The 53,188-nt window shown below is 44.9% G+C and carries 47 protein-coding genes; 29 read left to right on the top strand and 18 right to left on the bottom strand.

Annotated elements, in window-relative coordinates:
* Positions 1-90: 90 nt before the first annotated feature.
* A complete protein-coding gene (locus tag K0O23_RS17630) occupies positions 91-432 on the bottom strand; it encodes a hypothetical protein (RefSeq protein ID WP_219878773.1) in 342 nt (113 codons plus the stop codon).
* 356 nt (positions 433-788) lie between these two features.
* Between K0O23_RS17630 and K0O23_RS17625 the strand changes: the two genes are divergently transcribed.
* The 7 genes from K0O23_RS17625 (at position 789) to K0O23_RS17595 (ending at position 9,301) form a co-directional block, all read left to right on the top strand.
* Entirely contained in the window at positions 789-1,445 is a 657-nt protein-coding gene (locus K0O23_RS17625; protein ID WP_219878772.1) for a hypothetical protein, read from the top strand.
* Between the two features lie 159 nt (positions 1,446-1,604).
* Entirely contained in the window at positions 1,605-2,621 is a 1,017-nt protein-coding gene (locus K0O23_RS17620) for an MBL fold metallo-hydrolase (protein WP_219878771.1), read from the top strand.
* Between the two features lie 79 nt (positions 2,622-2,700).
* On the top strand, positions 2,701-4,167 hold the full coding sequence (locus K0O23_RS17615; protein ID WP_219878770.1) for a sodium:solute symporter: 1,467 nt from the start codon (positions 2,701-2,703) through the stop codon (positions 4,165-4,167).
* A 685-nt stretch (positions 4,168-4,852) separates the two neighbouring features.
* Positions 4,853-6,670: an ABC transporter ATP-binding protein gene (locus K0O23_RS17610; RefSeq protein WP_219878769.1), complete on the top strand. Its 1,818-nt coding sequence runs from the start codon at positions 4,853-4,855 to the stop codon at positions 6,668-6,670.
* A gap of 141 nt (positions 6,671-6,811) precedes the next feature.
* Positions 6,812-7,336 (top strand): hypothetical protein, encoded by a 525-nt coding sequence (locus K0O23_RS17605; protein WP_246597194.1) that lies wholly within the window; start codon positions 6,812-6,814, stop codon positions 7,334-7,336.
* Between the two features lie 101 nt (positions 7,337-7,437).
* On the top strand, positions 7,438-8,304 hold the full coding sequence (locus tag K0O23_RS17600) for a DUF2911 domain-containing protein (RefSeq protein WP_219878768.1): 867 nt from the start codon (positions 7,438-7,440) through the stop codon (positions 8,302-8,304).
* 82 nt (positions 8,305-8,386) lie between these two features.
* Entirely contained in the window at positions 8,387-9,301 is a 915-nt protein-coding gene (locus tag K0O23_RS17595) for a class I SAM-dependent methyltransferase (RefSeq protein ID WP_219878767.1), read from the top strand.
* Positions 9,302-9,892: 591 nt separating this feature from the next.
* Here the strand turns inward: K0O23_RS17595 and K0O23_RS17590 are convergent.
* From K0O23_RS17590 to K0O23_RS17580, 3 genes are all read right to left on the bottom strand, one after another.
* Positions 9,893-11,596: a sodium:solute symporter gene (locus K0O23_RS17590; protein WP_219878766.1), complete on the bottom strand. Its 1,704-nt coding sequence runs from the start codon at positions 11,594-11,596 to the stop codon at positions 9,893-9,895.
* On the bottom strand, positions 11,593-11,739 hold the full coding sequence (locus K0O23_RS17585) for a hypothetical protein (protein ID WP_219878765.1): 147 nt from the start codon (positions 11,737-11,739) through the stop codon (positions 11,593-11,595). Before K0O23_RS17585 ends, K0O23_RS17590 begins: the two co-directional genes overlap by 4 nt.
* Before the next feature lie 178 nt (positions 11,740-11,917).
* Entirely contained in the window at positions 11,918-14,425 is a 2,508-nt protein-coding gene (locus K0O23_RS17580) for a PIG-L family deacetylase (RefSeq protein ID WP_246597193.1), read from the bottom strand.
* A 482-nt stretch (positions 14,426-14,907) separates the two neighbouring features.
* On the opposite strand from K0O23_RS17580, the gene K0O23_RS17575 reads away from it, so the two are divergent.
* The 6 genes from K0O23_RS17575 (at position 14,908) to K0O23_RS17550 (ending at position 20,897) form a co-directional block, all read left to right on the top strand.
* Complete coding sequence (locus K0O23_RS17575; RefSeq protein ID WP_219878763.1) at positions 14,908-15,603, top strand: hypothetical protein; 696 nt, start codon at positions 14,908-14,910, stop codon at positions 15,601-15,603.
* Between the two features lie 187 nt (positions 15,604-15,790).
* A complete protein-coding gene (locus K0O23_RS17570) occupies positions 15,791-16,453 on the top strand; it encodes a DUF2461 domain-containing protein (protein ID WP_219878762.1) in 663 nt (220 codons plus the stop codon).
* A gap of 3 nt (positions 16,454-16,456) precedes the next feature.
* Entirely contained in the window at positions 16,457-16,837 is a 381-nt protein-coding gene (locus K0O23_RS17565; RefSeq protein WP_219878761.1) for a YobA family protein, read from the top strand.
* 253 nt (positions 16,838-17,090) lie between these two features.
* Positions 17,091-17,576 (top strand): hypothetical protein, encoded by a 486-nt coding sequence (locus K0O23_RS17560; protein WP_246597192.1) that lies wholly within the window; start codon positions 17,091-17,093, stop codon positions 17,574-17,576.
* A gap of 247 nt (positions 17,577-17,823) precedes the next feature.
* Complete coding sequence (locus K0O23_RS17555) at positions 17,824-19,308, top strand: APC family permease (RefSeq protein WP_219878760.1); 1,485 nt, start codon at positions 17,824-17,826, stop codon at positions 19,306-19,308.
* A gap of 212 nt (positions 19,309-19,520) precedes the next feature.
* Positions 19,521-20,897: an SPW repeat domain-containing protein gene (locus tag K0O23_RS17550; protein ID WP_219878759.1), complete on the top strand. Its 1,377-nt coding sequence runs from the start codon at positions 19,521-19,523 to the stop codon at positions 20,895-20,897.
* A 248-nt stretch (positions 20,898-21,145) separates the two neighbouring features.
* On the opposite strand, the gene K0O23_RS20335 is transcribed toward K0O23_RS17550, so the two are convergent.
* Together K0O23_RS20335 and K0O23_RS17545 are read right to left on the bottom strand one after the other, a co-directional pair.
* Entirely contained in the window at positions 21,146-21,280 is a 135-nt protein-coding gene (locus tag K0O23_RS20335) for a hypothetical protein (protein WP_262902638.1), read from the bottom strand.
* Between the two features lie 121 nt (positions 21,281-21,401).
* Complete coding sequence (locus K0O23_RS17545; protein WP_219878758.1) at positions 21,402-21,566, bottom strand: hypothetical protein; 165 nt, start codon at positions 21,564-21,566, stop codon at positions 21,402-21,404.
* Positions 21,567-21,900: 334 nt separating this feature from the next.
* Between K0O23_RS17545 and K0O23_RS17540 the strand changes: the two genes are divergently transcribed.
* The 6 genes from K0O23_RS17540 (at position 21,901) to K0O23_RS17515 (ending at position 25,986) form a co-directional block, all read left to right on the top strand.
* A complete protein-coding gene (locus tag K0O23_RS17540) occupies positions 21,901-22,848 on the top strand; it encodes an alpha/beta fold hydrolase (protein ID WP_219878757.1) in 948 nt (315 codons plus the stop codon).
* Positions 22,849-23,013: 165 nt separating this feature from the next.
* Entirely contained in the window at positions 23,014-23,685 is a 672-nt protein-coding gene (locus K0O23_RS17535; protein ID WP_219878756.1) for an alpha/beta fold hydrolase, read from the top strand.
* Positions 23,669-23,923 carry a hypothetical protein gene (locus K0O23_RS17530; protein WP_219878755.1) on the top strand — a complete coding sequence of 85 codons (255 nt, stop codon included), beginning with the start codon at positions 23,669-23,671 and terminating at the stop codon, positions 23,921-23,923. Before K0O23_RS17535 ends, K0O23_RS17530 begins: the two co-directional genes overlap by 17 nt.
* Positions 23,924-23,930: 7 nt before the next feature.
* Entirely contained in the window at positions 23,931-25,070 is a 1,140-nt protein-coding gene (locus tag K0O23_RS17525) for an NAD(P)/FAD-dependent oxidoreductase (protein WP_219878754.1), read from the top strand.
* Between the two features lie 104 nt (positions 25,071-25,174).
* Positions 25,175-25,771: a DUF2975 domain-containing protein gene (locus K0O23_RS17520; RefSeq protein WP_219878753.1), complete on the top strand. Its 597-nt coding sequence runs from the start codon at positions 25,175-25,177 to the stop codon at positions 25,769-25,771.
* Entirely contained in the window at positions 25,771-25,986 is a 216-nt protein-coding gene (locus K0O23_RS17515) for a helix-turn-helix domain-containing protein (RefSeq protein WP_219878752.1), read from the top strand. Before K0O23_RS17520 ends, K0O23_RS17515 begins: the two co-directional genes overlap by 1 nt.
* 71 nt (positions 25,987-26,057) lie before the next feature.
* On the opposite strand, the gene K0O23_RS17510 is transcribed toward K0O23_RS17515, so the two are convergent.
* The 4 genes from K0O23_RS17510 to K0O23_RS17495 all read right to left on the bottom strand — a co-directional run bounded on the left by K0O23_RS17510 (position 26,058) and on the right by K0O23_RS17495 (position 30,404).
* A complete protein-coding gene (locus tag K0O23_RS17510; protein ID WP_219878751.1) occupies positions 26,058-26,270 on the bottom strand; it encodes a hypothetical protein in 213 nt (70 codons plus the stop codon).
* A gap of 626 nt (positions 26,271-26,896) precedes the next feature.
* Positions 26,897-27,409 (bottom strand): hypothetical protein, encoded by a 513-nt coding sequence (locus K0O23_RS17505; protein ID WP_219878750.1) that lies wholly within the window; start codon positions 27,407-27,409, stop codon positions 26,897-26,899.
* A gap of 9 nt (positions 27,410-27,418) precedes the next feature.
* The gene (locus K0O23_RS17500; RefSeq protein WP_219878749.1) at positions 27,419-29,077 is read right to left on the bottom strand and encodes a dipeptidyl-peptidase 3 family protein; all 1,659 of its coding nucleotides are present in this window, start codon (positions 29,075-29,077) and stop codon (positions 27,419-27,421) included.
* Positions 29,078-29,789: 712 nt separating this feature from the next.
* Positions 29,790-30,404, bottom strand: coding sequence for a deoxynucleoside kinase (locus K0O23_RS17495; protein WP_219878748.1), 615 nt, complete (start codon positions 30,402-30,404; stop codon positions 29,790-29,792).
* Positions 30,405-30,599: 195 nt separating this feature from the next.
* Between K0O23_RS17495 and K0O23_RS17490 the strand changes: the two genes are divergently transcribed.
* A complete protein-coding gene (locus tag K0O23_RS17490) occupies positions 30,600-30,776 on the top strand; it encodes a hypothetical protein (RefSeq protein ID WP_219878747.1) in 177 nt (58 codons plus the stop codon).
* A gap of 55 nt (positions 30,777-30,831) precedes the next feature.
* Here the strand turns inward: K0O23_RS17490 and K0O23_RS17485 are convergent, their stop codons facing one another.
* Positions 30,832-31,473 (bottom strand): hypothetical protein, encoded by a 642-nt coding sequence (locus K0O23_RS17485; protein WP_219878746.1) that lies wholly within the window; start codon positions 31,471-31,473, stop codon positions 30,832-30,834.
* A 262-nt stretch (positions 31,474-31,735) separates the two neighbouring features.
* Between K0O23_RS17485 and K0O23_RS17480 the strand changes: the two genes are divergently transcribed.
* The 4 genes from K0O23_RS17480 (at position 31,736) to K0O23_RS17465 (ending at position 36,073) form a co-directional block, all read left to right on the top strand.
* Positions 31,736-34,177 (top strand): GAF domain-containing protein, encoded by a 2,442-nt coding sequence (locus K0O23_RS17480; protein WP_219878745.1) that lies wholly within the window; start codon positions 31,736-31,738, stop codon positions 34,175-34,177.
* Between the two features lie 284 nt (positions 34,178-34,461).
* A complete protein-coding gene (locus tag K0O23_RS17475; RefSeq protein WP_219878744.1) occupies positions 34,462-35,256 on the top strand; it encodes a hypothetical protein in 795 nt (264 codons plus the stop codon).
* Positions 35,257-35,398: 142 nt separating this feature from the next.
* Positions 35,399-35,620, top strand: a complete 222-nt coding sequence (locus K0O23_RS17470; protein ID WP_219878743.1) for a CDGSH iron-sulfur domain-containing protein — start codon at positions 35,399-35,401, stop codon at positions 35,618-35,620.
* A 9-nt stretch (positions 35,621-35,629) separates the two neighbouring features.
* The gene (locus tag K0O23_RS17465) at positions 35,630-36,073 is read left to right on the top strand and encodes a putative signal transducing protein (protein ID WP_219878742.1); all 444 of its coding nucleotides are present in this window, start codon (positions 35,630-35,632) and stop codon (positions 36,071-36,073) included.
* A gap of 44 nt (positions 36,074-36,117) precedes the next feature.
* On the opposite strand, the gene K0O23_RS17460 is transcribed toward K0O23_RS17465, so the two are convergent.
* The 3 genes from K0O23_RS17460 to K0O23_RS17450 form a co-directional block, all read right to left on the bottom strand.
* The gene (locus K0O23_RS17460; RefSeq protein ID WP_219878741.1) at positions 36,118-37,464 is read right to left on the bottom strand and encodes a RagB/SusD family nutrient uptake outer membrane protein; all 1,347 of its coding nucleotides are present in this window, start codon (positions 37,462-37,464) and stop codon (positions 36,118-36,120) included.
* A 17-nt stretch (positions 37,465-37,481) separates the two neighbouring features.
* Positions 37,482-40,451: a SusC/RagA family TonB-linked outer membrane protein gene (locus K0O23_RS17455; protein WP_219878740.1), complete on the bottom strand. Its 2,970-nt coding sequence runs from the start codon at positions 40,449-40,451 to the stop codon at positions 37,482-37,484.
* A gap of 274 nt (positions 40,452-40,725) precedes the next feature.
* The gene (locus tag K0O23_RS17450) at positions 40,726-40,980 is read right to left on the bottom strand and encodes an acyl-CoA-binding protein (protein ID WP_219878739.1); all 255 of its coding nucleotides are present in this window, start codon (positions 40,978-40,980) and stop codon (positions 40,726-40,728) included.
* Between the two features lie 153 nt (positions 40,981-41,133).
* Between K0O23_RS17450 and K0O23_RS17445 the strand changes: the two genes are divergently transcribed.
* Positions 41,134-43,341: a S9 family peptidase gene (locus K0O23_RS17445; protein WP_246597191.1), complete on the top strand. Its 2,208-nt coding sequence runs from the start codon at positions 41,134-41,136 to the stop codon at positions 43,339-43,341.
* A 159-nt stretch (positions 43,342-43,500) separates the two neighbouring features.
* Here K0O23_RS17445 and K0O23_RS17440 read toward each other — a convergent pair whose 3' ends face one another.
* Complete coding sequence (locus K0O23_RS17440) at positions 43,501-44,499, bottom strand: quinone oxidoreductase family protein (protein ID WP_219878738.1); 999 nt, start codon at positions 44,497-44,499, stop codon at positions 43,501-43,503.
* A gap of 129 nt (positions 44,500-44,628) precedes the next feature.
* Between K0O23_RS17440 and K0O23_RS17435 the strand changes: the two genes are divergently transcribed.
* Positions 44,629-45,129: a GNAT family N-acetyltransferase gene (locus K0O23_RS17435; RefSeq protein ID WP_219878737.1), complete on the top strand. Its 501-nt coding sequence runs from the start codon at positions 44,629-44,631 to the stop codon at positions 45,127-45,129.
* Positions 45,130-45,209: 80 nt separating this feature from the next.
* On the opposite strand, the gene K0O23_RS17430 is transcribed toward K0O23_RS17435, so the two are convergent.
* Positions 45,210-46,430 carry a S8 family peptidase gene (locus K0O23_RS17430; RefSeq protein ID WP_219878736.1) on the bottom strand — a complete coding sequence of 407 codons (1,221 nt, stop codon included), beginning with the start codon at positions 46,428-46,430 and terminating at the stop codon, positions 45,210-45,212.
* Positions 46,431-46,824: 394 nt separating this feature from the next.
* On the opposite strand from K0O23_RS17430, the gene K0O23_RS17425 reads away from it, so the two are divergent.
* On the top strand, positions 46,825-47,592 hold the full coding sequence (locus K0O23_RS17425) for a peptidylprolyl isomerase (RefSeq protein ID WP_219878735.1): 768 nt from the start codon (positions 46,825-46,827) through the stop codon (positions 47,590-47,592).
* Between the two features lie 174 nt (positions 47,593-47,766).
* On the opposite strand, the gene K0O23_RS17420 is transcribed toward K0O23_RS17425, so the two are convergent.
* The gene (locus tag K0O23_RS17420; RefSeq protein ID WP_246597190.1) at positions 47,767-48,453 is read right to left on the bottom strand and encodes a TIGR04283 family arsenosugar biosynthesis glycosyltransferase; all 687 of its coding nucleotides are present in this window, start codon (positions 48,451-48,453) and stop codon (positions 47,767-47,769) included.
* A gap of 101 nt (positions 48,454-48,554) precedes the next feature.
* Between K0O23_RS17420 and K0O23_RS17415 the strand changes: the two genes are divergently transcribed.
* Complete coding sequence (locus tag K0O23_RS17415) at positions 48,555-49,406, top strand: zinc-dependent peptidase (protein ID WP_219878733.1); 852 nt, start codon at positions 48,555-48,557, stop codon at positions 49,404-49,406.
* A gap of 143 nt (positions 49,407-49,549) precedes the next feature.
* On the opposite strand, the gene K0O23_RS17410 is transcribed toward K0O23_RS17415, so the two are convergent.
* Positions 49,550-52,018: a S9 family peptidase gene (locus K0O23_RS17410; protein WP_219878732.1), complete on the bottom strand. Its 2,469-nt coding sequence runs from the start codon at positions 52,016-52,018 to the stop codon at positions 49,550-49,552.
* Positions 52,019-52,260: 242 nt separating this feature from the next.
* Here K0O23_RS17410 and K0O23_RS17405 point away from each other — a divergent pair, with 242 nt between their 5' ends.
* Positions 52,261-53,070 carry a hypothetical protein gene (locus K0O23_RS17405; RefSeq protein ID WP_219878731.1) on the top strand — a complete coding sequence of 270 codons (810 nt, stop codon included), beginning with the start codon at positions 52,261-52,263 and terminating at the stop codon, positions 53,068-53,070.
* Positions 53,071-53,188 lie beyond the last annotated feature (118 nt).

The following is a 53,188-nucleotide window of genomic DNA, read 5'->3' as shown; positions in this document are numbered from 1 at the left end:
CCTGGCTATTCAACTTTAGAAGAACATTGGTCAGGCATGAGCACAAGGCTGAAAACTATCTCGCCTTTGTCCTGCTAGCCTGCATGAAAATCATGCTAAGGTATTTTTGAGATAGCTTCTAGTTACAGCCTTAGGTATATTAAATGTATAAGCATAAAAGGTGCTATCATATTGTAACATCTTTAAAATGTAATCTGTGTCAACATCCGATAAGCTCCAAGGCTTGCCAGTTACCCGCTGATTTGAGAGTTTTAGATCAATTTTAGAAAGAATGTTTTGTATTTGTGGCTCCTTGTTAAGAGAAGTAATTTTACTCATTTTTAACTGAGCATTTTTTTCTTCTTTAGGACTAACTAAATCCCCATCATGCACTTGGCACGCTGTGGTAAACAGCAATAACAGGGTCAAAAATTTAAGCAGTTTGTTTTTCATAAGGGTAACGTTAAAATTTAGAAATAGAACATTTAGTCAATACTATATCTATAATTACAAATATTCAATGAATAATTTGCACCAAAAGTAACATCATATAAAAGTTACTTATATTACTATTAATGCAGCTCAATCACACATTTCACTATTTTGGTAGGCTACAATTTTTCAAGAAAGGCCAGTAAGTAACGCTACAAGCCTTTAGCTAACGCCGGAAATGCAGGCTTACCGAACGGCATGGCTGGGTGCGAAAGCAAAATAAAAGCTCATACAACAAAGTATAGCCCTATTCGTTTTTGCTTTTGAACTTGTAGCGCCTTAACTTAGTATAAAGAATTATACTTCAGAGATTTCGCGTGAAAAATATACTTAGAACCATACTAGCAGTTAGCTTCTTCTGGGCAGGCAATGCCGCAGCGCAGGACGTAAAGCCTAACCTGAATGCCGCACCAGTGCCGGCAGCAACTACTGCACCGGTAACCACAGCTGCGCAGGAAACAGAGGCCAAAGCTAAACCCTCCTGGTCAGGACCAAAGCTAAGCTACGGTTTATCTGCGGGGGCCAGCTTTAGCAGTGGGTTCGGAAGCGCAACATACTTGGAGCCAACTGTGCGGTACCAGGTAAGCAACCGTTTCAGGGTAAATACCAGCTTAACTTATATCAACGCTATGCCTTACAGCACCAGCGCTGTTAATCCGGAAGGCAACACAGTGGTTTACCGCAACAACGGCAGCAGCCATTACATTGGCAGCGTAGGCTTAGATTACCTGGCCAGCGACAGGCTTATACTTAGCGGCAACATATGGAGAGATTTCTCCAACATGCCAGCCAATAACCTGAACTCCAGCTTTTACAGCCCAGGCAGAATGGGAGCCGATTTTAGGGCAACCTACAAGATAACAGAGCACTTTACCGTAACAGGAGGTATTCGTTACACTGACGGTGCTACACCGTTCAACGCTGTTTATGGCCCGGGTTTTGGCAATTTCAACCGTTTCGGAATGGGATACTAACAAAAGACATAAAGTATGAAAGCGCTTCTCTGTTTATCGGAGAAGCGCTTTTTTTGTGCCTAAAAACATCTATACTTGCTGAAAAACTTACTTCAGTTTAACCAAACAGCCACTTTACAGGTTTAAGTACAAAAACTCAAATACAAAATAGAGCACACTTTGCAGCAGCCTAACAAACATATCCGTCACCTCAAAAACGATCGCCTCGAAACCATAAAACCTGATTACCGGGGCAACAAGATCATTAAAGGCAAGTTTGCGAACGGAGAAGAACTCTACCTTCCGGAATTCAGCAAGGTACTTAAATGGCAGCTATCGCCTAACCCGCAACGCGACGAAAAAAAGCAGGATACCTATACACCTCCTGTACAGCAAGGCTGCGATTTTATAACATCAGACGAGGATATGGTGGTATGGCTGGGGCATGCAACGTTTTTTATCAGGCTAAATGGCATCAGCTTTATTACAGACCCTGTGCTGTTTAACCTGCCGCTGGTAAAGCGTAAAACACAGCTGCCTTGTCCGCCAGACCAGCTGCTTAACATAGATTTTATGCTGCTCTCCCACGCCCACCGCGACCACCTGGACAAGCAGTCGATTAAAACCGTGTTTACCCACAACCCTCAGCTAATAGCATTGATACCGCTGGAGGTTGGCAAGATACTGCGTAACACCTGCCGCCATTTGCCTTATCAGGAAGCCGGCTGGTTTCAGAAGTATGACTTAGTGCCTGATGCCGTAGAAGTATACTTTTTGCCTGCCTCACATTGGCACCGCCGCGGCTTAACAGATATGAACAAGATGCTTTGGGGTAGTTTTCTGCTCAAAACGCCTGAGATAACGTTATACTTTGCCGGAGATTCAGGTATTGATTCACACTTCGAAGAGATTGAGGATCTGTTTGGCCCTATAGATTTATGTATTATGCCGGTAGGTGCGTATAAGCCCTCCTTTTTAATGAAGAAAAGCCACATGAACCCTCATGAGGCAGTACGGGCTTTCAACACATTGCGCGGCGGCACCTTCATCCCAATGCACTATGGCACCTTCGATTTGTCTGATGAGCCGCCAAGTGAACCGGTCCGTATGCTGGAGCAGATTGCGGCATCTGGTATGTTACCAGGGCTAAAAATGCCTGCCATCGGAGAACCGGTACTACTGAAAGACCTGCAATAAGCACTACCAAACAGCAGCTATACTTTTGCTATCTTTGCGTACCTGACCTAAAACATCAGGTTCACGAACAGCATTTGCTATGTCTCCTACGCTTATACTTGCTTTAATTGCAGGCTATTTCTGTATACTTATACTTATCTCTTTTCTCACCAGCCGCAAAACCGATTCCGATACTTTTTTCCTGGCCAACCGGAAATCGCCGTGGTACATAGTGGCTTTTGGTATGATCGGCACCACTTTATCGGGGATAACCTTTATTTCGGTACCGGGCATGGTAAAGGCAACGCAATTTACTTACCTGCAAATGGTGCTCGGCTACCTGCTGGGTTACCTGGTTATTGCCACTGTGCTGATGCCGCTGTATTATCGCCTGAATTTGGTCTCTATTTATACTTACCTCGAGCAACGATTTGGTTACTGGTCTTATAAAACGGGGGCTGCTTTTTTCCTGCTTTCGCGCACGCTATTGGCTTCTATCCGTTTGTTCCTAGTGGCTGGCGTGCTGCAGTTTGCTGTATTCGATGACCTGGGTATTCCCTTTGCTGTGTCTGTTATCATCACCATACTTCTGATCTGGGTTTATACTTTTAGGGGTGGTATGAAAACCATCATTTGGACGGATACTTTCCAGACCATGACCATGCTGGTTGCGGTTGCCACTACGATCTGGCTCATATCCGATGAACTGAATTACAATTATCAAAGCCTAGTAACAACAGTTCAGGAAAGTAATTATTCACAGGTGTTTGTTTGGGATGTAAAAGCCGGCAACTATTTCTGGAAGCAGTTTCTGGCAGGTGCCTTTATTACCATTGCCATGACAGGCCTGGACCAGGACATGATGCAAAAGAACCTGAGCTGCAAAAACATTGGCGAGGCACAGAAAAACATGTTCTGGTTTAATGTGATCCTGGTTGTCGTAAACATCCTGTTCCTGACGCTGGGTGTGCTGCTCTACACATATGCTGAAACGAATGGCTTATCCCTGCCAACGAAAGCCGACGATGTATACCCGTTCCTGGCTATCAACCATTTTTCTGCTTTCCTGGGCATTGTGTTTATACTTGGTATTATCGCTATCACCTACGCCTCCGCCGACTCTGCGCTTACGGCACTTACTACCTCTTTCTGCGTCGATTTTCTCAATTTTAATGACAAGAGTGAGCACCAGCGGGTACAGCAGCGCTACTGGGCACATGCCGGTGTTTCGGTGGTGATGGTGCTGGTAGTCATTGCCTTTGATGTGCTGGACTCCCCGAGTGTGATCTCTACCATGTTTACCGTGGCAGGCTATACGTATGGTCCGCTGCTGGGGCTTTACGCTTTTGGCCTTTACACGAGGCGCGCCATCCGCGACAGGTTTGTGCCGGCTATCTGTCTTGTATCCCCTATGCTCACCTACATCATCAGCTATAACTCTGTGGAGTGGTTCTGGGGTTATCAATTTGGCTTTGAAGTGCTTATTCTGAATGGTTTCCTGACTTTTGCCGGATTAATGGCGCTATCGAAGGGCAGAATGGGAGAACTGGAGTTGGCGCAGAAGTAGTTTTAACCTGGCTTTAATTTTAGTCTTTTCTCTGGCGCGGGTATCCAACCCGTGACTTTGGGTGTGTGTGAGTCTCCGGACTCGCTTATAGTTTCATTGTAAGCGTTTAGACACACCCCTGCCCCTCTCAAGAGGTGATTTTCAGCAGTTGTTTATGATCAAAGTATAAAGTTTCATTGCTACCGCCATAGCACGGATAGGTCGCGACCTGTCCCTACGAATTACCCAATCCTGGCCCTTCCCTAAAAACAGAGGAGTGTATTTCTGATTCCAATCGCAACAGCCGCCAGCAAAGAAGTGTCAATCTCAGCCTTTGCGTTGAGCGCCTTATAGGTGTTGCGGTGCCGAACGGAGTGAGGCAGCCTGAGGCACGAGGGCAGCTTCAGATACACAGCGCGATGCGCAAAGGCGAGGCCTTGCGGCCTTGAGCACACCAAAGCAAGAAATGAAACTATAGGTAAATAAGACTGAGGAACAACAGCAACTCGATAGAAAGGCAAAAATGCAGCTACCAAAGTAATTGCCAAATCAACAACATCACCACAATATCCATCATAATCCTTACCTTTGTAAGATTTTGCGGGAATGCGGCATTATTCTACCGGAATAGCTGTTATAAACCCGTTACACAAGGCTGTTGTAAGTATAAAAGCAGCTTTACAAGTATTTAAGCAGAGTTTCATTAATGGCAAAACGCGGATTCGGGCTAAACGGAGAGCAGGACAAAGAAGGCAGAAAGAAAATCACAAAGGAAAGTTTTCGAAGGGGCCTCCGGATATTTAGCTACGTTCTACCTTACAAGTATAAATTTATTGTCGGATTAGGTTTCCTGGTGCTCTCGAGCCTCACGTTCATGGCTTTCCCATACTTGGTTGGCAAGTTATTCGACTCTTCTACTGGCAACGCCAGCGGCCTGACCGAAGACATTAACATGATCGCCATCGGCCTGTTCCTGATCATACTGGCACAGGGCATTTTCTCGTTTTTCAGGGTATACTTTTTTGCGCAGGTAAGCGAGAACGCTGTGGCTGATATTCGCCGCGACCTTTACAGTAAATTTGTACAGCTGCCTATCTCTTTCTTCGAGAAAAGACGCGTAGGCGAGATTACCAGCCGCATCACTACGGATGTGGCCCAGGTGCAGGATGCTATGTCTATTACCCTGGCAGAGCTTTTCCGCCAGACAACGACTCTTATTGTCGGCATCATCATCATCATGTGGACTTCTATCAAGTTGTCGTTGTTTATGCTGGCTACTTTTCCGGTATTGGTGGCGCTGGCGCTGGTATTTGGCCGTAAGATAAAGGGCTTATCTAAAAAAACGCAGGACGAGCTGGCTAACACCAATGTGATAGTAGAAGAAACGCTACAAGCCATTAATACAGTAAAGGCCTTTACAAACGAGATGTTCGAGGTAGCACGCTACAGAAACACCTTAGGCAAGGCTGTGAAAACTGCCTTGTCTGCAGCATATTACCGTGGTGCCTTCATCACCTTTATCATTGTAGGCCTTTTCGGAGGAATTATACTTGTGATCTGGTACGGAGCTACGCTGGTGGCCAACGGCGATATTGAGCCTGGCAGCCTGATCTCATTTGTACTTTATACTGTGTTTATCGGTGCATCTGTGGGTGGCCTCGGCGACCTGTATGGCAAAGTACAGGCGGCATTGGGAGCTACAGAGCGTATTCTGGAGATACTGCAGGAAGAGGAAGAGCCAACAGATAAAAGCCCGACAGCCCTAAGCCAGGTGCAGCGCCTTCACGGTGACATTTCATACAACCAGGTTGCTTTCTCTTACCCAACCCGCCAGGATATACAGGTGCTGCGCGATATAAACTTTACTGTAAGAGCAGGCGAAAAAGTAGCGTTGGTTGGTCCGAGTGGTGCTGGCAAGTCTACTATTATACAGTTGCTGATGCGCTTTTACGATGTTACAGGCGGCAGCCTGACAGTTGACGGGAAAGACATCCGAAACATGGACCTAACTACCCTTCGTGCCAATATTGGGGTAGTACCCCAGGAGGTATTACTGTTTGGCGGCAGCATCCGCGAAAACATTGCCTATGGCCGCCCTGAGGCAACTGAGCAGGAAATTATAGACGCAGCCCGCAAAGCAAACGCCTACGATTTTATCATGACTTTCCCGGAAGGATTAGACACATTGGTTGGTGAGCGTGGCATTAAACTTTCAGGTGGCCAGCGCCAGCGCGTTGCCATTGCCAGGGCCATACTTAAGAACCCTGCCATACTTGTACTCGATGAGGCTACCAGCTCCCTCGATTCTGAATCGGAGCACCTGGTACAACTGGCCATGGACGAGCTGATGAAAGGCCGCACAACTATTGTAATTGCGCACCGCCTGGCAACCATTCGTAAAGTAGATAAAATATTAGTAATAGACGGTGGCGAGATTGTGGAAGAAGGCTCGCACGAGCTGCTCTCTATGAGCCCCGACGGCATTTATGCAAACCTGCTGAAACTTCAGTTTGAGCTGAGCTAAGTATAAAACTACACAAAGTATAAAAATCCTGCCTGTACTAAACGGGTAGGATTTTTTGTTTTAACCATATACTTTACCCTATACTTTACGTATGCAGTCCAGAACTGCCTTGTTCTTTAAAAGAGAGGCCTCCTTGTATCTATGCCAGAAAAACGCTTCACCCTGCTCCTGCTGTTTTTTGCCATTTTATTGCTCCCTGATAAACTCTCTGCCCAATACAGAACCGTAGAGAATTTAAGTGCAATGAATGCGGCATACTTAGAAATTGCAGGTAACGGCGATACGTACTCCATCAACTATGAGCGTCTCTTTTTTCAGCAGGCAGAGTTTAAAACAGGGCTTCGGATCGGGGTAGGCACCAACTTATTTTTTCTGCCTGAAGAGAAAACCACCTACCCGATAGTTCCCATAGAAGCAATTGGATTGATGGGGCGTCGTGAAAAACATTTTGAGTTCGGATTAGGTTATACCCGCAGGTTTACCGACGACCCCGAATTGCTGCACGACATGTACTTTGCCCGGCTTGGCTTCCGTTACCAGCAGCCCGAAGGAGGTTTGTTAGTGCGTGTAGCTTTAACACCTTTTATTTCGTCGGAGAGCAACGTGCGTACACCGGGTTTGGCTCTTGTGCCTAGGTTCGGGTTAAGTGTAGGGCGCAGCTTTTAGTTTGTCGAAATTACAGCAAGCTTGGTTATACTTTGCTCGACTTCTACATATATAATATGTAATATTACATTACTAAAACATACTACTTAAACTATCATATCATGAAAAAAACAGTAATTGGTTTTGTACTTTCTGCGGCACTGCTTTTTAGTGCAGGCGCTGCGCAGGCACAGGGTATTAAAATGCCAGCTCCAAGTCCGGCACAAAAAGTAGAGCAGGTTGTAGGCCTAGACACGATCAGCATAAATTATTCCCGCCCAGCGGTAAAAGGACGTCAGGTATTCGGGGACCTGGAGCCCTATGGCCAGGTATGGCGTACGGGTGCAAATGCATCTACCAAGATTAAATTCTCTGGCGATGTAACCATAGCGGGCAACAAAATACCTGCCGGTGAATATGCGCTTTATACTATTCCTAATAAAGAGGAGTGGACTGTTATTTTGAACAAAAACACTAAGCTATGGGGCAGCGACGGCTATAAGCAGGAAGAAGACCAGGCCCGCTTTAAAGTTAAGGCTCAGAAGAACCCTCGTAAAGTTGAGAGCTTCACAATTAATTTTGCTAACCTGAAAAATGATGCCGCTGACATAGAAATTCTGTGGGATGACGTAATCGTGCCATTTACTGTTAAAACAGATGCAGATGCACAGGTAATGGCCCAGATTAAGGAACAGGTATTAAACAATCCGAATGCTACTCCGGCTCAGTATGCGGCGGCTGCCAGCTATTATGCAGAGAACAACCGCGACCTGAAGCAGGCCCACGAGTGGATGAAAAAAGCCAACAGCGGCTCTGACGCTAAGTTCTGGCATGTGCATGCACAGGCAAAGCTAGAAGCAAAGATGAAAGACTATAAATCAGCCATTAAAACTGCTGAGAGATCTATGGAGATGGCAAAAGCTGCTAAAAATGACGCCTATGTACGCCTTAATGAAAAGGCTATTGCCGACTGGAAAAAGATGAAATAAAGCTACCTTTGCTTTTACCGTATAAAAGAGCCTCCGGACGTATACTTCGGGGGCTCTTGTTTTTACTTAAAGTATAGATCAGTTGGAAGAAAAAATGCATTCTGAAGAGCACCTGGGTCCTGCCCGTGAGTACTGGTGGAACGAGGATTACCTGGAACTGCTGGCCAAACGCTTGTACATAGAATATTGCCAGACACTGGTAGATATTGGCTGCGGCAAAGGCATGATGGGCTTCAAGTTCTCGAAGTACATGCCCGACGGTGCAACGGTATATGGTGTAGACTACGAACCTGGCCACATTGCAGATGCCAGGCAGCGGGCACAAAGTGAGTTTGGACGTAACAGCATTAATTATGAATTTAAAGTTGGCAATGCCACTGATATTCCCCTACCGGATAACATTGCCGATGTTACCCTCTGCCAGACCCTGCTGATTCACGTAAAAAACCCGCAACGCGTAATACAGGAGATGATCCGCGTGACCAAGCCCGGCGGTTGGGTGCTGGCCCTGGAACCCAACAACCTGGTGCCCAACCTCATGTTTGATCGTTACGGCGAAACAGACTTTAACGTAGAGAGTATGCTGGATGTGCTGGAGATAAAACTACGAATAGAAAAAGGTAAAAAGCAGCTAGGTGAAGGCTTTAATTCCTTAGGCGATGTAGTGCCCGATCTTTTTTTGAAAGCCGGCCTGGCCAACACCAAAGTATGGATCTCGGACAAAGCCCTTTCCATTATTCCGCCCTACGACACACAAGAAAAGATGCTTCGGGTAGAGCAGATGCTACAATGGATCGAAACAGAAGCCATGGGCTATGATTACCAGGACAACCTGAACTATTACATGGCTGGCGGCGGCGGCAAAGAGAAGTTCGACGCGTACTGGCAGATGCTGCTCTACAACAAAATTACCATGAAGCAGAAGCTACTGAATGAGGAGTATGTGTCGGCTGGAGGCAGTTTGGTTTATATTGTTGCAGCGCAGAAGCCTAGGTAAGAAGAACTTTGGTACGATTGCCTTTAAATTAGCTTCTGATTTATACTTTCTGCCTTTATTTCAAGTGCTGCACTTCCTCAGTCTTATAGCCTATACTTTCATTTCTTGCTTTGGCATGCCTAAGGCCGCAAGGCCTCGCGCCCTTAGGCATCGCGCTGTCTATTGAAAGCTGCCTCCGAGCTGCTTCGGCTGCCTCACTCCGTTCAGCACCGCAACAATAGAAGGCACTCGATGTCGAGGGCCCCTTCCCCCACCCAAGGACTGGAATGGACACTTCCTAGCAAGCGGCTGTTCCAATTTGGAATAAAGTATAAATTCTGATTTGTAGGGACAGGTCGCGACCTGTCCGAGTGATGGCCTCAGCTATAAAACAGCACTGTGGCTAATTCAGTAGCAGCAATTCCCCTCTTGAAACTAGGGGTGGGTTTCATGACAGCCATTGCTTAACCTCCCTTCCACCAAGATCTTTGACAGGATGACAAAAGGAGAGTAGCTGCATCAATGACAGCGATCGCAATAGCAACCACCTCTGCGCAGAAGACAATCCTAAAAATAAATCAAATCTCCTTAATCTGTGGTCAGGAATCCTATTTAACCCTTAATTCTAAAATTCCTAGTTCCTATCAATCCCTGAAGTATAAACCCAAACACAATCACACAAACACAGCCGATCACATTAAACCACAGAAAAGCAATATCGGTGAAGTAGTGGCAGTAAAGCACAACAGCTTCGGCTATCAGCGCTGCAAAGAAAACCGCGTTGCCCTTTATACTTTTAAAGTAAAATGCCACCAGGAAAATCCCTAGTATAGTGCCGTAGAAAATAGAGCCGATAATGTTTACTGCCTGGATCAGGTTATCCAGCAAAGAAGCATAGGTGGCAAAAAGTATGGCGATAAGGCCCCAGGCAACGGTGAACATTTTGGAGGCATTGAGGTAATGCGTAGCATCGCCGTTTTGTTTTACAGATCGTTTGTAGATATCTATCACTGTGGTAGAGGCCAGTGCATTTAATTCGGATGCTGTAGACGACATAGCCGCAGAAAAGATGACAGCCAGCAACAAACCGATAAGGCCTGTTGGCAGGTACTTCATGATAAAGGAAATGAAAACGTAATCGGTATCTTTGGTTTCTGCATCGGGTGCTGCTTTTTTGATAAGGCCTTTTACTTCTTCACGCACACCTTTTCCGGCTGCTGCAAGTGCGGTTACCTCTGCCTGCGCAGCATTTACAGCCGTTTCATCATCAGCTTTAAGGGCTGTTACCATACTTTGTACAGCCTGCTGCTTTTGCTCAAATAATGACGTATGCTTTGCCTCTAGCTCCCTAAGCTCTCCCTCGTAGGCGGTGCCGTATACTTTGCTTTTGGCTGCATCGTTAAAAAACACTGGCGGCTGGTTAAACTGGTAAAACACAAACACCATCACCCCGATAAACAGGATCAGAAACTGCATAGGTATCTTCAGCAAACCATTGAAGATTAACCCCAACCGGCTCTCTCCTATTGATTTTCCACCCAAATAACGCGCTACCTGGCTTTGGTCGGTGCCAAAGTATGACAGTGCCAGGAACAAGCCCCCCGTCATGCCTGACCAGAAGTTATAGCGGTCATCCCAGTCAAAAGAAAAATCCACTATATTCATCTTGCCCATTTTACCGGCTACTGCCACGGCATCTCCGAAACTAACGTTGGCAGGCAGGTAACTCACCACCATAATACCGGCAATGATCATCCCACCCATCATAACGGCCATCTGCTGTTTCTGAGTTACGCTTACCGCTTTCGTGCCACCCGACATGGTATAGATGATCACCAGAATACCGATAAGCAGGTTGGTAATGGTAAGGCTCCAGCCCAGCATAGTAGAAAGTATAATAGCAGGCGCATAGATAGTGATACCTGCCGCCAGGCCACGCTGTACCAAAAACAGGAAGGCAGCCAGCGAACGGGTTTTCAGGTCGAAGCGGTTCTCAAGGAACTCATAGGCCGTAAATACATTGAGCTTGTAGAAGATCGGGATTACTGTTATGGAGATAATAACCATCGCAATCGGCAAACCGAAATAGAACTGCACGAAGCGCATCCCATCTTCATAAGCCTGCCCAGGTGTGGAAAGAAAAGTAATAGCACTAGCTTGCGTAGCCATAATGGATAAACCGATGGTCCACCATTTCATGCTGTTGTCGCCTTTCAGGTAACCTTCTATGTCTTTGCTACCACGTGTTTTCCAGACTCCGTAGATCACGATAAAGCCCAGCGTGCCCAGCAGCACGATCCAGTCTAATGGCTTCATTCGTAAATTTTAGTAAGGATGTAAAAAAGGATGATCAGGAATGCGAGGTTACCCAGCACCAGCCAATACATGCCTGCCCAGCTTTTGAAAAAAGGTGGCTTCGAAATAGGTGCCTCTTCATCGACAGGGTGTGTGTCTTTCATAGTTATTGTTTCTTGACAATTTACGTATCTCGTAGCAGGTATCAAGTATCACGACTTTGTAACAAAGGGCTTCTTAGAAATTCCATTCATAAAATATATCCCCTTTGTCAGATGGTGTTATGCCAAATTATCTAAAAATCATGATACGTGCTGCGGGATACGCTTTTCGTCTAAATAATTAATTTACCGCATTCTGAGCTTTACCGCCACCTGCTTCATTGCTCTTTCCCAGCGAGATCATGTTGGCAAACAAGCGATAGGCGCCCGGCACACCAGCCGGCAGCTCTCTAAACCAGGAGTAGCCGGTGTAAATGTAGTGGCCTTTGCCATACTTTGCCACCAACAAACCTCCGTTTCGGGCAGGCTCACCAGGGTCGTTAGACGAAAGTATAGCCGTATACTCTTTGCTCCACTCGTTCGGGAAGTATAAACCCCGCTCCTGCACCCATCCTTCAAAATCTTTTGGTGTGATCTTGTTTGGCGTGTTCAGTACCGGGTGGTTTGGCTCCAGGAAACGAACTTCAGCCTCCTCTACTGTTACTCTGTCGCGGGATAGCTTTAGTGGATAAGGGCCAACGTTTGGCAGCACCAGGCTGTGGTTGGTGTTATACTGCACAATCAGGTTACCGCCGTTTTTCACATACTCCAGCAAGGTTGGCTGGTGATATTTCAGGCGATCAACGGTATTATAAGCCCGCACACCAAGTATAATAGCTTCGAACTGCTGCAGGTAGTTCAGGCGTATGTTCTCATCTTTTAATACAGTCACATCATATCCAATCTGCTGCAAACTAACCGGTACATCGTCGCCGGCTCCCATTATATAAGCTACCTTCTGGCCTTTCTTCTTCAGGTCCAGCTTTACGATTCTGGCACTTGCCTCCGGAAAGGTAGTTTGGGCAGGTATATGGTTGTAATTTATTTCATTTAGGCCCTGTGAATAGTTTTTGCCATCTACAGTTGCAATCGCCTTAAGTACTGCATCCTGCTGAGTTTGTGGAGCGTGAACTGTGAAGGTAAAATTCTGCTCAGCCCCCTTCGCTTTAAGGTTAAACGGTACAGAGGCAGGCTCTGCTTTCCAGCTTTTGGGCAAGTCCAGCTTTAACATGCCGTTTACATCTGCTTTGCCGGATTTTACTCGCACCTGCACTTGCTTTGGCTCCCCGTTGGCAAACATGTATACTTTCTCGGCCACGTTCACAAACACAGGAGGCGTTACCACAAATGGCCGGTATACTTCACCTTCTACAGGGTCGGTGCGCTTATACACTACCGGCACAGTAAACAGCATCGGCTCACCGGCGATAGTTAAGTTAAAAGCCACCTCTGCGGCAGGGTCGTTTTCGGGCTTGCCTACCTGCTGCTGCTCTGCAACAGCAAACAGACCCAGCGTGCCTGGCTTACGCAGCCAGTAAGGCTGTGAGGCTTGCATAGCAGCAGGCAACGTTACTGATATGCCATACTTCAGCGGCTCGTTACGCTGCAGTTGTTTGTTCAAAGTGGTGTCTTTAGCTGCAAAAGTATACCTCACACTTTTTAGCGTTACCGGTACTGCAGAGCGGTTTACGGCCTCTACCTGCACCTGCACGGCTTCACCGGGCGCCGAAGAATAATCTGCAGCCGTAGCCTCTAAGTATAAACCCAATGCTGCTTTTATTACTTCTTGTAACTCTTCCGTCTTCACTTTTTTCCAGTGGCTCTCAGGTAGTTTGGCGAGTTCTTTTTTTGCCTCGATCAGGGTAGGAACAACAGTAGCCGGTTGCGTGGGTTTGTAAGCATCAATTGCTTTCTGGATTATTTTCTCAACTTTATCGCCGCCTTTTACACGTGCCCATGTGGTATTTATACCTTCAAAAAGTTCTTTGCCGGCTTTCTCGCCTTTGGTGTGCTGCAGGTATTCAAGAGAAGTGCCGCGGCTGCTTGCTGCGCCAAAGCCCTGGCTTTTATGCATGCTACGGCTTTCGGCGGCCACTTCGCCATACGATTTACCTAATAGCGGATTGTATCCACCCACATCTACTTTTAGCAGCTGGTCTACAAATTTTTCAAACTCGGCCTGGCTTCCAAAAGACCAAACTCCGGTATTCCAGAGCAGACGTTTTGGTTGCCATACTTTCACATACTTTAACTGCTCCGGAAAGCGATTCGGGTTAGCTGCCACCTCAAAAGCCTCTTCGGCAAGAATAGCAGAGGCTGCATGCTGGCCATGTCCGGCGCGTTCGTCTGGCGGAAAGCGTGTGATCATTACATCAGGCCTGAACTTCCGGATAACCCATACCATATCGGCCAGCACCTGCTCCTTGTCCCAGATATTAAACGTCTCTTTGGAGTCTTTGGAATAACCGAAATCGTTGGCGCGGGTAAAGAATTGGTGTCCGCCATCGGTGCGGCGTGCCTGTAACAACTCCTGTGTGCGGATAATGCCGAGGTTTTCGCTTATTTCAGGGCCTATCAGGTTTTGGCCCCCGTCGCCGCGTGTGGCAGAAAGATAGCCGGTATTGTATAGCTTTTCGTTCGCCATGTAAGCAATCAGGCGGGTATTCTCATCGTCGGGGTGTGCAGCTACATACAGCACTGAACCCAGCACGTTAAGCTTTTTAATATCTTGTAAAATTTTTGCGGCTGATGGCTTGGCAGGTGCCTGGGCCTGAGCAAATTGATTGCAAACCCATAGAGTAATAGCCAAAAAAACGCATCTTAGCGCCAACGTAACATTTTTCATAGTATCGTGTTTCGCATAACCATCAAATAGCTAGTGTAAAGCTAAGCAAATAAACATATCAAGTAAACCCGCAAACTTTGTGCTAAGACAGAAAGTCTACTATAGCAGACAAACAACAATATTGTATATCATTAGCGGTACATAATCTTTTTTTTTAATAAAGCGTATTTCAAATATTTGGAATACGGTTGTTAAACATAGGATTTTGATTAATCCTTAAAATTAAAAACAGAAAATTAGTACAATAATTCTCTGAATATTATAGGAAATATATTTATATGTATTTATGTTTGTAGTACTCGGGTAGTGCTTATTATACTGATCATCAGCACTACTTCTTAATTAACAAGTTTTAACTGGCAACATATCATTTAATATTCGTACGGATGGTTGAGCCACTTTTTGATACCGCCCTTTTTAATAAACACTATTTAAGCTAATGTGGTATGCCTAACCCTCAGGAAAGCAAGATAGAAGATTTCGCGTTCGATTACCTTAAAGGTTATTATACTTCTCAGCAGGGCGCTAAGAATGTGTTAATAGGTAGAGCGGAGAAAAGCAAACAAGGTGTAGAAGTAGAAGGGCTGTTTGCATTTAAGCATCCTGACAATATACTTTTTCTGGCTACGGTGACTTTTAAAAACGCCAATCGCCTGGCTGCGCTTTTAACTACTTACAAAAAAGACGGCCTGAGCAAATTAAGGTTTGTCACACCTGTTCTGCTGCTTGCGCTGGGTAGCTATTTAAGCCTGCAGTTTAATATTGGCCTTTCAGGTTTTGCCCTTACTTTTTGTGTGGCTGCAGTTGGCTTTGTGCTTCATACTTATTTGAGCAAGGCTTATCTTAAGCGCAATATCAATACCCTTGTTGATGAACTAAAAAAGCATCAGGCCAACGAACAGTGGCTCGGTTTATCGATAAGCAGCCTTATTTTCAGAAACAACAGCCTGGCTAACTACTTTTTAAAATTATGCCAGCGCCGCGGCATTGGTGTGATCACTGTTGGCAAAAGATCTAAAGTTGTGTTAATACAGGAGCCCCGTACGAATGTTTGTCGCAAGGGAGACTTCCTTTCGCATTACATCTCGGAAGATAGTATTCGCAAAGCCATACAAGACGATACGATACTACGCGTAGCCTGATCATACTTGCTCCATGCCGATAGCCCTTGTTGACATACTTTTGCAACAAGGGCTGTTTTTTTTAGTACAAGTATATGTATCAAAGTACACATTCCAATGACAATCTTTATAATCATTATACTTGTAATTGTTCTTATTATTGGCGCTATCTGGATAAAGTCTAAGACACCGAAGCACTAAAGTATTCATGAACATACGCCTGATCCTGGACTTTTTGCATGAGTTGCAGAAAAACAACAGTAAATCTTGGATGGACGAGAACAGGGAGCGTTACCTTGTGGCTAAAGGCGAGTTTCACAAATTAACTGCACACCTGCTGGATGACCTGCGCTTAATCGACCCACAGCTAAATAAGGTTACTCCCGGAGAGTGCATTTTCAGGATCAATAAAAACGACTTCTCTAAAAAAGGAGAACCGCCGTATAAAGACCATTTTGGAGCCGGAATATCGCCGGGTGGGCGCCATTCACCATTTGCCAATTATGTACTCGTGCTCTCGCCGGGTGGTAAAAGCAGGGCCGGAGGCGGCATCAGGCAACCAAAACCCAAACAACTGGAACTGATACGCCAGGAGATAGACTACAGCCCCGGCGAACTGGAAAGTATATTGGCTGAGACGAAATTTAAAGAGGCTTTTGTAGGATTAAGAGGAGAACAGCGAAAAACAGCCCCAAAAGGCTATAACAAAGATGCCCCTAACATTGAGTTAATAAAGTATAACGGCTATCAGGTGCTGCATTATTTTACCGACGAGGAGGTCTGCGCGCCTGACTTTCCGGATAGTTTACCAGAACTTTATAGAACCGTAAAACCTTTGCACGATTTTTTAAACCGACCACTAGCCTCATAGCACATGAAAAAACCTGTACTGTTTATACTTTCTGCCCTGCTGCTTCTTTTGCTGGAAGGCTGCCGCGGCGATGAGCCGAAACGCATGCCAGACACATTGCCTGATGTGCATGGCTATATCTCACACATTAAAAAGACTACCGAGAAATCAGAAAACTCGAAAGCTGTTGTGCTGGTTAAAGCCATAGAAGGCATTGATGCCCCATACAGAGAAGCCGATATCAGGATAGACAAGAATACCCTTATAGAAAATACATCAGGCAAACACCTGAAACTGGAACAGTTGCGTGAGGGGCAGGAGGTTGAGGCATGGTTTGAAGGAGATGTACTGGAGTCCATGCCGGTGCAGGGATATGTAAAGGCTGTTCGGGTAACTATGAAATAACAGGTTTAAGAAATTACAGTTTAACATGCTTACAATTTAAATCACTTGCTTTGGCAAGTACAGCCCTCCTATTGCCCTTTTGACTTTAACCAGCGTCTTATCTGAGTTTTCTCATGTTCGCCATTTTAGAGTACAAACTGGTTAAAGTATAATGTTAACATCAGGCAGCCCCACATTATATAAATTTGACCGTATAAGTAGGTGATATAAGAAAAATAGCCCTCCTGTATTACCCTCATACTTGTTACGATTTATGAATACATACTTTTGTGAATACAGCGATATAGCGGCTATTTGGCCGCACCCGGTGCTTTTAAAGCATGAGCAAGGCGATGTGTTCCTGATGTTTACGCTTAAAAAAGCCTACATAGAGGCCAAATGGTTTGGCCATATCACCGCCGACGATGTAGTAACGGCTGCCAAAGTATACCTCGAACTGATAAGGAAGCACCCCAACCCCAAACTACTGAATGATAAAACTGCAGTAAGCGGCGACTGGGAGGAAGCTAACGACTGGCTGGAGTATGAATGGCTGCCGCAGGCGATGAAAGCAGGTTTGAAATGTTTTGCCCATGTGTATTCCCACAACCTGTTTAGTAGGCTATCGGCCAGAGACTTATACCTGCGAATCATACCAAATATACAAATGGAAAATTTTTTAAGCCGGCGCAATGCAAAGCAATGGCTGAAAAACTGCAACGTGGACGCTAAACCAAACGAGCCCACTGTCATATTCTGATACCCAGTTATCTAAAACCGCTGCCTCATATTACGCGATCAAATATACTTACTATACTTCTGCTCCTAAGACAATTGAGTTAGCAGCGTCTGTTAATTTTCTGCAGCAATTCACATAGCACTTATTTAAAAAGTTACCTGCTTATACTTTCAAGTAACTAATCCGAATTCTGAACATTTACTTAAACCTTAGGTTAATTGCCAAAAAATGGGCCGAAAGAATTAGTTTTGCTATCCACTTCATACTTATGCAAAATACAGAGACTACTGTACCCCCAAAAATACGGGAAGCCGATACCGGTTTTAAACGGGAAATAAAGCTTTTCGACGCCATCATGATTGTGACAGGCGGAATGATCGGCTCCGGAATATTTATTGTAACCGCTGACATTGCCCGCACCATGGTTTCGCCGGGTTATATGCTGCTGGTTTGGGTAATCTCAGGCTTTTTAACCATTGTAGGTGCTATCAGCTATGGCGAACTATCCTCTATGTTTCCGAAGGTAGGCGGCCAGTACGTATACTTAAAAGAGGCTTACAACAAGATGGTGGCTTTCCTGTATGGCTGGACTCTTTTTCTTGTAATTCAGACAGGAGTAATTGCCGCTGTTGCCGTAGCCTTTGCGCGTTTTACAGGTGTTATCTTTCCATGGTTTAGTGAGAATAATGTGCTTATCAGCTTTGCTGGTTTCAATTTTACCACGGTTCAGTTACTGGCCATACTTAGCATCATTTACCTTACCTACATTAACTCAAGGGGTGTAAAAAGCGGCAAACTTATCCAGAATATTTTTGGCAGCACCAAACTGGTGGCGCTTTTCGGCCTTATACTTTTCGGCTTTCTGATGGGCGTAAACGACACGGCTATTCAGGCCAACTTCTCAGATTTCTGGGGTGTCTCTACCTCTACTGCCGGCGAAGAGCTGATGCCGCCTGTAGGCTGGGCTTTGCTCTCGGCAGCGGGTATTGCCATGGTTGGCGCTTTGTTCTCTGCTGACTCCTGGAACAACATCGGTTTTTCCGGCGACGAAATTGTGAACCCAAAGCGTACCATCGTGCTAAGTATGGTAATAGGCTCAGCTTTGGTAACAGGTATTTATTTATTGATTAATCTGGTTTACTTGCTGGTGCTACCCATGAACGGCGACCCAAACGGAGCCGATACCATGGCCCTTGGCATTACTTATGCTGATAATGACCGGGTGGCAACAGCCGTGGCAGAAGTTATTGGCGGGTACGAGGCAACTATAGCCATTGCTATACTTATCATGATCTCTACGTTTGGCTGTAACAACGGGGCTATACTTTCGGGTGCGCGTGTATACTATGCCATTGCCAAAGACGGACTGTTTTTCGAGAGACTAGGCCGATTGAACAAGAATGGCGTACCTGCCGCAGCATTGTGGCTGCAGTGCATCTGGGCCTGCCTGCTTTGCCTTTCAGGCACCTACGGCAACCTGCTCGACTATGTGATCTTTGCCGTTATGCTCTTTTATATACTTACCATCATCGGTGTGTTTATACTTAGAGTGCGCAGGCCAGACCTTCACCGCCCTTACAAGGCATTCGGTTATCCTATACTTCCGGCTATGTATGTTATACTTTCGTCGGCTATCTGCCTTATTTTGCTTATTTATAAGCCAACTTATACCTGGCCAGGTTTTATAATTGTAGGTTTGGGTATACCGGTTTTCTATTTCTTCGGTAGTTATTTTAAGCGGCAGACAAAGTAGCTATCATAGCCAGATAATCAATTTCAAAAAGTCTACAGCCCTTGTTGTAGGCTTTTTTGTTGCAATAAAATGTGTTGCAGGCTCTTCTCAGAACGCACTTCTGCAGCTAACGTAGAAAAGGCTTATACTATATATTAATGCATCTGCACAAGTTAAAGGGCAATATGCACTATATAATAAAGTTGATTATCAGAACATAAGCCTGGCAAAATATGGATCTAACTTTCAGCAATCTCTTTTTTGTAGAAAAGGGGATGTTTCCCCTGGAAAAGCAGCATGAACACGAAGAGCACCACAAGAGAGTGAGCTGGGTATACTACTGCACAATAGTGTTGGGCTTTTGGCTTATTGCTAATCCTCCTACATTTGACTATCAGGTTTCTGCAATGGTATGGAGCGATATTGTATCCGGCCTCCTTGTGATTGGTTTCAGTTACTTTGCTCTTAAGCCTTATAAACTGTGGGCACAGTGGGCTCTTGTTTTTATCGGAGTCTGGCTTTTTATTGCCCCAATGGTTTTCTGGACAGAGAAAACAGCAGGTTTACTGAGCGGCTACCTTATAGGCACACTTGTTATAGCCTTCGGTATTATCATTCCCGGGCAGCCTGGCATAAAACTGTTTGCCAAGCCAGGTCCCAACATACCCGGAGGCTGGAGTTACAACCCCTCATCGTGGAGCCAGCGGATACCGGTTTTGTTTTTTGCCTGGCTTGGCTTTTTTGTGGCCCGTTATATGGGGGCATTTCAACTGGAGCATATCGACACGGTATGGGATCCTTTCTTTGGGGATGGTACCAAAAAGGTGCTAACCTCTGATGTTTCTAAGTCTTTTCCAGTATCCGATGCTTTGCTCGGTGCCTTCTCTTATATTATGGATGTGGTTTTTGCCTATGCAGGAGGTACTCACCGCTGGCGAACCATGCCATGGGTTGTGATTATTTTCGGTATCCTGATTATACCTTTAGGTGTTGTTAGTATCACATTGGTAATCCTCCAGCCTGTATCGGTAGGTTACTGGTGTACCCTCTGCCTTACAAGCGCCACCATATCATTAATTATGATCCCATTTACGATTGATGAGGTGTTGGCCACACTCCAACTGATGCGGCATGAGAAAAAGGCACGAAATACTTCCTATTGGACATCGCTATGGTTCGGCGGCACTATGGACGGTGAAACTGAAGAGAATAAAAATCCCGAAATACTATTAGAACATACGGGCAGAGTCGCTTTCAAAGACTTAATGCGCACCCCCTGGAACCTGGTTCTTATCATGGCTGTTGGCGCCTGGATAATGCTAGCTCCTGCCATACTGCAGTATAGTGGTAAGATGGCAGATAATCATCATGTAACAGGCGCACTTATTATTACATTTACTATCATTTCAATGTCTGAGGTAGCCAGGCCTTTACGTTACATTTTTATTTTATTTGGTGTCTGGCTTATTGCATCCCCCTGGATTATGGGCTCAGGTGAAGGTGCTGCCATGTGGACCGGAATAGCCTCAGGGCTTTTATTGATCCCGCTGTGTTTCCCTCGCGGAAAAGTAAAGGATAAAAGAGGAAGCTATGACAAGTTCATTATCTGATTCCATACCTGAAAGCTTATGCATTATGCAGGACAGAGGTTTGGTTAACTTATTTAGCGACCAATTCCATACCTACAAACTTGTATGCTACTGGCTTCTAGCTGTTAAAAGAAAATAGAATATTATTTTGGTGGTGGCTGGATAATTGTGCGGCATTATCATGCTACACATACAAAAATGGCTAAAACAGGAGGCATTAATTCAAAGAAGAATAGTACATACGTCTACTGTTAGGCACGTGATCGCTGTTAAATACCAGCGATCACGTTTTGTGAGCTAACTGCTATTTCTACGGTATCCAGAAGTACACTCATAACAGGTGCTTCCACTTCTTCAGATGCCTCTACAGTTACTACTTCTTTCTCTGGAGTTTTTACGCTCATAGTTTCTTTTGTTGCAAGCCCGAAGGCTAAAAATGCGGCGAATAACAGAACAATAATTTTCATGGTTTTATTTTGGTTGATGGTTATACTTGGATTAAACTTCTGGCTCCAGGAAATTCGGTTATTTTCTTTCTGCTACAATTTCAACTTCAGGCAGCAGATTAGGGTAAGACTTATACTCGTTAAGCTCAGCTCTTTGCTGAATTTTTTCCTGATCGCTGGCAGATTTTTTAACTGTGGCTCCAAAACCGAATAAAAAGGCGAATAATAAAATGACAATTTTCATAGTGGTAAGAGTTAAAAGGTTAATGATTAATTGATGTTACAAAGATATTATATAGTACTTTGTTATGCAAGGTACTGTTGCATTAACTACTACTATTTTATACCAACACACTGATTTTTACCGTGAACAGCTAATCAGACTGGATAAACAACGATAGTAATTTTAGCTATTTAAGGCCCTGCGCTTTAATCTATTCTACTAAAAGACAGTTCTTAAATAGAATAGCTGCATATAAAAGGGCTTTAAATCAAAATAGAGGGCATTCAGGCACAACTTGTCCCATAAATGCATACTTTAGCTGCATAATTACGATCCTCTATAAAACTACAGAACTATGAAAATCAGTAAAAAGCGCGCGGCTTTGGTTGTCGCATTGGCTATAACCGCAACTACTGCCCTGCAGATCCGGCAAGATATCCCAGCCGCAGAACTCAACGCAAAGTATACTACCCCTGCCTCAAAGTTTAAAAGTATAGCCGGCGCCAACCTGCACTACCGCGACGAAGGTCAGGGCACTCCTATTATACTTTTACATGGCACCGCAGCCTCGCTTAACACCTGGGACGGCTGGGCAAAAGAGCTGAGCAAGACGCACCGCGTGCTGCGCCTCGATCTGCCAGGCTTTGGCCTTACTGGCCGTAACCAAACAGACACCTATACTATAGCATATTATTCTGAGCTGGTGCAGCATTTTATGGATGAGCTGGGTATAGACAAAGCGCACATAGCAGGCAGCTCACTGGGTGGGCAAATAGCCTACGATTTTGCAGCCACGCATCCGGAGCGGGTGCAGAAGCTGATACTTGTATCGCCAACTGGCGTAACCACTGCCAACGACAAAAGCATATCCATGCCTTTTATGATGGCACAAACGCCATTAGTTAAAGAATCGCTTAAATATATTACACCCCGCTTTATAGTAGAAAAAAGTCTGAAAGAAGTATACGGCGACGACAGCCGTCTTACACCAGAAGCCATCTCTTTAAGCCATGACCTGCTGCTGCGCGAAGGTAACCGCGAAGCTTTTATACTTCGAATGAACACGGTAGATACCGACAATTTGCCAAAACTGAAACAGGTAAAAGCGCCCACACTTATACTTTGGGGAGAGGCAGATGCCTGGGTTCCTGCCCAAAATGCCTCCCGTTTCCTGCAAGACATTAAAGGTTCTCAGCTAAAGACCTATGCCGGCGCTGGCCATATTCCCATGGAGGAGTTGGCACAGGAAACAGTAAAAGATGCGATGCAGTTTCTGGGAAGCGAAGTAGCAGTAAATAAGTAGGATAGCTGCATTTTTACTTTCATTTCGAACTTGTACTAAACCCTAAATAAGCGAGTGATTTGAAGTATGTCAAAAACTTCGGATCATCCGCTTTACTCTTAATGACAAAATCAACTGAGTATACTTTAGTTAAAACACTTACTCCAGGCTGCGTAAAAGCATACCATGAGTAAAGTATACTTTATAAGTGGGCTGGGTGCCGACTGGCGCATGTTTCAGTTTCTGAAGTTGCCCGACCACATACCCGTGCAGCAGGTAAATTGGATTGAGCCACTCAGTTTTGATGAGCCCTTACAAGATTATGCAAAACGCCTGCTACCGCAGATTGATGACCCCAGGCCTATACTTGTAGGATTTTCGTTTGGAGGATTGGTAGCTATGGAGCTGGCTAAAATGCTTCATCCGGTTAAAACCATCGCTATCTCTAGTTTAGCTACCTGCCACGACTTGCCCTGGTACTACAAAATGGCCGGCAAAATGCTGCTGCATAAGTATGTACCATTTAAAGTGATGCAAAACACTTATCCTGTTGCGCCCTTTTTCTTTGGGGCTCAGTCTCCTTACGAACGAAGGCTGCTAAAATCTGTGTTCTTCAGGATAAACGAAAAGTTTCTGCGCTGGGCACTGGCGCGGCTACTCGACTGGAAACAGGATACGCCACCAGCAGGTCTTATTCAAATTCATGGCACTTCAGATAAGGTACTGCCTATCGCTGATATGGAAGACGTTATAAAAATACCCCGTGGGGAGCACCTGATGGTAATACACCGTGCCGAAGAAGTAAGCGCTATTTTAAGCCGAATTTTACTAGATTGCACTCATGACGAACAAAAATAAATTTATAGTTACCACCACCAGCGGCGAGACGGCAGAACTAACAAACGCCACTACTTTAAAAAGTAACAACCTCTACCCTTTTGGCAGGCATAACTACGCTGTTTACGAAACACCGGAAGGCAAATTTGTGCGTGGCCTCAACAAAGGGGAACGTGAAGTAATGCTTACCCATTTTGAGCTGCTCGACGAAGCCACTGCCCGCAACTACAAACACGACTACACCCGCGAAGACGATTAACCAGCCTATGCAACTTAGTTTTTGGGAGAAGGACACATACTTTAGCAACATTGATGTACTGATTATAGGCAGCGGTATTGTTGGCTTGAACGCAGCGCTGCACCTTAAAACAACACAACCAAAGCTAAAGATACTGGTAGCGGAGCGTGGATTGCTGCCAACCGGTGCCAGCTCTAAAAATGCCGGTTTTGCCTGCTTTGGCAGCCCTTCTGAGTTACTCGAAGATCTTACCCACCACACCGAAGACGAAGTTTTTGGCCTCGTGGAGCGCCGCTGGAAAGGCTTGCAGCGCCTTCGCCATAACCTCGGCGACGTTGCCATTGACTACCACCAATGGGGCGGCTACGAATTGTTTACAGATGCCCAACAAGAACTTTATACTTCGTGCCTGGACAAGCTGCCATACTTTAACACATACCTTCAAAGTATAACCGGAGAGCAAAACTTATTCCAGCCAGCAGATTCCAGTATTAGCGATTTCGGCTTTAAGAACGTTTCACACCTGCTTCTAAGTACAGCCGAAGGCCAGATAGACACCGGCAAAATGATTCTGGCGCTTACACAGCAAGTTCAGGCATTGGGAGTGCTGGTACTTAACGGCTTGGAGATAACAGACATCCACGACGAAGGCACAAGTATAACTGCTGCTACTGCACAAAGTATAAACCTGAAGGCCCGCGCAGCTTTAGTGGCTACCAATGGTTTTGCCCAGAAGCTTTTACCAAACGTGCAGGTGGTGCCGGCAAGGGCACAGGTACTTATCACTAAACCAATAGATAACCTTAAGCTAAAAGGTACCTTCCACTACGACTGCGGCTATTACTATTTCCGCAACATTGGCAACAGGGTATTATTTGGCGGTGGCCGCAACCTGGATTTTACAGCCGAAGAAACTACAGCATTGGGGCTAACAGAGCTGGTACAGCATAAACTGGAAGAGCTGCTGAGTACAGTTATACTTCCTGATACTCCTTATGAAATTGAGCATCGCTGGAGCGGCATTATGGGGCTGGGCACTCAGAAAACCACCATCGTGGAGCAGGTATCGGAACGGATAAGTTGTGCTGTGCGCATGGGCGGAATGGGTGTGGCTATTGGCTCGCTTGTAGGTGAGGAAGGCGCAGAGCTTATACTTCAGCAGCTATAGACTAAATATACAAGCAAACACCAATACACGATAATTTTTTATCGATAATCAGTAAATAATTATTGATTATAATATAGCCTTCCCTTATATTTGAAAAAAATGATATGGAAAGAAACAAACTTCTCACAATTGCGCTGGCGGTCAGTAACATCTTCCGGGTTTTAATAATTGTTTTCATAACGTTATTCACCTTTGGCATCATCCATTACCAGTTTAATCCGGATTTATATAGTAAAGTTGAGCTGTCTGGCTATAATTTTAGAACTGCCGCCAATCTATCTACCTCTTTTTATACTTCGGCTTTCGAATTTACTTCAGCTATTGGCACTAAGCCAGCTAGCCGTGGCCCGATATACGTTCAGGACGCCAGCAACTTATCGCTAATTATATTTTACCTGCAGCATGTGATTATACTTGCGATCTGGGTACTGATGCTGCAGCAGATTGCCAGGTTAATACAGTCAGTAAAAGTGCTTCAGACCTTCCGGCAGAACAACAGCAATGTATTCCGTAAAATAGGCCGTTATTGCCTGCTAATTTTTATAATGACAGGTTTCAGATGGATGGAGACAGAAAATGCATCTTATTTTGGGATTTACATTAATTACCTACCGCTGATGTTTATGCTGGGTGCCTTTATACTTGCCGAAATCTTTGATGAAGGAAACAAACTTTACGAAGCAGAGCAACTAACTATATAATGGCAATAATTGTAAACCTGGATGTGATGCTGGCCAAAAGGAAAATGTCACTCTCAGAGCTTTCGGAACGTGTAGGCCTTACACTGGCAAATTTATCTGTACTTAAAACAGGCAAAGCCAAGGCTATCCGCTTTTCTACCTTAAACACGATTTGCGCTGTGCTAAACTGCCAGCCCGGCGACATCCTGGAATATCAGCAGGAACACAAAGTATAAACCCTCTAAAAACTAAAAAGGCAAACACTCATATAGTTATTTGCCTTTTTAAATTAAATGCTTGCTGCAAATTAGTATGCCGATATCCATTGATGCTTGGTTTGGTACAAGATAGGTCTGCTTGATTTAGAGGATTCCTGTTCAGAAGTATAATAGGCCTGGTATTCTTCTTCGCTCATCTCCTCGCGCAGGGCAATATGAAATTTTGCTAATTCCGGGTATAATTTGTTGCGCTCCTGCCGTTCTTCAGGGCTATTTCTGTTGAATTCAAAAAAACTTTTCATGATTTATTTTAAGGTTTAAACAATTGATAATTAACCTATTCAGCAAAAGTAACATACTCTGATCCAACACCTTTTGTTTAATTATTTTTAACGTTTCACTGCTAAATTCTCTTAGTTAAGCTTCCCTCACTAAAAAAAAACCGGCTGCACCAAAATGATGCAGCCGGTTCGCTAATAATCAGGTTATCTTTTGTTATATATGTACTTTTTCGGCAGATTTCTTGAACTACACGTCTGCAGAGATGCCCACCTCTACAATTAGACCAGTGTTATTATACTTTTTCACCACTTCGCTTTCAGGTTCTTTTATTGTTTAAGCACTTGCGGCTATCGTTCCTAACAGAAAAACTACTACCAATAAATAAGCGATAAAAGTTTTTGCATTTCCCATAACATTGTCATTTAAATTATAATTCAGCACCTTCCTTCTCTTTCTACTTCAAGAGAGGTCTAAGGTCTTGCTGACAACAGTGTATTCCCAACTCCGTGCCAATTATTATAACTCTTAACTTAATCAGCAAACAAAAGCACTGGGTATAGCTTACAATCGTTACGAAGCAGTAGTTAATAGCTAAATAAAAAGCCTGACCAAAAGGACAGGCTTTTTATCTTGATTCTATGACGGGCTACCTTATTATCTGAAGGAAGATAGGCGTAAATATGGCGATCAAAATGGCTACCTGGCTATCTGATACAGTTTTAAAGTATAACCCAGTACTAACCAAGGCTAACTTTGTCAGTTCTGAAACGCCATCTGCTATTAGTATTTGCCCTTTGCCAAAGCCAAAAGCAGGCTGCTCAAAACTGATGACACTTTTTCCGGCTACATCCGTCAATACCTGCTTTTGAGAGAAGGTTTTACTTTGCAAAACATATTTTTCCCCGGAAACCATTTCGATGCGTGATTTTCCGAGTAATGACGTAATGCCGTTTCCCACTATCTCTCCGTTGTAACGTATGGTTACTTCCTGTTCAACCCAGCCCTTGCTCGTAAATGAAACGCTGGACTCCCCAGAGTCAAAAACGGCATTATAACTTGTCCAGCCATCAAACACGAGTTTTCCAAGCTGCCCATCAGCTGAGTTTACAATATACTTTCTTCCCGAAAAATCTTTCTGTTTCCAGTTTAGTATCTCCATCAGTAACAATTATCTCAATCCAAGCACGTCCACACCCTGCTCAAAAACAATATCAACAGGTATGTTTGCTTTAGAAAGCCTGTCCAGGTCAGACTGCAGTTGCAAACTTACCTGCCCCTGGTTGTTTAGCAGATTACCTACACCGGCATAGTCGCCAGTGCCCTGTAGGGTAAGTATCGTTTCAGACAGCTTATCCATGGCTTCGCGCATTTTAGTGTAATCCACTCTATACTTGCCACTTTGCTCGTCACGCTCAAAAGCGCCGTTCTCTTTAAAGAAGTTAAAGCGTACCATGTTGGCTTTGCCATGAGCACTGGCCGCACCAAAACGCACCGAACGGAAAATACCCGCCAGGAATGTCGTATAGTAATCTTCCAAACTTCCTTCTACTTCGCCTTTCTCGTGCAGTTGTGTGATCATGTACAAGCCAAGTATATCTGCTTTGCCTTCTTCCAGGGCAGATGCATGCTCTTTCAGGGCCTCGCGTACGGTACCTTTGTTGTTTATGGTATTCTTTATACCCAGTCCGTGCGCCACCTCGTGGAACATGGTATTGGCAAAGAAGGCATCGAACGTTACGTGCTTTTTCTGATCGCCAGCAATCAACTCATCGGCAATCGGCACCATGATCTTGTCGAACTTGGCTCGCATGGCGTTTTTCAACTGCAGGCGGCGCGTGCCTTTCTTTAGTTGCACCTCCTCGTCGTTTGGCAGGTTAATGGCGATGGTTTTGCTGCCTGCGTTGCTATCGCCGGCGTAAAACACTACATCATAAGCGTTCAGGTCAGAGTCGGTGCCCGGCGTCTCGGTTTTATACTTTGCAAGTACTGGCAAGCCGCGCTGAAGCTCAGGCAAGAAGGCTGCATACTTTGCTAGGCGCTCACTCCACTCCATATCTTTTACAAGCACGTAGGCCTCATGCGCGGCCTTGTAGCCAAACAGCTTATCTTCATACGTTTCTATCGGTCCGATTACCACATCCAGCCTGTTCGATTTCATATCCATCCAGGCAAGGTCGCTTGGCTGGTAGTTGTCGGTTAGCATGGCATCTGCACGCAGTGTCAGGTATTTTTTCAGGCCGGGGTCTTCTGCCAGCGCTGCTGCTTGCTTTAGCAAATCAGACACACGCTTTACCTGGTCTTTAAATTGCACATGGTAAAGCACTGTAATAAGTTTGCCATTGGCATCGCGACGCAGAAAAGTATACTGGCTGGTTTTATCTTTCAGGTTAGCCTGTTCAAACTCTTCCTTGGTCATGTCGGCAGGGTAAAAGTTTGCGGCATCAGGCTTTGGTCCCACACCAGGCACAAATGGCTCATTGTTATTAAGCCTATCCCAAGGGCCGTAGTTAATCTGCACAAAGCGCTTCAGTTGCTCATCATTTAGGGCACTCATCAGCGAGTCGCGTTTACCGTAAGCTTCGTACCAGAACAGTTCGTTCATAATATCCCCTGCCTCTATCAGCAATGGTATCATTTTACGCTCATTCTCGCTCAGGTGGCTCAGGTCAGATGTTAAGCGCACCGTAGTATACATGTCTAGCTTCTGCTTCATGCTGTCGCTTGCTTCTACTGCCGTAGTGGCGGTATCACCTTCGGTGGTTTTGCTTGTGCAGCCAAATGTAGCCGCCGTTATGGCCGAGGCAAAAAGTATGTGCTTTCCTTTCATTATAGTTTTATAGGTTAGTTGCAGGTATGAATATAGTGATTTTTAGGTTGAGGTGAAAGAAAGGTCGGCCCTGGACCAGGATTCTCGGGATTAATAGATGGACAGGATTGTCTTCAGACCGCTCCAACCACCCCTGCCCCTCTTTAACCAATGAGGGGATTTCTGAAGTTAATTTGATAAAACTCACAACCTCTGTAGCTGACGCTTAACCTCCCTTCTACCAAGATCCTTCCAAGATGACAAGTGGAAAAAAGGCCAAAGACTGGGATGGACACATCTTAGCCAGAGATTAACACAAATGATACAAAGTATAAATAACTGTTGTTGCTATAAAACGACAGCATATGCCAGGTGCACTAACGATGGTCCACTGTTGGGGCGGTCAGCGAGTGGGGGTAGGGGCCCTCGAGAAAGGAGCGTCCCCGAATCAAGTTCGGGGACAAAAAGTAGGGCCCAGCCGGCGAGGCGAAAAGCTGGCTAAAAGCAGAAAGGCTTCTTTTAAGAGAGAACGAATGAACTTAGAGAGAACTGTTTTTAAAAGGTAGCTGAATCTAGTACGCACAAGCGAGTCTGGAGACCCTCGCCCACTACAAATCACGGGTTGGATACCCGCGCCAGAAGCAGACTTCGCAAATGCTTAAAAATAGAAAAAGGCAATACACTAGCCGTGCATTGCCTTTCTTATAAAAGTATTATAAGTATAAGCTATACTTTAAAACAAGCCAAATAGCTCTGCCTGTACTTTCTCTATAATCGAACCTAAATCTTCTGGGTTGGCCACAAAATCCAGGTTATTCACGTCAATCACAAGCAATTTGCCCTGGTTGTAGTTGCTCATCCAGGTATTGTAGTGCTCGTTTAGGTTACGCAGGTAGTTTATGCTGATACTACTTTCGTAGTCGCGGTTGCGCTTTTCTATCTGACCGATCAGTTTAGGCAGGTCAGCCTTTAGGTAAATCATCAGATCCGGGGCCTTTACCATGGTGATCATTGACTCGAATAATGCGAAATAGTTGTCATAATCACGGGTAGTCATTAACCCGGACTGGTGTAGGTTTTTAGCAAAGATATGGGCATCTTCGTAAATGGTGCGGTCCTGAATAACGCTGCGGCCATTTGATTTTATCTGTTGTACCTGGTTAAACCGGCTGTTCAGGAAAAATACCTGCAAGTGGAAAGACCACCGCTCCATATCTTCATAAAAGTCTTTCAGGTAAGGGTTGTTTTCAACCGCCTCTAAGTATAAGTCCCACTTAAAGTGTTGCGACAGCTTGGTGGCCAGGGTGGTTTTGCCAGCGCCAATATTGCCTACAATTGCAATGTGCATGGTAATCTATGGTTTTTAGTAAAAGCCGGTTACAAAAGTAGGGGTTTTTGCTTAGATGCAGGCGTCACTTTTAAGATAAATACCCACTAGTTATCCACAATAAATAAAGTACAAACCGGCCATGGTAGAGGCGCCCTTTTTAACCCACAGGCCAGTAAGCCGTAAGCTATAGTACAAACCAAACGAAAACAAACCATGACAAAAGGACACAATCAAGACCGACACAAGCAGAGTAATCCTGAGGCGAGAGATAAAAATAATGTGAAAGAAAACAGGCATTTAACTGATAAGGACCAGAATAAAAGCCCTGACCAGGGCCGCAACCAAAATAAAGAGCAATCTGGTGGTACTAAAGGTAAAAACGCCATCTAAGCAAAAAGCCCCGGCAACTTATACTTGCCGGGGCTTTTTGCTTTAATTTTATATTTTAGCGTTTTCCTTCGCGCATTTCCTGGTACTTGTCTTTGGCTTCTTTGCTTTTTTTAAGGGTAGCAAACTCAACCTGCAGGGCAGCTATCTTTATCTTATCGCTGTTATTCAGTTTGTCCAGCACTTCGGCTTTTCTAGTATTCAACTCCCCTACTACAAACTCGGCATACTCCCAATCGCTCAGGTTCCAGGTGCGCCTGTGCTCGCGGGTAACATCCAGGGCAAGCACAAAGGCGTCGCGCAGGTTAGCAGGCTTTATACTTGCAATGCGCGTAGTGCCCGTCATGATCTTTTCCCAGTGAGCCAGTTTTTTGCCATCCAGACTTACCGGCTGGCGGGTTTCGTTACGTTCTTCCCACTCTTTATAATCCGCTTTCATCTCCCCGTATTCCTGCCTCGACTTATCAGACATCTTTCTGGTATTCTGGTCTAACGAGCAGGTAAGTTCGCGGTACTCTTTTTTAACGGTTGGCCATTCTTTCCGGATGGTGCTGTCGGCCAGGCTGGCTTTGGTTTGCATCCAACTCCTGAAAGCAGCCAAGTCTTTCTCAAGCTGAGATTGCGTTTGCGCCTGGGCACCAAAGGCAAGTAAGAAAAGCATAATCGCAAATACCCATTTTGTAACTGTACTTCTAATCATAGTTAAATCTGTATTGGTTGTATAACTATCCATTATAATAAATATTATGCCAAAGATATATTTAGCTCCTTATCTATAAAAGAATTATTAGACGAACAAATCTTCCAGCCGTACTTAAATGCGCTTAACGATCTCTTAATCAGAATTGCACTATCTTTTACCGGAAACTTTCGTTTAAAGTCATAAGAAATATTTACAAGCTTAAATTTATAACATTACAGAGAGCCTATACACCCTTAACCTGCCCAGTGCACCTAATTCTATGAGTAAACCCCGAAAAGGCAATTTTCATGAAACGGTTGTCGCCATCACGAACAATGATGAAATCATTATTGGCGTGGATGAATTCCCGTTTAAATCTGCGCTGAGCCTATCACCGCTAATTGCCTATTGGGAAGATAAGCTGATAAGCGACCCTAACTGCAATGCATCCCGTGTTAGCGAGCTGGCTGGTATGCTTCGAAAAAAAGCAGACCTTATTTCTCCTATTCATGATGTTTCTATTATAGACAGACACATAGACACCGTTGATGTTTTAATGGAGGATATCTTTGCCGGTGCACTTTGGGAAAACGACTTAAAGGCAGTTGTGGCTCCTTTCCATTTCGAAAGTTTTTACGCCACACCTAAGCTGGAAGAACTTAAACTACTTGGTGGCGACAATTATTCTGAAAAGCTAAATATCGATAAAAAAACGCTGCTCTTCAGGTTAACTCTTTCGGCTTATACTATCATACTTGATAAATTTTATAACGCCAATTTTTACGTGGACGAGCCCTTTATCTTCACTATCAAAGACAAGTTTACTAACCTGGATCGCCACTATAAACTAAGTATAGACCTTAAGTTTATGGAGGTAAAAGCCAAAGGCGAGATAAAAAAACTGAATGCACAGGAGATAAATTACCTGATTAACCGCTACAATAACCTAGACCTGTGGATGCAGACCTTGCCTCCGGAAAACTTTGAGTTTTCGGGCTTCGCGATCTACGATTTTACCGATGTAACTATAGAAGAAACAATATCATCGTTGCGCTACGAATTGCTGGACCGCGACTCTGTGGCTACTGATGAAGGCTTTGATATCTTACAGCAGAAACTGCGCGTATTGTTCGGTTTGCCGGGTGTACGGCTTGGCTTTGCCTCCTGCCCCGCCATCCGAGACTTCGACACTACATATGCCCGCAAAATATGGAACGGGCTTATACTTTCGCAGGATTCGGACCTGAAGCTGAATGACCTGAAAGGCTCCATTTACGAGCCTGTAATTAAAAAAGGCCATACCATTGTTGTGGAAGACCTGAACGTACTACCGGAGCCCACTACTATAGAAGACCAGTTACTTGAGCACGGGGTCCGCAACCTGATTATAGCACCACTGGAATATGAAGGCAGAATAATTGGCCTCATGGAACTTGCCTCGCCTATTCCCGGAGAGCTGAACGCACTCTCAACAATCAGGCTGAAAGATATACTGCCGCTGTTTGCCCTGGCCATGAACCGTAGCCTGGAAGAGTTGCGAAGCAGTATTCAGAACATCATTAAAGAAAAGTATACTGCTATACACCCTATTGTAGAATGGCGCTTTACACAGGCTGCCATTAACTTATTGGAGAAAATGGAGCGCAATGCCAGCTCTGAAATTGAGCCAATTGTGTTCCGGGATGTGTACCCACTTTACGGGTCTTCTGACATAAGAAACTCTGCCATAGAGCGCAACAAGGCTATTCAGGGCGATTTGCTGGAGCAGCTTGTACTGGCAAAAGAGGTTATACTTGCCGCAAAAGACAATTTACCGCTTACCATACTCGATGAGCTGATTTTTAAGATAGACAAACTCTCGCATGATATTATGCAGGACCTGGCCTCTGATGAAGAGGGTATTATACTTGGTTTCCTGAGAGAGGAGGTAGAACCATTGTTTGATTACTTTGCGCAAAAGAACCCTGGTGCACTCGCTGCGATACAGGCTTATCGCTCTGCCATTAACAACCCTTACAAAGTAGTTTATAACAAAAGGCGGGCATACGAAGAAAGTATGTTCATGATCAACGAAACAATTTCTACGTTTTTAGAACGTGAAGAGGAAAAGGCGCAGCAGATATTCCCGCATTATTTTGAAAAGTATAAAACCGATGGCCTGGAGTATAACATTTATATAGGTGCATCGCTGTTGAACAATGGAAATTTTCAGCCGATATACTTAAAAAACATGCGCTTATGGCAACTCATGCTTACCTGCGAAGTGGCCAGGCGTATCCATAACCTGCGTGCAAACCTTAAGTTACCCCTCGAGATCACGCAACTTATTCTGGTACATAGCGACTCTATTTCGATCCGGTTCAGGCTGGACGAAAAGAAATTTGATGTAGAAGGCGCAAATAACATCCGGTACGAAATTATTAAAAAGCGCCTGGACAAAGCTACGCTGCGTGGTACTGAAGAACGGCTTACACAGCCAAACAAAATTGCCATTGTATACACGCAACAGAAAGAAGCCGAAGAGTATATCCGCTACATCGAGTTTTTACAGTCTGAGGGTTATATCGGTAAAAAAGTTGAACGCCTAGAACTGGAAGAGATGCAGGGTGTGCAAGGACTGAAGGCTCTACGCATTGAGGTTAGTTTTGAAGAACATCTGCGCCACAATATAGATGCCGGAGACGAATTGCTTAATATAGCCCAAAGTGCAAGTCTAAACTAAGTATACTGCAAGGTTGCAAAAATATATTTAATCCTATATTTAAGCGATTTTTAAAAATTTTTACTTTTTTTACTGAAGGTTTTAAATCACACAAAACTTTTGTTTATCAATTAGTTACAAATTTAAATCATACCAAAACCACTCCTCCCAATACACCTCTCCAGATATTTTATTAACTAAAGTGCAATTATTTTAACACTTCTTCCGTTTTCACTGCAACCTACCGGCAATATGTGCCGTAGCGTACTATTTTTTTCAACTTTTCAACTTTTAGCCAAATGAAATTGAAAAACAGATTTTTACCAGCCATGCTTTTATTCGGCGTGGTAGCATTAAGCTCTTGCGAGAAGAGTGAGCAGGAAAGTGTAACGCCGGAACTTCAGCAAAGCACTATTTCTCAGGTTTTAGCCGAGTCCTCAAAGGTTACATCCTACAATTTTGCGGGCCAGGTAGTTACGCAAATCAACCACTACGATAAAGAGAGCGGTGAACTGGAAAGTTTCGAGAAGTTTGAGCGCGATGCTAAAGGCAAACTAACTAAAGTAACTACCCACGCAGGTACTAACCAATCGTTGTTATCAGAGCAGGTATATACGTATGCCACAGACGGCACTCTGGAAAAAACTACTTCTACGTATTACAACAACAGCAAAGTAGAATACAGCACCTACGCTACCTACAGCTACAAAGAAGACAAGACATTGGAGAAAAAGTCGGTGTTTGAAGGAACAGGCGACAAAGCTAAAGCCAAATCGTATACTACTTACGAGGCTCTACCAAACGGCAACTATACAGAAGAGAAGCAGCACGTTATTGACGACAAAGGCAAAGCAAAGCTTTTCTCAACTACCACTTACTCTTACGACTCTAACCACAATCCATTTTACGAGTTTGCAGAGCCAGGCACTGCCAGCAGCCCTAACAACATAATTGCAGCTAATACCACTGTAAATGGCACAGGCAAAAGCTACAAGTATACTTACTCATACACGTACGACAAAGCAGGTTATCCTTTGACCCAGACGGTTGTAAAACCAAATGGCAAACGCGAAACTTATACTTACATGTACACAAAGTAAGTATCTTTTAAAGCAGCATTAGTTTAAACCGGCCCCAGAGAGATCTGTGGCCGGTTTTATTTTATACTTGCAGTATCGTAACAATGCTTATAACCCAATTTAAAATTCAGTATATTTGTTTATACTTAAACCCAGAATACTGATGGCAAAAACTAGACTTACTGTAAATAACAATGGCTCGCTACGTGTAGAGGGCGAGTTTGAGATTGTAGACAAAAACGGAAATATATACGGCCTGGGTGGCAGAGAGCTGGTGTCCATCTGTCGTTGCGGCCTTTCTAAGAACAAACCTTTTTGCGACGGATCGCATAAAGGACACTTTGAGCACGAAGCCGAGGCATTTGATCTGCCTCCTAAGAAATAACTAAAAAGTATGGCTGAGCGCCTGATAACAATCGCCACTTTTAATCATGTAACCGAAGCCCACATTCTGAAAGGGCGTTTGGAAGCAGAGGGTATACTTTGTTTTTTGGGTGACGAGAACATTGTAGGGGTACAGCCTTTTTATGCCACAGCCGTTGGCGGCGTAAAGCTCAAAGTACCTGAAACCGATGTAATGGAGGCCAAAGCCATACTTACCCGCATTCGAGAGGGCAATACCGTTTTCGACTACGATACGATAGAACTGGCACCGCCCATGCAGGAGCACGAGGTTGTAAACACCTGCCCTAACTGCGGCTCCGACAATGTGGAACAAGTAAAATTCAATAAAACTATTTTCTCGATCAGTTACCTGTTCCTGGGCTTTCCGCTGCCATTCTTAAATCGTAGAAAGTACACCTGTCACGAATGTGGCCATACCTGGAAATCAAACTAAAAGAGGGGCTTTGCATCCCCTCTTTTAGTTTACTACTGTTCCATCTATGTCCCTTCATTAAAAGGAATCGGGAAGCTCACCCACACATCATCACCGGGACGATCTATCGGCAGTTGACCCAATCTGTTGTATCGGCGTAAATCAATCCAGCGGTGCCCTTCAAAAAACAGAGAGTAGCGGCGCTGCCGGAGCATCTCATTGATCAGAGCATCTTTTGTAACCAGACCTGTATAGGGCTGTAGTCCATGGCCAGTGCGAATGATGTTAAGGGCACTTACAGCATCAAGCAAAGCGTCTGTCTGTATTTTTGCCTCCGCATAAATAAGGATCAACTCTTCGTTCCTGATTATAGGCACAGGATCTGTGTTGGAGCTGAATACTGTTATATCATACCGGCTGGTTAAGCCGCTCTGTGTCGCCGGCTCATCACGCAAGGCGACCTTCGACAGGCGGTCGTCCCCAGGCGTAGCATCAGTTACAAAGCTAGGGTGAGCAAGGCGCAGTTCTCCCTTAGCGTTACGCCCAATGAAAAGCGGATTCACAATATCCCCAGATGCATCACTGAAAGTATAGTATATTCCTTTGTTAAAATTCGTATTCAGCTCCAGGAAGGACCCTTGAAGTGCCTGCAGTGCAGCACCAAAATTTTCCCGGTACACGGCCACACGAGCAGCAAGGGCACGGTTAAACTCTAGAAACTCATCAGGCCCAAAGGGATCCTTAGGATCCGCGTTAACCAAATCCTGGTAGCCACTTGACAAAGAAAACGGAAATGTTTCTCCGGCACCTTGTAAATGCGTCTGCGCCTCATCTAATAATGCTGCGATAGCCGTTAAGGCTGCAGGCCTATCAACCACAGGCCCAAGGTTATCAGGGTCATCCACGTCCACGCGAATACCGTTCTCATTCATCAGCGTCAGGTTCATGAGCAACTGATGCGCCTTTATTGTTTTGGCAAAGCCTAAATAACCCTGCTTTTGCTCCTCAGTGATCTGATTCGTGTTGTTAGCAGAAGAGATGAGAATGTTGGCATTTTTTACTGCCCGGTATCTGGCGTTCCATGGGCGTGTGGTATAAAACGTATTATTGTCCAGCACAGCGTTTCCAGCACCAAGCAAATCAGAGGTAAAGCGCGGGTCAGCGCCAGAAAAGCGATAGTATTCGCGCCCTACTACGCCCACATCATCATAGTATGTACCGATGTCGATGCGCATGGCTGCCTCTGTTCCTGTAACCAGGTTGTTGAGGGAAGGTATGCCAGCATTCTCCAACACCGACTCGATGGTAGGGTTATTTGGATCAGGAATATCCTCTATTTCGCAGGACGGAAAGACAAGCGAAAGCGCAATGGCGCAGATGCCAAACTTATACTTTATGGAATTATTTTTCATGTCTGAGTCTGGTTAGGTTAGAAGCCAATCATAAAGTGGAAAAACATTCTTCTGGATGGCGGGAAAGGAGTAACATCCACACCTGTCGAGAGCCCATTAGCACCAAAATTAGATACTTCCGGATCGTAGCCACGGTAATCAGTTATTACAAATACGTTGTTTGCAGATACACCCACTTTCAGGTTTCGCACTAGGGAGCCAAAGACATTTCGCAGTGTCGGCGCTGGCAGATCGTAGTATAAACCTATCTCGCGCAACCTCAGGTAAGAGGCATCTTGTACGAATGGCTCTGCTGATGCTCCAAGTGCGTTTATACGTTCCTGAGCATTAGTAACACCATCTCCGTTGTCGTCATCATCAAAATCCGGTGAAGTGCCTCCAAGGTCAGTTAAAAGCTCAGTTAGGTTTATATTATCGCCACCCTTTTTCCAGTGCAGTAAGAACGAGAAGGTAAGGTTTTGCTTTATAGTAAGAAAGTTGTGGAAGTTCATCTGGAAGTCGGGCTGGGCATCTCCGAGTTTCACCACACCCTGATCGCCTCTGATACCTTTTATTTGTGTAGCAGACTCGCCCTCCTCTATAAAGAAGGTACCAAGTGTTGTACCAAAAGCCCCAAGCGGGAAAGCCGGAACATTAAGCTCTGTAATCTCTGAACGGTTAAGCCAGTAGCTGATCCGTGAATTCCATTTAATTGAAGGAGTTTCGAAAGGAATAGTGTTTAAAGCAAGCTCAACTCCTTTGTTCTGCAGCTCACCGCCGTTTACTACACGCGTTGTAAATCCGGATGATCCGGGAACATTCTGAAAAAGAATCAGGTCTTTCACCGTTTTGTTGTAAACCGTTCCCTCGAAAATTATCTTGTCATCCAGAATAGACACATCCAGGCCAGCCTCCAGTTCTTTCTGGCGCTCCTGCTTTATCTCATCGTTACCTCTTTGAGCAGCTGGTATCAGCCCTGGTAAGCCGCCTGTGTTAAACGGCACAAACGAAGTATACTTTGCACCGAACGGCGGAAACCCACCAGACTGACCATAAGCCACACGCAGTTTGAATAGGTTTATCGTTTCTATTTGCCAAAAGTCAAAGTTGGCCAGGTTAACTGCCAATGATGCCTTTGGAAAAGCCTGGAACTCGTTTACATCAGCATTATCAGATGACTTATCTAAGCGCAGACCTGCCGTTGCAATAATGCGGTCTCTGTAGTTTACCTCCTCCTGAAAGAAAAGACCTTTGTTACGGGTAATCAACCTGTTCTGAGAAACGCTTACAGCGCCAGACTGATCCAGGTTGGTTTGGTCACCTATCAAACGGGTAGCCACATTCAGTATCTGGTTCTGGTTGAAGTTTTCCCGTGTTGCGCCGAGTGTTGATGTAAACGTGAGGTTGTCGTCCGCAAGCGAAAGGTTGTTTACTATAAACGCTGCGTAGTTCGTATTCAGGTTATAGGCATTACCCTGAATGGATGCTCCCTGTGTAGCCGATGGTCCCTTTATCTGGAACTGCAGTATACTTGGGAAAATAGCAGTTGTTCGAAGGTTGTAGAAATCAAGCCCTCCACGAATTACAAGTTTTGTATTGCTAGTTTCACCTCTTTGTAGTTGGGTATTTAGTGTAAGTCCTCCTAAAAACCTGTCTGTAGACTCTCTGTTTGTAATCAGATCACGTGTCTGCAAAAAGTTAGATCCTGCAAAAGGGTTTTCAGGATATACCCCATCATCATTTGGTCGCAGGTCTATAAAGCTGGGCGTAGAGGATAGTGCCACACCGAAAGATACACCGGCGTTATCGTTGTTCGTTAGTCCACGGTCACTTTCAGAGTTTATATAGTTGGAGGTAAGACTAAAGTCAAACCGATCCGATAGTATGTGATCAAGATTGAACCGGATAGATTTCTTCTTATAACCAGTTCTTTCAATAATTCCTTCTTCATCCTGAACAAGCCCACCAACAAAAAAGCGGGTTTTCTCGGTGCCACCACTCACGTTTAGCCTTGAGTTCAGCAGCAAACCTGTATTGCCGTATAGCTCTTCTTCATAATCAATAAACCGGTTCTGTTGTTGCGCCTCCAGAAATAGGGGCACCGCTGCAGCTCCAAAAGATTTTCTTACTCTTTCTTCTGTGTAGGTGCGCATGCCCAGTGTGTTGGAAATACGTGTAATACCTATATCCTGAGAGAAGTCTACGAGTGTTTTGCCTATTGCACCGCGTTTTGTTGTTATTATTACCACACCGGCAGAGGCAAGAGAACCATAAATAGCGGCAGCGGAGGCACCTTTCAGTACTTCTATACTTTCTATATCAGCAGGGTTGATATCGGCAATACGGTTAGAGGCGTTATCCTGGTTAGACGAACTTCCTCCACCTGCTGCATTTGTAACAGAGTTCAGACCAGCTGAAATGGATGAGTTGTCGATTATTATCCCGTCTATTACAAACAAAGGTTGCGCATTGCCAAAGATAGAGGTAATACCCCGTAGCTTCATGGCCATACCTCCACCAGGTGCTCCTGAGTTAGCTACAATATTAGCACCTACCAGCTTACCGCTTATAGCGCCATCAACCGTTTGAGGTGTAGTGATACCGGTAATTTCGCGGGTGTTAAGCGATGACACTGCATTTGCCGCATTAGTGCGTTTTACAGTTGTAGCCAATCCGGTAATCACTACCTCACTGAGGTTGGTTAGTCTCTCCTTTAGCTCAACGTTCAGTACATTAACTGCAGGCGTAACATCTATGGTTTGTGATACAAAGCCTAGATAGGAAAAAGTGAGTTTGCCTGTAGCAGAGGGTAATTGGATGCTGTAGCTGCCCTCAGCATCTGTGGTTGTACCCTGGGTAGTGCCTACTACTACAACACTAACACCAGGTAAGGGAGTACCTTTTCCTGCATCTGTAACGATTCCTCGCACAGTGGTCTGAGCATAAAGCACCATTGGGACCATCATGAGCAGCAGTAATAGCAGCTTGATCGGGTAATTTTTTTTCATAAGTAAATGTTTATGTGAGCTATAGAACTTAGTTAATAACAAATGACTTATACGTCTATATTCTATAAATGTGATTATTTTAGGTTGTTATTGCATTTGTTTTTTTTACACACAACCTAAATATTACAATTCACTACTATACATAAACATCTCTATACAAGTATAGAAGGACTAATTCATCCTACCCTTACCGTTTATTTACAATTCCGGCAGGCACAAAAAAAGCTTCTCCTTTAACAGAAGAAGCCTTAAGCTAGCTTATTAACTATACTTTTTATGAAGCCAGCCTGTTCACCAGTGCCACATACTCTGCACGTGCTTCCTCGCTGCTTTTGCCTTCCTGTTTTTTCCAGGCATCCCATTTGGCGATGTTTTTAAAATCAAAACCACCAGGGCGCTCTGTGTTCACATCTCCTTCAGTCGCCTGTTTAAATAGTGCGTACAACTGCAACAGCACATCATTGGATGGCCGCTCAGTTAAGGATTTCGATCTTTCTACTGCACTTTCAAATTCTGCTTGCGTAGTCATAGTTTAGGTTTGCGTTTAAGTGAGACTCAAGATAATAAAAAGTATGCTGCATGCATAACTTTTTGGTTTGCTTTTATTTTCTGCATGGCTTTAATTGACCTACTGCTTATACTTTAGTAAAGCTTATACAAACAAAACAACATATAAACCGATATGAGAAAAACATTGAATATCAGGCTAACAGCAATGATACTTGCTGCTGCTCCAGTCTGGCTTTTAAGCAGTTGCTCTCCTAGCAACACCTCTGGCACCAGTGCTTCCTCTACTGAGCAGGTAACAACAACTCCCACCAGCGAGACAGCTAATGTAACTGCACCAAAGCCTCCCATCGCTAAAAAGGAACCGAAGCAGCTAACCATGCACGGCAATACGCGCACAGACAACTACTATTGGCTTAACCAGCGCGAAGACCCGGAGGTGATTGCTTACCTGAACGCAGAAAATGACTACACTAAAAAAGTAATGGCCGACACAGAAGACCTGCAGCAGAAGCTTTACCAGGAGATAGTAGGGCGCATTAAGCAGCAGGACGAGTCAGTTCCGTTCAAAGATGACGGGTATTGGTATTACACCCGATATGAGACTGGCAAAGAATACCCGATCTATGCCCGTAAGAAAGGTAGCTTAACCGCGCCGGAAGAGGTAATGGTAAATGCAAATGAACGTGCTGAAGGCTTAAACTACTATGCGGCGTCAGGTATGAACGTTAGCCCGAACAACAAGCTTCTGGCTTTTGGCGAAGACACTGTTAGCCGCCGCAAGTACACCATCCGGTTCAAAGATTTAAGTACTGGCCAGATGCTAAAAGACCGAATTCCTAACACAACAGGTGGGGCAGTATGGGCTAATGATAACAAGACAGTGTATTATACTGTAAAGGACCCGGCACTTCGTTCTTATAAAATTTTCAAGCATACGTTAGGCACACCCGCCTCACAGGACAAGGAAGTATATCATGAAGCTGACGAAACGTTTAGCACATTTGTATACAAAACCAAATCTGATAAATACATCATCATCGGCTCCGGTTCAACCCTCTCTAACGAATATCGCTTCCTGGATGCCAACAACCCCAACGGCACATTCAAGGTCATTCAACCTCGGGAGCGTGGGTTAGAGTACAGCGTAGATCATTTTGGTGACAAGTTCTACATCGTTACCAATAAAGACGCCGCCACCAACTTTAAACTGGTGCAGACTCCTGTAAGCAAGCCGGGTAAAGCCAACTGGAAAGATGTAATACCGCACCGTGAGGATGTACTGCTGGAGGGTATTGAGATATTTAAGGATTACCTGACACTACAGGAACGTAAAAACGGACTTACCCAGATCAGGATAAAGAAGTGGAACGATCCGAAAACTGACTATTATATCAACTTCGGTGAAGAGGCTTATACTGCCTACATCAGCATTAATCCGGATTTCGATAGCAAAACACTCCGCTACCAGTATAGCTCTCTTACCACACCTAACTCCGTGTACGACTATAACATGGAGACAAAACAGCAGGAGCTCAAAAAGAGAGAAGAGGTTGTAGGTAACTTTAACCCGGAGAGCTATGAAGCAAAACGAATTTACGCCACTGCCGACGATGGCACCAAAATACCAATCTCTCTGGTGTACAGAAAAGGGATAAAGCTGGATGGGAGCAATCCAACCCTCCAGTATGCCTATGGCTCTTATGGCTCCAGTACAAATCCAGGCTTTAGCTCTGTGCGCCTCAGCCTGCTAGACCGGGGTTTTGTTTATGCCATCGCACACATTCGGGGCGGACAGGAGATGGGTAGAAAATGGTACGAAGAAGGTAAGATGATGAAGAAGAAGAACACCTTCACCGACTTTATTGATGCGTCCGAATACCTGATCGAGCAAGGCTATACGAAACCAGACAAGCTGTTTGCCATGGGTGGCAGCGCAGGAGGGTTACTGATGGGTGCCGTCGTAAATATGAGGCCAGAGCTTTATAAAGGTGTGATAGCAGCTGTACCCTTCGTGGATGTTGTTACCACCATGCTTGACACCAGCATACCTTTAACCACCGGTGAGTTTGACGAGTGGGGCAATCCTGCAGAAAAAGATGCTTATGATTACATGCTGTCTTACTCCCCATACGATAACGTAAAAGCACAAAATTACCCGAACATGCTGGTTACAACCGGGCTCCACGATTCTCAGGTACAATACTGGGAGCCGGCCAAATGGGTAGCCAAGCTCCGGGACATAAAGACAGATGACAACCTATTACTACTCCATACCAATATGGAAGCCGGGCATGGTGGTGCATCAGGACGTTTTCAACGCTATAAAGAAACAGCCTTGCAATACGCATTCCTACTCAGTCTGTTAGATCAGAATCAGTAAAGACCAACGATTAATGGGGATTTAACTGATTAATTTGATCTCTTTTTCTGTATTAGAATACAGAGTGACCAATTATAAACTAAAAAAAGACCCGCTGCTCTTGTGTAACAGCGGGTCTTCTTATTTCTAGAATAATCAATCCAATCAGTTAAATCCCCATTAATCTGTAGTTAAAACAATCTTGCCAAACTGCTTACCGGCCTCCATATAACGCATGGCTTCTTCGGTTTTCTCCAGCGGATATACTATGTCTACTACCGGGCGAATTTCTTTTTCAGCTACTAGCTTGATCATTTGAGCAAAATCCTGGGCGGTGCCCATTGTACTGCCATGTATAGATAACTGCTTCCAGAAAATCTCAGCTGGATTTAACTGTCCGATCATCCCTGTGGTGCCACCATACATACCGATACGCCCGCCAGGTCTGGCTAACTTAACTAGTTGCACAAAGCCTTCACCGGCAGCACCATCTATAATCACATCAAAGCCACCGGTTTTCTCCTTCAGCACTTTGCCCCAGTCTTCTGCTTTATAGTTAATACCATCTTTAGCTCCCAGATCCATCGCCAGGCCGATTTTCTCATCGCTGCCAGAGGTTACCCATACTTCTGCACCAATGGCTACGGCAAACTGTATGGCAAAAAGGGCCACTCCACCCCCGGCACCAGTCACCAGCACTCTGTCTCCTTCTTGTATATTACACTTGGTAAACATGGCCCGGTAAGCTGTTACACCGCCAAGGGGCAAAGCTGCAGCTTCTTCAAAAGTAAGGTGACCGGGCTTTTCGTGCAGGTTGGCTGCATGCACTTTTACGTATTCAGCAAAGGCGCCGTCTTCGGGCATGCCCAGTACTTTAAAATCTCTGCCCTGAGCCCTTGGGTTATCTCCCCAATCAGACGAGGGATCTACAATCACTTCTTTGCCAAGCCAGATCTTATCAACACCATCTCCTACTTCAGCTACAACACCAGCGCAGTCAGAGCCAAGTATGGTAGGGTAGTCTTTGGTAAAATAGCGGCCATACTGTATCCAGACATCACGGTGGTTCAGGGCGGCGGCCTTTACATGCACTACTGCCTCGCCTGGCCCAGCCTTTGGCTTCTCTTTTTCAATTAGGGTAAAAGGCTTGTTAATGGCTTCAAGGTATATTGCTTTCATGGTTTCGTCATCAATTTATTTAGAGCTATACTTACAAAGTTAATATTTATGGCAGGAGTATAAAGCATAACCGGCATTGGCAATTAACTGCACAGCGTATATCTTGCATAAAATCTTTAGCACCTATTCATGCAGCCGAACACCAGAATAAAAGAAGCCACACAGGCTGATGTTCCGATCATAAAAAACCTTGCCGAGGCCACCTGGACCCATACTTACGGCAGTATACTCTCTCAGGAGCAAATTGATTACATGTATAGGGTAATTTATACTTCAGATGCACTTTTGCAGCAAATGCAGGAGGGGCAGACATTCCTTATACTGTTTGAAGGCGACCAGCCGGTTGGATTTGCCTCTTACTCTGAGAAGTCTGCGGCAGACCAAGTTTACAAGCTGAATAAGATTTACTTGCTGCCGGAGTGCCAGGGAAAAGGTTACGGCAAGCTATTGCTAACTGCTGTTGAAGAAGAAGTAATACAGCTTGGAGGCACTGTACTTGACCTGAATGTGAACCGCTATAACAAAGCAAAAGAATTTTACGAACGTTGTGGTTACAACATACACCAACAGGAAGATATTGCCATTGGCCCCTATTGGATGAACGATTATGTGATGCGGAAAATGCTTTAGCTAAAAGTATAAAGTAAAGTATAAAAAAAGGGCAGCCAACGGCTGCCCTCTCAATTAACCTTAACTTTAAACTTGGAATACTAGTTATGCGCTATCGGATCTGGAGTGCTGTCTTTATCGCCGGAAACATAACCTGATGTAGTTACATTGCCTAAAAGTAAAAGACCTGCCACGTGCGGTGATGCCATAGATGTACCACTAATAGTATTATATGCACCGCCTTTCCAGGTAGACTTGATGCTTACACCCGGTGCTGCATAATCAACAGGTGGGTTGCCATAGTTAGAGAATGATGCTAATCTATCATTAATATCCATAGCAGATACAGTATAGATATTTGCACCATTAGCCCTTGCCGGAGATGAGTTATTTGCATCTGCGCCATCATTACCTGCAGCCAGGGCAAACTTAACGCCTGTATTCGCTGCCGCCTTTACTGCGTCGTCAAGCGCTTGTGATACAGGCCCTCCTAAGCTCATATTAGCAACATCACCGGATTTGCCGTTAGCAGCCACATAATCTACACCTGCAATTACGCCAGAGTACGAGCCACTGCCGCGTGCATCCAATACTTTAACAGCTACCACAGTAGCACCGTGGGCCACACCTATCACACCAACAGAGTTATCCAGTGCAGCAATAGTACCAGCTACGTGCGTACCGTGCCCGTTATTATCATCAGGTGTATTGTCTCTGCCACTTGTAAATGCCGTGAAGCTTCTACCAGCATCCACATTCAGGTCTGGGTGGTCCAGGTCTATGCCAGAGTCGATAACCCAGGCAGTTTTACCAGCACCACTTGTTGCACCACCCACACGTGTAATACCCCATGGGGTTTCCTGGCCAGTTGATCCGCCACCGCCAGAGCCTGGCTTGGCAAGCATCACAATTCTGTCATTCTCTATATAGGCAACTCTTGGATCGTTTCTTAGTTTGGCTACTTCACCTTCAGATAATCTTGCGGCTACACCTGTAATCGCTTTACCGAAAGCTTGCTCGATCTGTACATTCTGAACTCCGTTAGCTTCCAGAATACTGCGACCTGCTGAACGAACGGCATTAATACGCTGCTCGTAAGTAGCACTTTGGTCTGCACGCAGGTTCTCATCCTGGTTAAATACAACTATGTACTGACCAGGTATAATAGCTCCGTTCTCAGAGACTGCATCTAATTTTTCTTGTGGGCTTAGAGCTTCTGCTGCATCCTGATCGCAGGAAGTAAAGGTACAAGCTGCAGTTGTTAAAGCGGCTCCAAACAGTACAGAGCGTACTATTCCACGGAAATGTAAGGTATTTCTCATACTTGTTTAAGGTGATAGTGGTTAAAAATGAACAATAAAAATTAGTGACGTCACATCTAATATATTGACTACAATTAATATATGCAAATTATATACTTATAATTCTTAAATGTTATGCAAAATACACCTGTTATTATAACATATGATTTATCACACAAGCACACTATTCAGTGTTATAACTCTGCATAGCTTCTAAACAAGGATAGAAAAAGATACAGCTATTGTTACACAAGTAGATAGCTATACGGGAATAGTAACTATTTTAGATAAACAATATATAAACTTATTGGATTAATACAAATTAAATCTCCTGTTGATAATCCCAGTTAAACATCACCTATAGCTTATATGTAATGAATTTTGTAGATTAGTAGAACAGCTAACGAGATAAACCATGAGAAAAAAACCTCTCACACTACAATTTGCAAGAGCCGCTATAGCAGCCAGTTGTATTCTATTTGCAGCCGCATGCAACCAAACCAGCCAGGATGAAACTGATGCAGCTGCAGAAACAGGCACAACAGAACCTACATTAGAACCGCTTACATCCGAAACGGTAGTAGATGTGTTAACTGAGTATGAACGCCAGCATCCGGACAGCATAGCTGTGATCAGCACACGCCACGGAGACATAAAGGTGAGGCTATATAAAGACACCCCCTTGCATCGCGCTAACTTTGTCAGGCTAGCAAAAAGCGGCTTTTACGATCAGGGAGAGTTTTACCGTGTGGTGAAAGGCTTTGCCATACAGGGTGGAGACTCCGATAACCGCGAGATGAAAAACGGTGCTTATAAAATTCCGCAGGAAACAGACCCGAAATATATTCATAAACGGGGAGCACTGGCCATGGCCCGCTATGGCGATGAGCGTAATCCGGAAAAAGAATCATCATCGCATAACTTTTACATTGTTTTAGGTGAGCCTTTAACTGAAGCTGAACTAAGAGCATACGAGGCACAACATAACATAAAGTATACGCCTGCCCAGATAGAGACATATAAAACCATTGGCGGAGAGCCTGGCCTGGATACGGAGTATACCGTATTTGGCGAGGTAATAGAGGGAATGGATGTGGCAGAAAAAATCTCCCAGGAGCCAGTTGGCTCAGGTAAATGGCCTACAGAAATTGTTCCGCATAAGATTAAGATGGCGAAGCAATAAGAAAACACGAGACACACTTAATCTGACTTGATATTTAAAATCCCCGGCACTATCCTATACTTTGGAACCGCGTCGGGGATTTTGTTTGGCCTTTTGTGTGCATGAACAAAGTGCAGCTTATTTATATATGAAATCGAACAGTGATTTAAAATTGATAGAAGCATACTTCATGCTTTACTCTGATACTATCCATCTATAAACCCGCACCAGCTGGTTTTGAGATAGCCCTAGCCGATACAAGCCATAAATAAGAAAATAGCCTGCCTGCAATTTGTAGATGCCTATCTGTTTATACTTCCTGGCCGATGTTACGACACTTTGCTCCAGCACTTTAAAGGAAGCAGCTTTTCTTAGCCTGCCAATAATCTCCTGGTCTTCGAGTAATATTAAATCTTCATTAAACCCGCCAGCCAGATCAAACACCTCCCACTTTACAAAAAGGCTCTGGTCTCCGAACCGGATGGCATCTACATTAAACCTGGTAAACCAGGCATTCAGTTGCAGGAACCAATGCCACCTATCAAACCGTAACCTGAAGCAACCACTCTCCCACCCTTGCTCCACAGCTTGTTTTATACTTTGCTCGAAGTGTTCTGGCGGGAAAGTATCTGCATGGAGAAAGTATAACACATTGCCCGTTGCAGCCACAGCGCCCTGGTTCATCTGATACCCCCGCCCACTGCGCTGGCAAAGTATAACCCTGGCTCCTGCCGCAGCTGCTATACTTCTGGTAGCATCGGTGCTGCCCCCATCAGTTACAATAATTTCTGTATCAGGAGAGGTATGTAGTTTTAAGTACACCAGAAGCCTTCCTATAGAAGCTTCTTCCTGTAGTGTGGGTATAACGACGCTCAGTTTCAAAACAGGTTGTGTTAACGGCAATGCAGTAAAGTATAAACGTTGGTTTGCATACGTCTTACTCCTAAAAAGTTTTATCTTTCGAAAGTATAACATTTAATCACTTGAGCCTTTTTTCTGCCATTATATACTTTACGCTACCTCCGCTTTGCACACGCTACGCAGGAAGTTCTTTTGCCCTGGCCGAGCTTGCACCTTTACAGGCTTTGCTTGCCATAGCTATTGTGTACGGGCTAATCGAGCTTGCACAGTATGGAATGAAGCAGATGCGGATGCGGCCATTTATACTTGAGATTCGCCGCCAGATGCCTGCCTATTACATGTCTTTGCCAGTGCCGCAGCAAAAGGAGTTCGAGAAAAGGGTAGCCCAGTTTATACTTCAGAAAACCTTTGTACCGCGCGGTGATCGCTTTGAGGTTACGCTGCCCATGAAAGTACGCGTAGCGGCAAGCGCCGTGCAGCTAACTTTTGGCCTTGGGCAAGTATACTTCTCCCATTTCAAAACTATCCTTATTTACCCCGACAGGTATTACTCTACCATTTTTAAGCGCTACCATTGCGGCGAGGTAAATACACGCGGCTATATTGTGCTATCGTGGCGGGACTTTGAAAGCGGGTATGACAATTATACTGACGGCTTTAATCTGGGACTGCACGAAATGGCCCATGCCCTGCACCTCGAGAACAGGATACGCAACAACGAGTATGATTTTCTGGACAGGGAACACCTGCAGGCATGGCACGATTTGGCCAGCAGTGAAATGTTAAAACAACAATCCGAACAAAACGGATTTCTAAGGCGACAAGCCCATGACGACGAGCATGAGTTTTTTGCGGTTTGCGTAGAATCGTTTTTTGAGCGGCCTCACGATTTCAGGTTATCCAACCCCAAAGTATACGATTCATTAAGCCAACTATTGCAGCAGGACCCGGCACGGGGTATTTATCAGTTGTAGTTTCAGACTTTTCTGTTCAACGTCTCAAACCACCCCTGCCCCTCCTTGTCTAAAGCGGGGAATTCAGTTCATTCTGATCTAAAACAATATGCCCCGGCTAAAGTATAGCCGGGGCATATTCTAAAGTATAAAAGTACGTGGTATTACTGCACAGGGCGGTTCTTCACATAGATATCAAGCCACTGGTTCATTTCCCAAAGCATGTGCATAATAGACTCTTTTGCACCGTAGCCGTGCGACTCAGCTGGCAGGAACACAAGGCGCGTGGTAGCGCCATGCCCTTTCAGGGCATTGTAGAAACGCTCACTCTGAATCGGGAAAGTACCGGAGTTATTATCAGCCTCACCATGGATCAAAAGGATCGGAGTTTTTACCTTGTGCGCGTAAGAGAACGGCGACATCTGGAAGTATACTTCCGGAGCCTCCCAGTAAGAACGCTCCTCCTGCTGGAAACCAAACGGTGTTAAGGTACGGTTGTAAGCACCGCTACGTGCGATACCGGCAGCGAACAGGTCTGAGTGCGCCAACAGGTTAGCCGTCATAAAGGCACCGTAAGAGTGGCCACCAACTGCAATGCGCTTCGGATCGGCCACACCCATGCTTACCACTTTATCGATGGCAGCCTTAGCGCTTGCCACCAGCTGCTCGTTATACGTATCGTTTGGCTGGGCATCGCCTTCACCTACAATCGGCATATCGGTTCTGTCGAGTACAGCATAGCCTTGCGTTACCCAGAACAACGGAGAGCCAGAGCTGATACGTGTAAACTCGTAAGGGGAGCTCTTTACCTGGCCAGCTGCATCGGCGTTCTTGAACTCACGCGGGTAAGCCCACATCAGCATCGGAAGCGGTTTGTCACCTTTCTTGTAATCTTTTGGTAAGTATAAAATGGCAGTCAATTTAACGCCATCGTTACGCTCATACTGCAGCATCTCTTTCTGAACACCCTGCAATTGAGGAGTAGGGTGCGGGAATTTAGTTACCTGCGTTAGCGATTTTTTATTCAGGTCGCGCACGAAGTAGTTAGGCGGGTCGTTCTCAGATTCTCTTCTGGTAATGATCTTTTTGCTGCTCAGGTCGATTATATCCACCGGACGCTCATAATATGGTGCCTCAGATCTCCAAAGTATCTTACCTTTCTTGCTCTTCAGGTTAAACTCGCTAACAAAAGGTCTGTTACCCTCCGGCGAACCGCCCTCAGAGATCATGTAGATGTTCTGGCCTTTTTTGTCGGTCATCAGCACACTGCGACCATACTGGTTCTTTGTGTAAACCGGTGACCCCGGATCGTTGTAGTTATCTTCGTAAGAACGCTCGATAAGCACTACAGCAGCCTTAGATAGGTTATTAGGCTCTATCAGGCTGGCACGCTCTGTTCTGGTTTTCCACCAGCGCTCGTTCACGATAGCTATGTTGTTCTGGCCCCACTGCACGCCTCTGTAACGGTATTTAGTAGAGGCAATCTTGGTAGGATTAGCAGCGAAGGGAGCATCCAACGTATAAACATTATCGCGAACGGCTACTTCTTTGTTAGCGTCACCGCCATCCTGTGCTTCAGCCCAGTATAGGCTGGCAGGTTTGTCAGGGCGCCAGTTGTAGCTGCGCGGGCCTTTCGCCACGGCATCAAAAGCGATCGGAATATCTTCTGCTAACGGAAGTTTGGCCAGTTCTTTTACAACCTTGCCATCACGGTTCCATACTTCTACATTGTACGGGAAGTAATAGTGAGGCACCAGGTAAGAGTATGGCCTTTGGATAGTAGAAACTAATAAGTACTGGCCATCCGGCGATATATCCACACTTTTGATGATGCCTGCCTTACCAACTGGTGTCTGCTGTCCGTCTAACGTTACAAACTTAAGCTGGGTAGCCATGTAGTAATCAAACAGAGTTTCGTCGTAGCGGTTTTTCAGAAGATCCTGGTAGGTGCGCGATGGTCTTGCTTTGCCGATGTTTTGCTGCACATTTGGCCCGGCCGGTACATGGCTATACTTTGGCGCCTCGCCGCGCTTCTCATCAATAAACTTAACCAAAAGGCTTTTACTGTCAGAAGACCACTCAAAAGGGCGTCCGCTATAGGCATCGTTCACAACGGCATTCGTTAGCTTCTTAGCCTGCTTAGTGTTAAGGTCGGCTGTCCAAAGCTCTATTCCGTTGTCAATAGTGTTTGTAAATGCGATGTGCTTCTCGTCCGGAGACCAGCTAACATAAGATAACTGGGCGTTTTTAGGTAAACCTTTGATCTCGAACTCCTGTCCGCCGTTTACCTGCTTCAGTTTTAAGCCATTGGAAAAACTGCTGCGGCTTTGCCCGTTGGTTGCAGGGTTAATGCGTAGTCCGGCAATGCGGCTCTCTGGTGCTGATACTTCTTCTATACTTGGGTAACCAGATCTCTCCAGCAAAAGCATCCAGTCGCCTTTTGAGCTGATGCTTACCCCAGGTGTAGAAGGTGCCTCGATAATGTCGGCCATGGCCTGTGGCGGTCTTTGGTAGCCAATGTTGGTATCCTGCCCACCCTGCGCTATGGCAACAGGAGCAGAACCACCCAACAACAGCAGGCACAGCAGAGAGGATGCAACCCTTCTGGCCGTTCTGGTTTTAGTAAAGTTCATACGATATAGTATAGGTTAGATAAGTTTAAGTTGAATTGTAGACTAAAGATAAGCACTAAGGTTTAAAATTCTGCCTATTTTTTTGACTTATACATGCTGACATACAAATGCTTGTATTTAAGCTTACACATATAGTATTTCTTGTATATTTTAGGTATTATTATTGCTTTACACCCGTATTGTAACTCCTGGACTTAAACTTATATAGGAGGTTAAAGCTACTAACCTTAAGCCACACAACGATGAAAACACTTTTACAACTTAAAACTGCACTGGCAGCTGTTGCTACTTGGCTATGCTTTGCACCAGCATCTGCTCAAAGTATAATACCTAAGCTCGAGATTAAAAAAAATCAAGTTTACATTGCTGACTCCACTAACACAATACGGGTTGATACGCTGATTATGCACGATAAAGCAACTATACAGTTTGACCCGGGTAAGTATGGCGTGCTAGAGGCGAGGGTGGCTATTATAGGCGATAAATGTATTGTATCATCCAAGGGCAAGGATGGTAAAAGAAGTGTAGGAACAGTAGGCAGAAGCACTGGGCCAGATCCTGGAGAAGACGGTGAAAATGGCGGCAACCTGAGTATTGCTTTACACCTTGAAAAGCTCGGCAAGCTTACTATTGATACCAGAGGTGGTGATGGCGGGCCTGGGATAAACGGCGTAAATGGCAAAACAGGAACACCAGACAGAAGAGAAACTCAAACCTACAAAGATGCAAGCGGAAAACTGCAAACTGTTACAGTAACCGTGCCCGGCGAGACAGGCACAGACGGTTCTGATGCTACCAGGGGCGGAAACGGCGGGCATGGTGGTAACCTGATGTTCATGTATAGCACCAATGGCTTAATTCCGGTATTTAACCACAGCCAACGCAATACTAACAGCATTGTTATACTAAGTACCGGAGGGCGAAATGGCAGCAACGGTGAGCCTGGCAAAGGCGGGTATAACGCCAGAAATGGTGATGTGCGTGATAGTGGCCTTAGAGATAGCCTTGATGGGCGGCTCGACTTGGTGAACCTGAATATGAAAGCAAACTAGAAGCTATCTCAAAAATAGGAATTAGCGCTTAAACTTGTTTGTTAGTTTCTCATGGAGCTAACAAATGAGCAGTGGGAAAAGATACAGGATCTGATTCCAGATCCTGTGAAACGGGCTG

This window comes from Pontibacter aydingkolensis (genome assembly GCF_019443125.1).
Classification (GTDB): domain Bacteria; phylum Bacteroidota; class Bacteroidia; order Cytophagales; family Hymenobacteraceae; genus Pontibacter; species Pontibacter aydingkolensis.
Note: the sequence above shows the minus strand (reverse complement) of the source record. Positions and strands in the feature narration are given on the sequence as shown.

Excerpts from the sequence above, each read along its gene's own strand:
- K0O23_RS17630 (WP_219878773.1), bottom strand. The coding sequence starts at position 432 with ATGAAAAACAAACTGCTTAAATTTTTGACCCTGTTATTGCTGTTTACC.
- K0O23_RS17615 (WP_219878770.1), top strand. The coding sequence starts at position 2,701 with ATGTCTCCTACGCTTATACTTGCTTTAATTGCAGGCTATTTCTGTATA.
- K0O23_RS17610 (WP_219878769.1), top strand. The coding sequence starts at position 4,853 with ATGGCAAAACGCGGATTCGGGCTAAACGGAGAGCAGGACAAAGAAGGC.
- K0O23_RS17605 (WP_246597194.1), top strand. The coding sequence starts at position 6,812 with ATGCCAGAAAAACGCTTCACCCTGCTCCTGCTGTTTTTTGCCATTTTA.
- K0O23_RS17600 (WP_219878768.1), top strand. The coding sequence starts at position 7,438 with ATGAAAAAAACAGTAATTGGTTTTGTACTTTCTGCGGCACTGCTTTTT.
- K0O23_RS17590 (WP_219878766.1), bottom strand. The coding sequence starts at position 11,596 with ATGAAGCCATTAGACTGGATCGTGCTGCTGGGCACGCTGGGCTTTATC.
- K0O23_RS17585 (WP_219878765.1), bottom strand. The coding sequence starts at position 11,739 with ATGAAAGACACACACCCTGTCGATGAAGAGGCACCTATTTCGAAGCCA.
- K0O23_RS17575 (WP_219878763.1), top strand. The coding sequence starts at position 14,908 with ATGCCTAACCCTCAGGAAAGCAAGATAGAAGATTTCGCGTTCGATTAC.
- K0O23_RS17570 (WP_219878762.1), top strand. The coding sequence starts at position 15,791 with ATGAACATACGCCTGATCCTGGACTTTTTGCATGAGTTGCAGAAAAAC.
- K0O23_RS17565 (WP_219878761.1), top strand. The coding sequence starts at position 16,457 with ATGAAAAAACCTGTACTGTTTATACTTTCTGCCCTGCTGCTTCTTTTG.
- K0O23_RS17560 (WP_246597192.1), top strand. The coding sequence starts at position 17,091 with ATGAATACATACTTTTGTGAATACAGCGATATAGCGGCTATTTGGCCG.
- K0O23_RS17555 (WP_219878760.1), top strand. The coding sequence starts at position 17,824 with ATGCAAAATACAGAGACTACTGTACCCCCAAAAATACGGGAAGCCGAT.
- K0O23_RS17550 (WP_219878759.1), top strand. The coding sequence starts at position 19,521 with ATGGATCTAACTTTCAGCAATCTCTTTTTTGTAGAAAAGGGGATGTTT.
- K0O23_RS20335 (WP_262902638.1), bottom strand. The coding sequence starts at position 21,280 with ATGAGCGTAAAAACTCCAGAGAAAGAAGTAGTAACTGTAGAGGCATCT.
- K0O23_RS17545 (WP_219878758.1), bottom strand. The coding sequence starts at position 21,566 with ATGAAAATTGTCATTTTATTATTCGCCTTTTTATTCGGTTTTGGAGCC.
- K0O23_RS17540 (WP_219878757.1), top strand. The coding sequence starts at position 21,901 with ATGAAAATCAGTAAAAAGCGCGCGGCTTTGGTTGTCGCATTGGCTATA.
- K0O23_RS17535 (WP_219878756.1), top strand. The coding sequence starts at position 23,014 with ATGAGTAAAGTATACTTTATAAGTGGGCTGGGTGCCGACTGGCGCATG.
- K0O23_RS17530 (WP_219878755.1), top strand. The coding sequence starts at position 23,669 with ATGACGAACAAAAATAAATTTATAGTTACCACCACCAGCGGCGAGACG.
- K0O23_RS17525 (WP_219878754.1), top strand. The coding sequence starts at position 23,931 with ATGCAACTTAGTTTTTGGGAGAAGGACACATACTTTAGCAACATTGAT.
- K0O23_RS17520 (WP_219878753.1), top strand. The coding sequence starts at position 25,175 with ATGGAAAGAAACAAACTTCTCACAATTGCGCTGGCGGTCAGTAACATC.
- K0O23_RS17515 (WP_219878752.1), top strand. The coding sequence starts at position 25,771 with ATGGCAATAATTGTAAACCTGGATGTGATGCTGGCCAAAAGGAAAATG.
- K0O23_RS17510 (WP_219878751.1), bottom strand. The coding sequence starts at position 26,270 with ATGAAAAGTTTTTTTGAATTCAACAGAAATAGCCCTGAAGAACGGCAG.
- K0O23_RS17505 (WP_219878750.1), bottom strand. The coding sequence starts at position 27,409 with ATGGAGATACTAAACTGGAAACAGAAAGATTTTTCGGGAAGAAAGTAT.
- K0O23_RS17500 (WP_219878749.1), bottom strand. The coding sequence starts at position 29,077 with ATGAAAGGAAAGCACATACTTTTTGCCTCGGCCATAACGGCGGCTACA.
- K0O23_RS17495 (WP_219878748.1), bottom strand. The coding sequence starts at position 30,404 with ATGCACATTGCAATTGTAGGCAATATTGGCGCTGGCAAAACCACCCTG.
- K0O23_RS17490 (WP_219878747.1), top strand. The coding sequence starts at position 30,600 with ATGACAAAAGGACACAATCAAGACCGACACAAGCAGAGTAATCCTGAG.
- K0O23_RS17485 (WP_219878746.1), bottom strand. The coding sequence starts at position 31,473 with ATGATTAGAAGTACAGTTACAAAATGGGTATTTGCGATTATGCTTTTC.
- K0O23_RS17480 (WP_219878745.1), top strand. The coding sequence starts at position 31,736 with ATGAGTAAACCCCGAAAAGGCAATTTTCATGAAACGGTTGTCGCCATC.
- K0O23_RS17470 (WP_219878743.1), top strand. The coding sequence starts at position 35,399 with ATGGCAAAAACTAGACTTACTGTAAATAACAATGGCTCGCTACGTGTA.
- K0O23_RS17465 (WP_219878742.1), top strand. The coding sequence starts at position 35,630 with ATGGCTGAGCGCCTGATAACAATCGCCACTTTTAATCATGTAACCGAA.
- K0O23_RS17460 (WP_219878741.1), bottom strand. The coding sequence starts at position 37,464 with ATGAAAAATAATTCCATAAAGTATAAGTTTGGCATCTGCGCCATTGCG.
- K0O23_RS17455 (WP_219878740.1), bottom strand. The coding sequence starts at position 40,451 with ATGAAAAAAAATTACCCGATCAAGCTGCTATTACTGCTGCTCATGATG.
- K0O23_RS17450 (WP_219878739.1), bottom strand. The coding sequence starts at position 40,980 with ATGACTACGCAAGCAGAATTTGAAAGTGCAGTAGAAAGATCGAAATCC.
- K0O23_RS17445 (WP_246597191.1), top strand. The coding sequence starts at position 41,134 with ATGAGAAAAACATTGAATATCAGGCTAACAGCAATGATACTTGCTGCT.
- K0O23_RS17440 (WP_219878738.1), bottom strand. The coding sequence starts at position 44,499 with ATGAAAGCAATATACCTTGAAGCCATTAACAAGCCTTTTACCCTAATT.
- K0O23_RS17435 (WP_219878737.1), top strand. The coding sequence starts at position 44,629 with ATGCAGCCGAACACCAGAATAAAAGAAGCCACACAGGCTGATGTTCCG.
- K0O23_RS17430 (WP_219878736.1), bottom strand. The coding sequence starts at position 46,430 with ATGAGAAATACCTTACATTTCCGTGGAATAGTACGCTCTGTACTGTTT.
- K0O23_RS17425 (WP_219878735.1), top strand. The coding sequence starts at position 46,825 with ATGAGAAAAAAACCTCTCACACTACAATTTGCAAGAGCCGCTATAGCA.
- K0O23_RS17410 (WP_219878732.1), bottom strand. The coding sequence starts at position 52,018 with ATGAACTTTACTAAAACCAGAACGGCCAGAAGGGTTGCATCCTCTCTG.
- K0O23_RS17405 (WP_219878731.1), top strand. The coding sequence starts at position 52,261 with ATGAAAACACTTTTACAACTTAAAACTGCACTGGCAGCTGTTGCTACT.